This window comes from Pseudomonas sp. NY11955 (assembly GCF_048068035.1).
Lineage (GTDB): Bacteria > Pseudomonadota > Gammaproteobacteria > Pseudomonadales > Pseudomonadaceae > Aquipseudomonas.
The window spans coordinates 165905-221431 of the sequence record NZ_JBLUPS010000004.1; the positions used below are offsets into that span (position 1 = coordinate 165905).

Sequence of the window (55527 nt, forward strand, 5' to 3'; positions counted from 1 at the left end):
ACACCACGGGCCGCCCCGCCTGGTGCCAACGGCCGCTTACCCGCAAGCCCCCCGTGCCGCTCAAGTCCGCATAGGCGCTGATACGCCACAGAATCACAGGCCGAAGCCCTCGGCAATCTGCAGCAGCATCTCTTCGACCTGAGTGGTGCCTTGCTGGGTGGTGAGCATCTGCATCGGCGTCAGCCCCGAGAAGCGCTCCTTGGGCTTGGACAACCAGCGCTTGGCCTTGTCCGCATCACCGAACACCGCTTCGGCCATGGCGGTGATGTGGGCCGAGCGAAACAGCCGGTCGCTCTCATCCACAGTCAGCGGCTGGTCACGCTCGATGCGGGTTTTCAGGGTGCGCAAGGGAATGATCTGGTCACGCTCCACCGGCGTGAGCACACCACGCTCGGTCAGCTTTACCAACCAGGTGGCGGCAAACCCATGGGTGATGCGGGTGTGGATTTCAAAGTCACTGGCAAGCTCGGGGATTTCCAGCAGCGCGTTCAAGCGCGCCCGATACGCGTGGTAACCGTTGTCGCGAAGCACTTCGGCAAGCATGGCACGCTCCTGTTTCGGCGTTTGCCGACAAGTATGCGGTATATGCCGGATCAATGCCAGCTTGCCTGGCCGGGCGGGCGAGTCAGGGGCGCTTTGCGCCCCTGGCAATCTCACAGGAAAGTGAACACCTGCGAAGCCGGCAACCGCGACTTGTTCAGCCCGGCATTGAAGTCCGTCTCACTGCGATAACCCAGGCTGAGAATCACCACGCTGGTAAACCCACGCTCACGCAGCCCCAGTTCGGCGTCGAGGATCTTGCTGTCAAAGCCTTCGATCGGCGTTGCATCCAAACCATGCGCCGCCGCCCCCAGCAACGCCGTGCCCAAGGCCAGGTAAGTCTGCTTTTCCATCCAGTGCTGCACATCCTTGTGGTCGTAGCGGTGCAGGTTGACATAGTGCCGGCGGCTCTGGTTTTGCCCGGCACGCGCTTGCTCGTCACGGAAACGACCATCGGCGGCCTCCTGATCGAGCACCGTATTCAGGTGCGCTTCGGTCATTTCGGTGCGGGTACAGAACACGATCACGTGCGAGGCATCGAGGATTTTCGGTGAGTTGTAGGCATAACCCTCAGTAGTGCTCTTGGCCAGGCGGGCCTTGCCTTCGGCAGTATCGGCGACGATGAAATGCCAGGGCTGGGAATTGACCGACGACGGGCTGTGGCGCAGTTGTTCGAGCAGGGCATCGACAGTGGCTTGGGGAATGCGACGCGAGGCATCGTAAGCTTTGGTGGTGTAGCGGCGCTTGGCCAGCGAAACGGTATCCATGCAACAACTCCGGTATGAACAGTGGATTTGCCGTGCATCTTATCTTTCCAGCAAAAAAGAAAAACCGGCACAATGCAGCAACACTTTCATCCCCGGAGTGAAAATGCTGCGCATCACCGATCTCGAACTGTTCGCCCGCAGCAGTGTGCTGGGCAGCTTCACTGCCGCGGCCCATGAAGCTGGCCTGCTGCCAGGCCAGGTGGCTGCCGCGATCAAGCGCCTGGAGCGCGACCTGGATGTACGTCTGTTCGCCCGCACCACCCGCAGCTTGCGCCTGACCGCCGAGGGCGAGCGCTACTTGCCTACGGCACTGAATGTGCTGGAGAGCCTGCGCCAAGGCCATGAAGACTTGCATGGCAACCCCAATACCTTGCGCGGCACCTTGCAGGTATCGGCGCCTTCGGACCTGGGCCGCAACCTGTTGCTCCCTTGGCTCAGCGCCTTCCGCCGCGAACACCCGGCCTTGCAACTGCGCTTCTTCCTGTCCGACCAGATGGCCGACCTCAACCGCGACCCGGTGGATGTGGCCATCCGCTATGGCCTCAACCAGGACGCCAACTACATCGCCCTGCCATTGGCCGACTGGAACCGCAGAGTGCTGGTCGCCTCGCCCGACTACCTCGCCCGCCACGGCCACCCGCTCACGCCCGACGCTCTGCAGCAACACGCCTGCCTGCTGTACATGCAGCACAACCGGGTGTACGACAAATGGCAGCTGGGCAACCGCACCGTGCAGGTGCGCGGGCCGCTGGTCAGTGACGATGCCGACGTGATCCGCCGCCTGGCCATTCAAGGCGAAGGCATCGTCTACAAGTCGTGGCTGGATGTGAGCGCCAACATTGCGGCCGGTGAACTGCAGATCGTCTTGCCCGAATTGCTCGGCGAGCCCACCCCAGTCACCTTGGTCTGCCCACACCGCAAGCAGCTCACACCCGCGGTTTCGCAATTGCACCTGTGGCTGCGCGAGCGCTTCGAGGCCCTGCGCAATCGGCCCTGACCAACGGCTGCACAATCGTTCCAGACTGAGCCGGGGAGTTGCGCTAAGGTAGCCATTTACCCCAACGGCGCACGTTCATGAGCAACTGGATCGACCTCAAGCAGGACGCCGACACTGGCATCGAGTCGGTCCGGGCGCATTTCGTCGGGCATGCCTACGACCCACACTGGCACGACAGCTTCCTGGTCGGCGTCACCGAGCAGGGTGTGCAGCAGTTCGATTGCCGGCGAGTACGCTATCGAAGCACGCCAGGGCACGTCTTTCTGCTGGAGCCTGGCGAAATCCACGATGGCCATGCGCCCACGGAGGACGGCTTTACCTACTCGACCCTGTACCTGGAACCCGCCTGGGTGGACAGCCAGTTGCGGGCCATGTTCGAGCACGCGCCGGGCGACAGCCTGCCCAGCTTTGCCGATACCCTGTGCCATGACGAACGCCTGGCCCGGGCCACCGCCCTCGCCTTCCAGGCTGTGCACACCCAGGACTTGCGCATTGTCCGGCAAACGGCCATGGACGACCTGCTGGCCTGCCTGACCCACCACCTGCACTGGCGCCGACGCCTCAACCCCGACCCGCGCCTGCCGCTGACCGCACAGCGCGCAAGGGACTTCCTGCACGCCAACCTGGAGCGTGACATCGGCCTGGAAGATTTGGCCCAGGCCTGCGGCATCGACCGCTTTCGACTGACCCGTGCGTTCAAGGCCGCGTTTGGCATTGCACCGCATGCCTACCTGATCCAGCTACGCTTGGCGCGGGCGCGGCGCCTGCTCGCCCAGGGCCAGACGCCCGCCGAGGTGGCCGTGGCGTTGGGCTTTGCCGACCAGAGCCACTTGGGCCGCTGGTTCCGCCGTGCCTATAGGCTGACCCCTGCCGACTACCGCAAGCGCTGCTCAAACCTTCCAGACTGAGTAGCGCCGGGCAGCGAGCATGGTGCTTCGATACTACGGAGCCTTTGACCATGTCGCAGTCGTTGTTGCCTTTCATCCTGTTCGCCCTGGTGTCCAGCATCAGCCCTGGGCCGACCAACCTGTTGATCCTGGCACATGGCGCGCGCGCGGGCCTGCGCGCCAGCCTGGCGCCGATCGTGGCGGCCTGTGGTGCGGCGGCAGCGATCGTCTTGCTGGTCGGTTTGGGGTTGGGAGAGCTGTTGCTGCGTCACCCTTTGGCTCAACAGTTGATGAGCTGGGCCGGGGTACTGTGGCTAAGCTGGTTGGCGTGGAAGATGCTGCGCAGTGCCGCCGCGCCGCTGCAGGCGGCCACGGCACAAGGCTTCAGTGCGCTCAGCGCGGCCTCGTTACAGGTGGTGAACCCCAAGGTCTGGTTGATGGCCGTGGCAGTGGTCGGGGTATTTGCCGCACCGTCGTTGCCGGTGTGGCAACTGGCACTGGTGTTCTTGCTGATCGCTCTGCCGTGCATGGCGACGTGGGCGGTGTTGGGCGTGGGGAGCGCCCGGTGGTTGCAGGCACCACGGCGGTTACAGGTATTCAACCAGGTGTTGGCCGCGGTGTTACTGCTCTCTGCGTGGGCTGCAGTACTGGCCTGAGCCCCTGGCCACTTCGCGGGCGTGCCCGCGAAAAGGCCAACACTGTTGTTCAGGAATGCCCGGCCGCCCCACCCAGCGCTTCACGGAAGCGCCGGGTACTGGCAACGGCCAGCACCAGCCCGACCACCGCCACGCTACCACCCACCAGGCCGATATCCGCCACATCCATCTGGCTGCTGACGATACTGCCCAGCAGCGCGCCACCGCCAATACCGATGTTGTAGATACCCGAGAACAGCGCCATGGCCACATCGGTGGCATCCGACGCCAGCTTCAGTGTCTTGGACTGCAACGACAGGCTGAAGCTGAGGATCGCCACACCCCAGAACATGCTCAGCAGGGCAAACGCATAGAAATTGCCCGACAGCGGCAGCAACAACAGCAAGCACGCCGCCAACAGGCCGATCGAACCCACCAGAAAACCATGGGGGAAGCGGTCACTGTAACGGCTGAACAGCAACGAGCCGAACACGCCGGCGCCGCCGAACAGCAACAGCAGCAACGTGGTGCGTTCACCGCCAATCTGCGCGACATGCAGGGCGAACGGCTCGATGTAGCTGTAGGCGGTGAACTGCGCAGTGATCACCAGCGTCACCAGCATGTAGGTAATGACCAGCGCCGGGCGCTTGAACAGGATCGGCAGGCTGCGCAACGAACCAGAGTTCTGGCTGGGCAGCAGCGGCAGCGACTTCATCAGGCACAGCATGGTGGCCAGGGCTACTCCGGCGATGCTCAGGAACGTGATGCGCCAGCCCAGCGCCTCGCCCACCACGCGGCCCAGCGGGATACCCAGGACCATGGCCAGGGTAGTACCGGTGGCCAACAGGCCCAGCGCTTTGGCCTGCTGGCCTGGCGGCGCCACACGCACCGCCAGCGAGGCGGTGATGGCCCAGAACACCGCATGTGCCAGGGCAATACCGATTCGGCTGACCAGCAGCATGGCAAAGCTTTGCGACAGCCAAGACAGCAAGTGGCTGACGATGAACACCAGGAACACCAACAGCAGCAGGCGCCGCCGTTCGATGTTACGGGTCAGCAGCATCATCGGCAGCGAGGCCAGCGCCACCACCCAGGCATAGATGGTCAACATCAGCCCGACCTGGGCGGTGCTCATGTCGAAGCTGCGGCCAATGTCACTGAGCAGCGCCACCGGGACGAATTCGGTGGTGTTGAAGATGAAGGCCGCCAAGGCCAGGGCGATGACGCTCAGCCAACTGCCGCTGCCCGTTGTGGGCGGCATGTGGGTGGGTGTGGGTCCGTTCATGGGTGGAAACCGCTTCTCCGCAGACAGGGCAACAGGTCGCACGCCAGCCACCCGCTTGCAGGGGAGCCAACGTACGCGTTGTTATTGATAGGAATGCTCGGCATGGTACGCGTCAGGCCGGGGCCTCACAACCGCGAGGCGGGCAGAAGGAGTACCATGCGCGTTTTGTGTGAAACGCGTGTGCGACAAGGAGCCCGATCCGCTCATGGACAAGCAGCACCCCCAGCAGCAATGGCAGCAGGCGGTTACCGCCTATGCCCAGGCCGTCAACGACTACGTCGCGCAGGGCCATGCGCACGGCTGGGACAACCTCGAAGCGCCTCAGGCAGCGGACACCGGGCACCTGCTCGACGCCTGGCTGGCGGCCCTGCAGGCGGCCAACCGCCCGGGTGTCGACGAACCACAGCGCCGGGCCTTCCGTGCGGCCTGGCCACCCGCGCACCACCCCCTGGTACCGTTGCTCGAAGCGCACGGCCAGGGCATCAGCACTGTCCTGCTGTTGGAAGATGGCAGCTTGCTGGCACGCATCGGCATGCCGTTCGACAAGGGCCAGGTGGTGCGTATCGACAGCCATGGGGTAACGCCGGTCATCGGCATCGAGCACTTTGGCCGCTGCCCGGCCCGGCGCTACTTCGCCCTGGCCAATGCCGAGGGCGTGCGTGTGACCGACGGCTGGGGCGGGCCGCAAGTACAACGTCTGGCCTGGCCAACGGGGCTGGAGGGGTTGCCGCCGGGCTACCCGTTCGAGCCATTCGACCTGCCACCCACACCGACCGCGCTGATCCCCTTCCCAGACGGCCAACGCGTGCTGCTGGTGAGTGCCGACGGTATCTTCGTGCTGACAGGTCAGGGTGCGACGCGCCTGCTGCCCGAGCAGTCGCGCGTGCTCGATGAGCTGGACGAGGGCACCGAGCCGGACGACATCAGCCTGGGGCTGAGCATGGAGCATGGCGCGGTGTCGGCGGATGGTCAGCTGATCGTGGTGGGTGAGCAAGGCAGCCGACACCTGGTCCTGGACGAACAGCTCAAGCCACTGGCACACATCGGCCCTGGCAGCGAATACCCGCACTTCGCCTTGTTCAACCGCGCGGGTGACCAGCTGATCGTCAACGCCTGCCATTTCTACAGCGGTGCCACGCTGGCAGTCACGGTGACGGACTTGCCCGGGCTGGATACCGATTACTACAGCCAGGACCCGCGTACCCCGCTGGTGCAGGATGGCGCACGGGTGTACGCCGGGGTGGCGCGCGATGGCGAGTACATCGTGGGTGATGCCCATGGCTACCTGCGGGCGTTTGGCGGAGATGGCGTGGAGCATTGGCAGCATTACCTGGGGTCGACCATCAGTGCGATGGATATCAGTGCCGACGGACAAACGCTGGTGGCGGCGAGCCATGCGGGGATTGTGTCGGTGATTGCACTGGATAGCGGTCGGCCTGAGTGGCAGATCGGTACCGGGGCGCATGGCGAGGTGCGCCGGTGGTTGTTCTGGAGGGGATGGGACAAGGCTTTAGCCTGGTAACAGGCCCTGCATCTTTACTGCCTGTACCGGCCTCTTCGCGGGCAAGCCCGCTCCCACAAGGACCGCACACAGCCTGAATACTGTGGTGCACCTGTGGGAGCGGGCTTGCCCGCGAAGAGGCCAGTACAGACAACTGATCGATCAGCCCTGCAATGTGGCCATGTCGATCACGAACCGATACTTCACGTCACCGGCAATCATCCGCTCGTACGCCTGGTTGATATTGCGAATATCCAGCATCTCGATATCACAACGAATATCGTGCGCCGCGCAGAAGTCCAGTACTTCCTGGGTCTCGGCAATGCCTCCAATCAAGGACCCCGCCAGCACACGGCGCTTCAGCACCAGGTTGGCCGCATGCACCGCCGGGTCGATCGGCTCGATCAGGCCAACCAGGATGTGCACGCCATCGAACTTCAGCGTTTCCAGGTACGGGTTGAGGTCGTGCTGCACCGGAATGGTATCAAGCAGGAAATCGAAGCGGCCGGCAGCGGCACGCATCTGCTCGGCATCGGTGGACACGATCACATGATCGGCCCCCTGGCGACGAGCTTCCTCGGCCTTGGCCTGTGAGCGGGTGAACAGGGTCACTTCCGCGCCCAGGGCCTTGGCCAGCTTGATGCCCATGTGGCCCAGGCCGCCCATGCCGAGGATGCCGATCTTGTGCCCTGGACCAACGCCGTGGTGCTTGAGCGGCGAATAGGTGGTTATGCCAGCGCACAGGATAGGTGCGGCGCTGGGCAGGTCCATGCCGGCCGGAATGCGCACCACGAAGTGCTCGCTGACCACGATGCTGCTGGAGTAACCGCCCAGGGTGTTGCTGCCATCGACCCGGTCCGGGGTGGCGTAGGTCATGGTCGGGCCTTCCAGGCAATACTGCTCCAGGTCCTTGGCGCAGGCTTCACAGGTGCGGCACGAGTCGACCATGCAGCCGACGCCAACCAGGTCGCCGACCTTGTGCGCGGTGACCTTGGCGCCCACCGCCGTGACCCGGCCGATGATCTCGTGGCCAGGCATCAGCGGGTACACGGCAATACCCCATTCGTTGCGCGCCTGGTGGATGTCGGAGTGACACACGCCGCAGTACAGGATTTCGATGGCGACGTCATCCGGGCGTGGGCTGCGGCGCTCGAAGGTCATGGGGGCCAGAGGGCTGGTGGGGGTTTGGGCGGCGTAACCGATGGCGGTATACATGCAGGGCCTCGCAGTGAAGTGAAACGATTCAGGCGACGCATTCTGCCCATCGTTTGCCGCCTCGCCCACGGCTGATTCTCCGGCATGCATGCCTGATTCTCCGAAGATGCCCGCCAGCATCTGGCGCCACACCTTCAATCTGCGATGATTAAGCTGTCTGATTCTCTGCCCGTGGTTCACCATGCAACTGACCCGTCACGTCGACGCCAATGCGCCGCTCTGCGCGCTGATCCGCACCCTCGCCACACGCCCGGGTTTTGTGCCCACCCACCTGCCCCAGGTGCAGGTACTGAGCTGGGAGCACTATGTGGCGAGCAGCCCACAAATCTACGAACCCAGCCTGATGATACTGGCCCAGGGCAGCAAGCTGGCACGCCTGGGGCCGCGCACCTTGGAGTACGGTGCGGGGCATTACCTGGTGCAAGCGCTGTCGGTGCCCTTCATGTGTGAAACCTTCGCCACCCGCGAAGCGCCGCTGCTGGGCGTGGCGGTGGACATCGACCGTGGCGTGCTGGGTGAACTGGTGCAGAGCATGGACCTGGCGCCGGACGCTGCGGTGCAGGCACAAACGCCGCAATCGATGACCTCGGCGGCACTGGATGCGCCGATGCGCGAAAGCGTGGAACGGCTGCTGCGCTGCCTGCAAGACCCGCTGGACGCCAAAGTGTTGGGCCCGGCACGGGTACGCGAGGTGCTGTACACCGCGCTGCGCGGCCCGCAGGCCGGTGTGCTGCGGGCACTGGTGGAACAGCAAGGGCACTTCGCCCGCATCGGTGCCGCCCTCGCCCACCTGCGCGAGCACTACAGCGAGCCGCTGAGCGTGGAAGCGCTGGCTGCGCGCGCCAACATGAGCGTTTCAACCTTCCATGAACACTTCAAGCGCTGCACCGACATGGCGCCGATGCAGTACCTGAAGCGTTTACGCTTGCTGAAGGCGCAGCAGATGCTGATTGGCGAAGGCCTGGGCGTGGCGCAGGCCGCGCACCGGGTGGGCTATCAGAGCACTTCGCAGTTCAGCCGCGAGTACAAGCGGCAGTTCGAGCGCAGCCCAGGGGACGAGTTGCCGTACCAGAGCTTGCCCGTGTAATCCCCGAATCTAACCTGTGGGAGCAGCCTTGTGCTGCGAAGAGGCCATAACTGCCGAAAACAGTCTTTTGCCTTACCGGCCTCTTCGCAGCACAAGGCTGCTCCTACAGCTAGCGCATCTGCCTAGGTAAGCTGAAGCTCTCACTGTCGCTCGACCATCGCCACAATCGCCGCCTGCAATTCAGCCTTGGCCTGGCCCGCCTCCAGTTCCCCTGCAGCAGCAGACTGGGACAACGCATCCGCCGCCCCTACCAGCAGGCGCATGCCGGCCTTCCCCACAGTGCCGCTGGGCGAAAACCCCGCCAATGCCTCGCGGCACTTGTCCAGGAACGGCTGTTCGTACGCGCGCTTCAACGCTTCCATTTCCGGTGACCCGGCCAACGCCGCGGACACCCCTGGTATCTCTCTGCCCTGGCTTATCACGCAGTCCACGTAGGCCTCGGCAATCACCTGGGCACGGCTGACCAGGCTGGCTTCACAGCGGGCCAGCGCCTGCTCCAGCATCTGCGACTGACGCGCATCGTATTCCTGGTACAGCGCCAGCAACAGCCCGGCGCGGGTCTCGAAATGGTCATAAACCACCGGTTTGGTCACCCCGGCCTGTTCAGCCAGGCGCCCCAGGCTCAGGGCATCGGTCCCCTCCTCACGCACCAGCCGCCAGGCCACATCCAGCAACTGCCTGCGGCGTTCATCGCGGCTAAGTCGTTTGCGTGCAGGGGTTTGATCGTCGCTTGACATCGAATACCTACCAAAAGTAACTTACTAAACGTAACTTACCTTGAGTATATAGCGCTCAGGGTAATTCCGCACAGCCTTTTGAGAACCCACCATGCACGCCTTGATCGTCGTCGGCCACCACGACCCGCAATCTCTCACCCATGCGCTCGCTCGCCAGGTTGCCGCTGGCCTTGCCGGTGCCGGGCACAGCAGCGAAATCGCCGACCTGGCCAGTGAAGGTTTCGACCCGCGCTTTGGCCAGGCCGATCACGCGGTGCATCGTCGCCTGGCAGCCCCCCCGGCTGACGTATTGAAAGAGCAGGCGCGCATCGACCGCGCCGATGCCTTGGTACTGGTTTTCCCCATCTATTGGTGGTCACTACCGGCCTTGCTCAAAGGTTGGGTCGAGCGCGTATTCAGCAACGGATGGGCGTTCGACTATGAAGGGGGCGTTACCGTAAAGAAACTGCGCGGCATGAAGGTGCACCTGGTCGGTGTTGCCGGTGCCGACAGCGGCACCTTCGATCGGCATGGCTATGCCGAGGCCATGCGCGTGCAGATCGAGCATGGCATCTTCGACTACTGCGGCGCCGAGGTGCTCAGCTCGACACTGCTGGACGATAGCGAAGGGGCTACCCCAGAACCACACCTGCACACTGCCTACGCGCTGGGAGAGCGGCTGTTCGCCGACAGCGAAATAGCGGCCTGAGTCAACTTGAAAGCGGCCACTGCGCCAACGGCCAGTACGCGCCCTTGCGCGACTCGTAGAGCGTGAAGTGACGCGCCGCGAGATAAAACTCCGGCGCACTGCTGGCTTCGGGCGGCTGCCCTCGGTAGTCCCTGGACAGCGTCAGGTGCGGCCGATACTCACGGCTGGCCGCCTCCACCCCCAATGGCAGCAATGCCTGCTGCAAACCGTAAACCAGTTGCAGCAGGGCCGGCGGTACCTGCTGCGCCTCCAATACCAGGGCGTTGGCCCGCTGCCACACCTGCAAGCGGTCGAGCAACAGCCGAGGTGCCGAAGCCGGCAGCGCCAACTGATCGACCGCTGCGCAGATCGCAGGCACCTGGGCGGCGTCCACATCACCCAGGAACAGCAGCGTGACGTGGAAGTTGGCTGCCGGCACCGGTTTGCCGCTGCGCAGGTTCAGGTCCCGGCGCCATTGGGCCAGAGCACTGCGCTGGGCATCGCTGACCGGCAAGGCGAAAAACAGCCGTTTGAACGGGCTACCGCTGGGGCGAATATCCTGAACCATACAAACTCCCTGACATGAAACGTTTGCGCAAGACTGTAGGGCATTCCACCAATGTCGCCCTGCCGTTTCGTAACAATAAGTACAAACTGGCCCCATGATTGTTTATGCTGGCGAGCTTATGCCATGGCGCATGGCCATTTTTCGACAAGTAATCGTCCATGAAAATTGCACTCGTACTTATTTTCGTCCTCTCGATCGCCTATGTTCACCTGCGCGGTCGGGTTCGCCACAAGCTGACTCGCCAGTTGGGCGACCACTCCAGTTTCCTGGCACCGGTCAACAGCTTCCTGTACCTGTTCTCCAAGCACCCGGCCAAGCCTTACCTGCCGGTCGAGGCCTTTCCCGAACTGAAGCCGCTGCAGGACCACTGGCAGGAGATCCGCGAGGAAGGCCGCCAGCTGCTGCACGTGGGCGAAATCAAGAAGTCCGACAATTACGACGATGTCGGTTTCAATTCGTTCTTCAAGACCGGCTGGAAGCGTTTTTACCTGAAGTGGTATGGCGAAAGCCACCCATCGGCAATGGCCCTGTGCCCACGCACCACCGAGCTGCTGCAAGGTATCGGCACGGTCAAGGCCGCCATGTTCGCTACCCTGCCACCGGGCGCCAAGCTGGTGCGCCACCGCGACCCGTATGCCGGCTCGTACCGCTACCACCTGGGCCTGGACACACCGAACGACGACGGTTGCTACATCGACGTGGACGGCGAGAAATACTCCTGGCGCGATGGCGAGGGGGTGATCTTCGATGAAACCTACATCCACTACGCGGCCAACACCACCGAGCACAACCGCATCATCCTGTTCTGCGACGTCGAGCGCCCGCTCAAGTACCGCTGGGCAACCGCGTTCAACCGCTGGTTCAGCCGTAACGTAATGGCTGCCGCCGCGGCGCCCAACGATGCCAGCGACAAGACCGGCGGCATCAACCGCCTGTTCACCCGCATCTACAAGATCCGCGAACGTGGCAAGGCGCTGAAAAAGCGCAACCGCATGCGTTACTACCTGGAAAAATGGGCAGTGGTCGCAGCCTTGGTGCTGGTGTTCATCTACATCTGAACAGTGCCACAGCGGGCTTGCCCAAGCCCGCTTCCAAAGGCCCACGGCATAACCACCAAAGTACAAGCCTCGCACTTGCCACTCTTCGACTAGCCTGAAAGCTCCACTCGCAACCACCCCAAGGTGAAGACGATGAGCATGATGGACTGGGACGCCTACCGTAAGCAGTTGATGGCCGGCATCGGCGATCTCAAGCAACTCTCACCCGACACCGTGGCCGGTTACATGACCGCCAGCGGTGCTGGGGCCAAGACCAACCACCTGGACGCCAAGACGCGCGAGCTGATCTCCCTGGCCGTGGCCGTGACCACCCGCTGCGACGGCTGCATCGCCGTGCATTCGCAACAGGCGGTCAAGCATGGCGCCAGCCGCGAGGAAATTGCCGAGGCCCTCGGCGTGGCCGTGGCGATGAACGCCGGTGCTGCGCTGGTCTACTCGGCACGTGCCATGGATGCCGTAGGCAAGGCCAACGGCTGAGCACAAACGGCGTCGCCGCCCTTGCGCGACGGCGCCGCGCCACCCAGACTGGGCGGCTTAGCCCGCGCAGGAACCCGCATGATCCACATTCGCCCCATGACGCCAGAAGACTTCGAGCGCTTCTGGCCCACTTTCCAGGCCATTGTCCAAGCCCGTGAAACCTACGCCTTCGACCCGGCCCTGAGCTTCGAACAGGCCCGCCAGCTGTGGTTGGAACTGCCCTTGCACACACTATTGGCCGAAGAAGAGGGCGAGCTACTGGGTTCGTATTACCTCAAGGCCAATGCAGCCGGGCCAGGCGCGCATGTGGGCAATTGCGGCTACATGGTCAGCGAGCAGGCACGCGGCCGGGGCGTGGCGCGCTTGATGTGCGAACACTCGCAGAAGCTGGCGCGCCAGGAAGGTTTTCTGGCCCTGCAGTTCAACTCGGTGGTGGCCAGCAATGAAGTGGCCGTGGCGCTTTGGCACAAGCTGGGCTTCGAGACCGTTGGCCGCTTGCCCAAGGCCTATCGCCATGCCCGCCTGGGGCTGGTGGACTGCCTGGTGATGTACAAGTGGCTGGCGGATGAGCCGGTGGTAGAGAAGCCGCCACTGCTGATCGGGCGCAAGAACATCGAGGCACGGGTTTCGCGGCGCCGCGGACGCTAGCCGTTGCCGGCCTAACCCACCGCCATTGCCCAAGCAAATTTGACGCCCCCGCATTTCAATGGTCAGATGCGCGCCAGTTTCAGGTGCCCTGCGCCGCCGCGCGCAGGGTGAAACGGGAAGCCGGTGCGTCGTGTTACCCACGACAAGTCCGGCGCTGCCCCCGCAACGGTAAGCGAGCGAACCCTTCGAGATACCACTGTGCTCCGGCATGGGAAGGTGAAGGTTTCATGCCCCTCGCAAGCCCGGAGACCGGCCTGGAGCTTCACTTGGCAACCCGCGGTGGGCGGGCGCAGGCCGGAATCCGTGCGCGCGCCTGCCCGCATGGTTCGCCTTTGCGTGTTTTCCACCGGGATCCATTCATTCCTGCAGCAGTGGAACGACATGTCCCGTATGTTCAAGCTTCACCCCCTGGCGGCCTGCCTGGCCGTCGCCCTGCCGGCCCTGGCCGATGACCGAACCCAACAGCCTCTGGCTTTGCCTTCCACGGCCATCACCGACACCCTCGACAGCCGCGCCATCGACCTGGCCACGCCTACCCAGGCCGGCTCACGCCTTGGCCTCAGCGCCCTGGAAACACCGGCCAGCACCAGCAGCATCAGCGCCGAGCAGATTCAGCAACGCAACAACCTTACCGTGCAGGATGCGGTGACTCGCTCGCCGGGCATCACCTTCGTCGGCTCTCCGGGTGATGGCGGTACGGGCTTGTCAGCCCGCGGCTTTGCCGGGCACAGCTCGGTGATGACCCTGTTCGACGGCGCACGGCTTTACACCGGTGCCGGCACCCAAACGTTCCCGGTCGACCCGTGGATGGTCGAACGTATCGACGTGATTCGCGGCCCGGCTTCGGTACTGCATGGCGAAGGCGCCACCGGCGCGGTCGTCAACGTGATCCCGAAAAAACCGTTTGCCGGCGAAGTGCGCAACCACCTGCGCCTGGGCTACGGCTCGTGGGACCGTCAGCAGCTCGGCCTGGACAGCGGCGGCAGCCTCAGCGAGCGCCTGAGCTATCGCCTGACGCTGAACCAGCAGGATGGCAATGGCTGGGTCGACCGCACCCATTCACGCAGCCTGGCCCTGAGTGCCGCGCTGCGTTTCGATGCCACTGACGACCTCAGCTTCACCCTCGCCCACGACCGTGGCGAGGCGCAGCCCGCCAACTACTACGGCACGCCGCTGATCGACGGCCACTACCGCAGCAGCCTGCGCAACAAGAACTACAACGTACAGAATGACGTGCAGCGCTATGACGACGAGTGGACCCGGCTGACCACCGAGTGGACGCTGAACGACCACCTCAGCGCCAGCAACCAGCTGTACTACATCAAAAGCCGCCGCCACTGGCGCAACGCCGAAGACTACAGCTGGGACGCAGAGCGTCAGCAGTTGCTGCGCGGCAGCTACCTGGAGATCAAGCACAACCAGGAACAGTTCGGCGACCGCCAGACCTTCACCTTCGACCACACCCTGTTCGGCCTGGCCAGCAAGACCGTGCTCGGTGCCGAGTACAACAAGGTGCGCTTCAACGTCGACAGCAATTCACCCTACAACGATGTGGGCGGTGACTACATCGACCCATGGCAACCGCAGCCCGGCGGGTTCCACAGTGCCTCGCCGCTGCGACCGCAAACCTTGTCCACCACTCACACCTTCGCCCTGTTCGCCGAAAACCGCCTGCAGCTGAGCGACCGGCTGTCGCTGGTAACCGGCGTGCGCCGTGACCAGAATCATATCGACCGCGACAACCTGACCAACGACAGCCGCAGTGACCGCAGTTTGCGGGGTGGCAACTGGCGCGCCGGGCTGGTGTTCGCGGTCACCGACGACCTGTCACTGTATGGCCAGTACTCCACCAGCGAGGAAGGGGTCAACAACCTCATCAGCCTCAGCCCCACCCAGATGCACTATGACTTGACCGAAGCGAAGCAGACCGAGCTGGGCCTCAAGCAGCGCTTCTGGGAAGGCCGTGGCGAATGGACGCTGGCCGCCTACCACATCGTCAAGAAGAAGCTGCTGGTGGATGACCCGATCACCCACGAGAAGCAACAGGCTGGCCAGCAGACCTCCGACGGCCTCGAAGCGACCCTGGAGCTGGCGCTGGCGCACCAATGGCAGGTGTCTGCCAACGCATCGCTGGTACGCGCCAGGTACGACGACTTCGACGAAATGGTCGATGGCGTGGCGCAGGACCGCGCCGGCAACCGCCCGGCCAACGTGCCACGGCGTACCGCCAACCTGTGGCTGAGCAAAGGTTTCGGCCAGCAGCTGGAAGCCGGCATTGGCGCGCGCTATGTGGATGAGCGTTATGCCGACACCGCCAATGCCCAAAGCGCTCCCGGCTATACGGTGGTCGATGCCAATATCGCCTGGCAGGTGTTGCCGGATGTGCGGCTGGGGTTGCAGTTGAACAACCTGTTCGATCGCGAGTATGTGCAGTCGGCGTTCAGTGGGCAGCAGTGGTTGATGGGGATGCCGCGCTCGTATTTTGCGACGGTGGATTACACCTTCTGACCTGAGCTGCCTGTGTGGACCTCTTCGCAGCACAAGGCTGCTCCCACAAGTCATCACCCGCCTGTAGGAGCAGCCTTGCGCTGCGAAAAGGCCAGCACAGGCGCCACAAAAACCTCTACCAATCTATTACATATTAGCTATAAGATAACGTTTCAGATGACACTCATTCCTATCAGCGACCCTCCATGACAAGCGCCAGCGCCACGCCCACCTTGATCACCCAGCGCCTGCAGAGCATCGATGCCCTGCGCGGCCTGGTAATCCTGTTCATGCTCCTGGACCACGTTCGCGAGACCTTCTTCCTGCACCGCCAGGTCAGCGACCCGATGACCATCGACACCACAGAGCCATCGCTGTTCGTCAGCCGCACCCTCGCCCACCTTTGCGCGCCAGTGTTCGTCCTGCTGACCGGCCTGTCGGCCTGGCTGTACGGCGAGAAGCATCAGGGCCGAGGCGACGTCTCGGCGTTCCTGTTCAAGCGCGGGTTGTTCCTGGTGGCGCTGGAGTTCACCCTGGTCAACTTCGCCTGGACCTTCCAGTTGCCGCCCAGCGTGATCTACCTGCAGGTGATCTGGGCCATCGGTGTCAGCATGATTGCCCTGTCGCTGCTGGTGTGGCTGCCACGCGCCGCGCTGCTCGCCCTGGGCGCCCTCATCGTCGCCGGGCACAACTTGCTCGACGGCCTGCACTTTGGTGTGGAATCTGCGCTGCATGTGCCTTGGGCGATTCTGCATGACCGTGGCTGGCTGGCGTTTTCCGACAACCTGCGCCTGCGCACGTCGTACCCGGTGCTGCCATGGATCGGCGTCATCGCCCTGGGCTACGGCCTGGGCCCCTGGTTCGCTCGCGGCAGCGCTGCCGGGCAACGCCAGCAACGCCTGCTGCTGGCCGGGTTGCTCGCACTGCTGGGTTTTGTGGTGTTGCGCATGTTCAACGGCTACGGGGAGGCGCCATGGAGCGGCTACCCTACCTTCACGCAAACCCTGATGAGCTTCTTCAACATCACCAAATACCCACCGTCGCTGCTGTTCCTGGCCCTGACCCTGGGCTGCGGCCTGCTGTTGCTGCGGGCCTTCGAGCGTGCTTCCCAGCCGCGCTGGATCAGTGCCCTGGCGGTGTTCGGTGCAGCCCCCATGTTCTTCTACCTGCTGCACCTGTATGTGTTGAAGCTGCTGTACCTGGCCTGTGTAGCGCTGCTGGGTCTCAACCATGGCGACTACTTTGGCTTCGACGGCATTGCAGCGGTATGGGTGGTTGCAGTGCTGCTGGCGGTTGCGCTGTACCGACCGGTGCGCGGGTTCGCCAAGCTAAAGCAGCGGCGCCGCGACATCCGCTGGCTGAAGTACTTCTGAAAAGCGTTTTCACCCGGCGGCGCGATGGTCTACCATGCGGGCCGCCGGTTTCCACCACGGAACTAATAGGGAATCCCAGGCCCGCCAACACGGGCCAAACGGAACTGCCCCCGCAACTGTAGGTGCCGAGCCTGCTCCATCGATGCCACTGGGCCTAACACCCGGGAAGGCCGGAGCCAGGCCGTGACGCACCAGTCAGGAGACCTGCCGGCCTACATACACCAACCGGCGGGGTGTCCGGGATTGGCCATCAGTGTTGCCTCAGCCACCAGCAGGGGCTCGGCGATGCCTGTCCGCGCGTTCCTCACCCGAACTGTCCGATAGGAGATCGCCCAGCATGCTGCCCCGTTTCGCCACCCTGCTCGCCGGCCTAGGCCTCACCGGCCTGGCTCAGGCCGCCGCCACCCACTACCCGCTCACGGTCGACAACTGCGGCAAGCCGCAGACCTTCGCCCAGGCACCGCAGCGCGCCGTCACCATCGGCCAGGCTGGGACCGAGATGCTTTATGCATTGGGCCTGGGCGACAAGCTGGCGGGCACCTCGCTGTGGTTCAACAACGTGCTGCCCGAGTACCAGGCGGTGAATGCCAAGGTGCCGCGCCTGGCCGACAACGAACCCAGCTTCGAGGCAGTGGTCGGCAAGCGCCCGCAGCTGGTGGCGGTGCAGCTCGAATGGACGGTCGGCGCCCAGGGCGTGGTCGGCACCCGCGAACAGTTCGACGAGCTGAATATCCCCACCTACCTGCTGCCCTCGGACTGTGAAGGCAAGGACAACCTGGTCGGTGCCGACGGCACACGCCTGCAGGCCTTCCAGGTGAACAGCATCTACAAAAGTGTCAGCCAGCTGGCTGAGATCTTCGACGTACAGGCGCGCGGCGCGGCCCTGAACGCCGAGCTGAAGGGCCGACTGGACAGTGCCAAGGCGCAACTGGCCGGCAAGGACCTGTCGACAACCTCTGCGCTGTTCTGGTTTTCCAGCGCCGACCTCGACATCGCCCCCTATGTGGCCGGCCGCCAAGGCGTCGCCGACTTCATGTTGCGCACCCTCGGTGTGCGCAACGTGGTCGAGTCCAGCGAAGAATGGCCAACCGTAGGTTGGGAAACCCTGGCCAAAGCCAACCCGACCTGGCTGATCATCGCGCGCATGGACCGCCGCCGCTTCCCCGCCGACGACTACCAGAAAAAACTCGAATTCCTGCGCAGCGACCCGGTAACCCGCAACATGGACGCGGTGAAGCACGACCACATCATCATTCTCGACGCCGACGCCATGCAGGCCGGCATCCGCCTGTTCCGCGGCGTGCAGACGCTGTCCGCAGCGTTTGCCAGCGGTAAAGCAGCCCAGTGATGATGCGCCTGTTACCCTGCATCGCGGTTGCCCTGGCAGCCTTGTTGGCCGCCCTGCTGGCCGGTATCGCCATCGGTGAAACCAACCTGTCGCCCAGCGTGGTCGGTCAGGTGCTGGCCAACCACCTGTGGCAGGCCGGCTACCCGGTCGACCCGATCGACGCCGGTATCGTCTGGAACTACCGCCTGACCCGCACCCTGGTCGCGGCCGCTTGCGGCGCCGGGCTGGCCACCTGCGGCGTGATACTCCAGGCGCTGTTGCGCAACCCGCTGGCCGAGCCATACCTGCTGGGGCTGTCTGCCGGTGCCTCGACCGGCGCGGTACTGGTCGGCCTGCTGGGCCTGGGTAGCCTGGCGCTGAGCATGTCCGCCGGGGCGTTCATCGGCGCCGGGGCGGCATTTGCCCTGGTGCTGGTACTGGCCCGCGCGGCCGGCCCCAGCAACAACAACGCCCAGGTGATCCTTGCCGGTATCGCCGGCTCGCAGCTGTTCAATGCCCTGACCGCTTTCCTGATCACCAAGTCGGCCACTGCCGAGCAGGCGCGTGGCATCTTGTTCTGGCTGCTGGGCAACCTCAGTGGCGTGCGCTGGCCTTCGGTGTGGCTGGCTGTGCCGGTGGCGCTGTTCGGCTTGCTGGTGTGCCTATGGCATCGCCGCGCACTGGATGCCTTCACCTTCGGTGCCGATTCGGCAGCCTCGCTGGGCATCCCGGTGCGGCGCACCCAGTTGCTGCTGATCAGCTGTGCGGCGCTGGTCACGGCGGTGATGGTGTCGATTGTCGGCGCCATCGGTTTTGTCGGGCTGGTGATACCTCACGCTCTGCGTTTGCTGCTCGGTCCCGGGCACAGCCGCTTGCTCCCCGCCAGCGCGCTGGGCGGTGCGCTGTTCCTGATTGCCGCTGACATCCTTTCGCGCACACTGATCACCGGCCAGGTGATCCCGGTGGGCGTGGTGACCGCGCTGATCGGCGCGCCAGTCTTCGCGCTGATTCTGGTCAGCCGTCGGGGGCGTCCATGACCCTCATGGCCGCTGTACACATGCCTCCGTTGAGCTGTCAAAGGCTGGGCCTACAACTGGCCGGCAATACCGTACTCAGCGATATCGACCTTAGCGTTGTCGCCGGTGAAACCCTGGGCATCGTCGGCCCTAACGGCTCGGGCAAATCCTCACTCCTGAAGTTGCTGGCAGGGCTGCGCAAACCCGCCTGCGGCAGCGTACAGCTCATGGGCGAAGCGCTGGCACAGATGCCCCGACGCCGTGTTGCCCAAGCCTTGGCGCTGGTCGAGCAACAGGCCGATACCCTCGATGCGATCAGTGTGTTCGACGCGGTTGCCTTGGGCCGCACGCCCTGGCTCTCGGCCCTGGCGCCGTTCTCCCGGCAGGACCGCGACATCGTCGAGCAGGCGTTGGCCGACCTCGATGCCCTGCACCTGCGTACGCGTCCGTGGGGCTCGCTGTCCGGTGGCGAGCGCCAGCGTGTGCACATCGCCCGCGCTCTGGCCCAGCGGCCGCAAATCCTGCTGCTGGACGAGCCGACCAACCACCTGGATATCCAGCATCAACTAAGCCTGCTGCAGCAAGTGCAGGCCCTGCCGGTAACCACCCTGGTGGCCCTGCATGACCTCAACCAGGCGCTCACCTGCGACCGTGTCGCGGTACTCGACAAGGGCCGCCTGGTCGCCCTCGGCAGACCATACGAAGTGCTCACCCCCGAACGCCTGCTGAGCACCTTTGGCATCCACGCCCACTACCTCACCGACCCTTTCGACGGCGCGCGCATTCTGCGCTTTCGCGCCCCCTGAACCAGGAAGTTCTGCCCATGCCGTTGCGCCCTGTCGCCCTGAACCGGTTGTTGCTGGCACTGTCGCTACTGGGCCTGGCTCCTTTCACCCTGGCCGACTCCGCCCAGTCGCGAAGCAATGGCTTTGTCGAGGATGGCAGCTTGAACCTGCTCAACCGCAGCGTTTTCGACCAGCGTGACTACAAGAACGGCGGGCGCAACAGTGCAGCGCGCAATGCCTACAAACCGCGCAACGAACGTAATGGCAAGGCCGAGGAATGGGCCTATGGTTTGATGGGTACCTTCCAGTCCGGCTTCACCCAAGGCCTGATCGGTGTCGGGGTCGATGCCCATGCCTACCTGGGCGTGCAACTCGACAGTGGCGGCGGGCGAGCGGGCAAGGCGCGCTTGCTCGGGGTCGATAACGACGGGCATCCTGAAAACCAGTACAGCCGCGCCGGTGCGGCACTGAAACTGCGCGTGTCCGATACCGTGTTGTCTTACGGTGAGCAACGGGTCAAGACCCCAGTGTTCAGCTCCTCCGACAGCCGCCTGCTGCCCGAGACCGCCACGGGTTTCTTTCTCACCAGCAATGAACTCGACAACCTCAAGCTGGTCGCCGGGCACTTCAACGAAAGCACCGACCGCAACGCCTCCAGCCACGACCAAGGCTTCGTGGTGAACTACTCCAACGGCCGCCAGGGCAACCGCTTCGACCTGGCCGGTGTGGTGTGGAACCCCGGCACCGCCTTCAGCGCCAGCCTGTACACCTCACGTTACGAGGACAGCTGGAACCAGCACTACCTGGGCAGCACCTTCAGCCACGCCCTGGATGCCCGCCGCAGCGTCAGCCTGGACCTCAACCTGTATCGCACCACCGACACCGGCAAAGCGCTGTCCGGGCGTATCGACACCACCACCTGGAGCCTGCTCTCGCGTTACAACCAGGGCCCACACGGTTTCAGCCTGGGCTGGCAGCAAGTGGACGGCAACACGCCCTTCGACTACGTAACGCGCGGCGCGATTTTCATCACCAACGCGGTGCAGATGTCGGACTTCAACGCACCGAACGAAAAGTCATGGCAGGCACGCTACGACCTGGACATGGGCGCCTACGGCGTGCCGGGGTTGAACCTGACGGCGTTGTATGTGCGAGGCTTCGATATCGATGGCACACATGTGGACCCCAATGGCGGATATGCCTACCTGGGGTATGGCAAGGGTGGCAAGCATTGGGAGCGCGACCTGGAAGCGCGGTATGTGGTTCAGAGTGGCAAAGCCAAGGGGACGACGTTCTCGGTGAGGCACAACGAGCACCGGGGAAACACGGCGCAGGCGGAGCTGGATGGTGACCAGATACGGCTGGCGGTGGAGTGGCCGTTGTCGGGTGGTTTCTGAGGCACCGCTTCGCCTGAATGGGGCTACTGCGCAGGTTCTGTCAGGCAACTGAATTGCCAGCAGGCAGCAACCCCCACTGGGCCCGCTCCTGCACGCTCATCGCCGCCAACACCTCGGCAAACGTGCTTTCCAGCTCCAAACTGACGTTGTCGAACGCCCGGTAATGAGTCAGCAAATAGCGCTTCACCGTTTTCGGCCAACGCCGTTCCTTGTGCGCGGCATTGATGATGCTTTTGGCATCATGCCGCGTTGCCCCACGCCACAAGCCCGTCAACCTGTTCTCGAAATCACCGAAGGTCCACAGGTCCAGGCGATCTTCGAACTCGTCCAGCAGTTTGAGTTTGTACAGGGCCATATGTGGCATTGCGAGTCTCCCTTGGGTGCAATTAAAAAGCCATGCACGAGGGAAGGTAAGCACGCCGGGCAGATTTTGAAATGAACACGTCGTTCACATCCAATGCGCCACTGTCGGCGTTTTCCCACAAGTCAGCGCACTCACAACTGCATATGCGTGGTTTGCCAGACCGGATCCTGCTCCACATCAGCGCACCGCTCAAGGCAACTCACAGGGCTCGTCGTGGCCTGGCGGACATCGGTATAATCGGCAGCCTTCACTGCCCGACCAGGCCACGCCATGCCTCGCCTTCAGAAGTTGCTGTTGCCCCTGTTGCTGACTGCCGCACTCACCGCCTGCGACCAGAAACCCTCCCGTGAAGCACAGATCCTTGCCCAGCTTCCGCTGCAGGACGCCTACACACACAACATCGAGCGCATGGCCGTGCTGCTGGGCCGCACTCACCCGCAGCTGTCGCAAGCGAGCATTCAGGACGTGCTGCGCAAGCACCTCACCGTCGAAGACCAGCGCCAGGACCTGTTCCGCCTGTACAGCGAAAAGAACTTCAGCGACGCGGAATTCGCCACCATCGTCGCCGCCACCCAGGACCCGGCCAAAGCCCGCGCCCTGGAAGACACCGAAGCCGGTAAGCGCCTGAGCGAAAAACTCACCGCCCTGATGCGCGAGACCGCCCGCGATAGCAAAGTGCAGGCCTTGGTCGAGCAACGCATGCAGCAGGTGGAAGACGAGCTTGACGCCCTGGACAAGGCAGGTTCTTGAGTGCGGCGCGCAAGGCCATTCTTTTTCAGTAGCCCTTTTTCGATGCCCCGAGGTCAGGATTGCCACACGCCAAGCATGGATTGCGCCTGGATCTACGTACACTCATTCTGGTGCTTTGCGCCCTTACCGCAGTGGTCATGCTGTGCGCCAGCTACTTCGCCAGCTACCGGGTGCAGCGCCAGTTACTGATCGACAATGCGTTGGAAGCCAACCGGGTGTATGCGACAAAGCTGGCCAGCATTACCGAAACCTTCATCGGCAACGCCCTGCAGCAACTGATGTTCAGCGCCGGCGTACAGGGCCGGCAGTTGAGCGATGGCGCAGCGTTGCAGCTGGAAACCGACCGTGTACTGGGCCAGAGCATGGCCTTCAACTCCACCTTCGTGATCGACGCCAACGGCGTACTGCTGGCGGTATCCCCCGCCCCGCTACGCCACCTGGTCGGCACCCACGTACAGTCGCCTGGCGCCCAGCAAGCCTTGCACGAACGCCGCCCACTGGTTTCCACGCCCTACCTGTCGGCGGCCGACAACCTGGTGGTGGCGCTGTCGCAACCCATGTTCGACAGCAACGGCCACTACCAGGGGTATGTGGGTGGCAGCCTGTACCTGCGCGAACGCAACATCCTCAACAGCCTGCTGGGCGAGCATTTCTACAAGGACGGTTCGTACCTGTACGTGGTCGACCGCAACCGCCGCCTGCTGTACCACCCCAATAGCGAACGGGTAGGCACTGTGGTGGAGGGCAACGCACTGGTCGATCAGTTGGCGACACTGGACAGCGGTACGCGGCAATTGACCAACAGCCTGGGCGTGGAAATGCTCGCCGGCTTCGCCACCGTACCCAGCGCCGGCTGGGGCGTGGTTGCGCAGCAACCCTTGGCGCAGACAGTGACGCCGCTGAGCCACCTGGTGCTGAACGTGGTCGGCACATCGGCGCCCTTGGCGCTGGTGGGCAGCCTGCTGCTGTGGTGGTTGGCCCTGACCATCGCCCGGCCGTTGTGGCAACTGGCCGCGGGAGCCCGCTCGCTGGACCACGCCGGCACCGCCGAGCACTTGCATCAAGTGCGGGCCTGGTACTTCGAGGCGGCGGAGCTAAAGCGCGCGTTGCTGTTCGGCTTGAACCTGCTGCAAGAACGCATCGGCCGGCTCAATCGTGACGCCCAGACCGACCCGCTGACCGGCCTGGGCAACCGCCGCAGCCTGGAGTTCAGCTTGTCGCTGCTGGAAGCCGAAGGCAGGGCATTTTCGGCCATCGAGCTGGATATCGACCACTTCAAGCGGGTCAATGACAGCTACGGGCATGCGGTGGGTGATCAGGTGCTGCGCCGGCTGGCGGAGTTGATGCGCCGTTGTTGCCGCGAAGGTGACCTGCTATGCCGCACCGGGGGCGAGGAGTTCCTGATGCTGCTGCCAGGGGCCAGCCTGGAGGCGGCGGCGGCAGTGGCCGAACGGCTGCGGGCGACGGCTGAGGATACGCCCATGGAGCCGGTGGGGGCGGTGACGATTTCACTGGGGGTGGCGCGCTGGGATGGCGAAGCCGGCAGCGCGCCCATGCAAGCGTTGGCCGAGGCAGACCGCGCGCTATACCGGGCCAAGCAGGAAGGGCGCAATCGGGTAGCCGTAGCCTGACTCGCAGGCCCTGTGGGAGCGGGCTTGCCCGCGAAAAGGCCGGTACGGGCGATCATGAATCTGAAGGTTGTAACAAACCTTGTCATAAAACTGCAGTGTTTCAGTCATAGGATTGACCTCAACCTGACATTTTCACTTCATGGATGAGCGTCTTATGCGTCGTGTGGTTTTCAATCAGAAAGGTGGCGTCGGCAAATCCAGCATTGCCTGCAACCTTGCCGCAGCCAGTGCCGCCGAGGGCTACCGGACCTTGCTGGTCGACCTCGACCCACAGGCCAATGCCACCTATTACCTGACCGGCCTGGTCAATGACGCCATTCCTGCCGGCATCGCCGACTTCTTCCGCCAGACCTTGTCGCCGGTGACCGCCGCCGGCAAGAAACCCCGTGTGGCGATCACCGAAACGCGCTATGGCAACCTGCACCTGGTCACCGCCAGCCCTGACCTCAGCGACCTGCAGAGCAAGCTGGAGAGCAAGTTCAAGATCAACAAGCTGCGCAAGTTGCTGGTGGAACTGGGCGAGGACTACGAGCGGATCTACATCGACACCCCGCCGGCGCTGAACTTCTACACCTTCAGCGCACTGGTGGCGGCCGAGCGCCTGTTGATCCCGTTCGACTGCGACAGTTTCTCGCGCCAGGCCCTGCACAGTGTCATGGCCGAGGTCGAAGAGCTGCGCCAAGACCACAACCCGGCACTGCAGGTAGAAGGCGTGGTGGTCAACCAGTTCGCCGGGCGCACCGCACTGCACCAGACCCTGGTCGAGCAACTGCGCAACGAAGGCATGCCGGTGCTGCCGGTGTACTTGAGCAGTTCGATCAAGATGCGCGAATCGCACCAGGCCTCGGTGCCGTTGGTACACCTGGCACCGCGTCATAAACTTGCACTGGAATTCGTCGATTTACTGGACGTGCTGGAGCGTGCGGCCTGACAGCTCCTTGCAGCAAAAGCACTACCCGACCGTTCATCCGAATGGTAGATTTGCCGCCATGAAAACCACCCGGCACACTCGCACGCTGACTGCCTGGACGCTCTACGCCAGCGTCCTGTTCAGCCTGTTGCTGTGTGGCCTGCACCACGGTCAGATGGGCGGCCTGCGTTTGGCCGGCCTGGAAGGTGGTTTCTGCTCGGTCAACAGCGAACACGGCGTGGCCATCGACCTCGACGGCGCTGGCGGCGACCAGCACATGGCCCAGCTCGATTGCCCGGTATGCTCCTCGTTCGGCATGGCCGTGCCGCTCAGCAGTGGCGGTTGGTCATTCACCCCGGCACAAACCGTGGCCACCTCGCCCATCGTCGTGCGCAGTTGGGCACAACCGCCGCCGCGCTACCAACGCCCCGCCCTCAACCCCCGCGCCTCCCCCACCGTCTTCCCCGCAGCCGTACTTCATTTCGCCTGACCTCAGCCGGGCGCGCCTGCGTGCGTGCTCGCCGTCAGCCATGAACTTTGCGTGGAAGACACACAAACATGCTTCGCAATACCTCCCTGGTGCTCCTCATGGGCACCTGCAGCTTTGCCTGGGCCGACAGCGCCCCTGTGGAACTCGGCGCCACCACCATCGACGGTGAACGCGACGCCGCCAATGGCGTGCAACTGGACGAGCCGATCCGCACCGGCTCGCGCCTGGGCCTCACCGCGCGAGAAACGCCCGCCTCGGTCAGCGTCTCGGACCGCCGCCTGATCGAAGAACGCGGCGCCAAGGACAGCCAGGACGTGATCAACGCCATGACCGGCGTCAATGCCTCGGCCAACCCTGGCTTTGGCGGCTTCGTCGCCTACCGCGGCTTCACCCAGAACCAGGTCACCCAGTTGTACAACGGCATCAACCTGGGCTACAGCAGCGCCACCCGCCCGGTGGATGCCTGGGTGCTCGACCGCGTCGAGCTGATTGGCGGGCCGTCGTCGTTCCTGCATGGTGCGGGGGCGGTAGGCGGTTCGATCAACTACATCACCAAGCTCGCCAGCCGCGACCAGCAAATCATTGACGGGCGTATTCGCTACGGCAGCTTCGACGACAGTGAAGTGGCCTTCGGCATCAACCAGGCACTGGCCAGCAACCCCGCCGACGCCCGCCATTTCATGCGCCTGGACTTCAGCCGCGGGCAGGGCAACGGTTATGTCGACCGCAACGAACGGCACACCGACAGCCTGGCCTTTTCGCTGCTCAGCGACCTGGCGCCCAACCTCACCCACACCCTGGCCGTGGAGTACCAGGAAGACCGTGAAGACAGCCCGTACTGGGGCTCGCCGATCCTGCCCGGGCGCAGCACGATGAAAATCGACAACAGCCGCCGTTTCGAAAACTACAACGTCGGTGATGGCCGCTATGAGCAGCGGGTGCGCTGGCTGCGTTCGATCCTCGACTATCAGGTCAGCGACAGCACCAGCGTGCAAAACACGCTGTACCACTACAACGCCCAGCGCGATTACCGCAACCTCGAACGCTACGCCTACACCCGCGACGGCAAGGTGCAGCGCAGCAGCCCCTACCTGCAACGCCACGACCAGAACCTGCTGGGCGACCGCATCGAGCTGCGCCACGACAACCAACTGTTGGGCCTGGCCAGCCAGTGGTCGCTAGGGCTGGAATACTCGCGCATGCGTCAGACCCTCTACCCCACCTCCAGCAGCTGGAGTGACGTGGTCGATGCCGATCACTTCGACCCCGGCAGCTTCGATGACATCCCTGGGGTGAATGCCGGCCTGACCAAGCAACGCCGCCACGAGGTCATCAACCGCGCCGTGTTCGCCGAAAACCGCTTGCAGCTGACCGAGCGCCTGGCCCTGCTGACCGCCCTGCGCTACGACTACCTGGACATGGAGGTGACCAACTACGGCGCAGTGACGCCAACCTCGCCGGCGTATTTCGAACGGCGCTGGGAACCGCTGTCCGGGCGTATCGGCCTGACCTATGCACTGACGCCTTCGGCCAGCGTGTACGTGCAGTACAGTTCTTCCGCCGACCTGCCGGCCGGTTCGCTGGCAGCGGCGACCTACTCCAATGTCGGCCTTTTCGACTTGTCCAAGGGCGAGCAATGGGAAGTGGGCAGCAAGTTCGACTTCCTCGATGGGCGCGGTGCGGCAACGCTGGCGCTGTACCAGATCGTGCGCAAGGACTTTGCCGTACGCGACGCCAACGACGCCAACCTCACGGTCCAGGCCGGGCAGCAGACCTCGCGGGGTATCGAGCTGTCCGGGCGGCTGCAGGTGACACCGAAGCTGCTGGCAGAAGCCAACTATGCCTACGTCGACGCGCAGTACGATGAATTCAACGAGGCCGTGAACGGCGTATCGGTGTCGCGCAAGGGCAATGCCCCGACGAACGTGCCGGCCAATGTCGCCAACCTGTGGCTGACTTACAGCCTGACGTCGGCGTGGTCGGTGGGCGCAGACGGGCGCTACGTGGGTTCGGTGTATGCCGACAACGCCAACAGCCTCAAGGCCCCGGCCTACACCCTATTCGGTGCATTCGCCCGCTACCGGCTGGATGAGCACACCACGCTGACCGGGCGGGTGCGTAACCTGACCGACGAGGTGTATGCCAAGCAGGCCTACAACAGCCAGTACTACATGGGCCCGCCACGCACCTTCGAGCTGGCGCTGGACATGCGCTTCTGACCGCACGCTGACGCTGTCCTTGTGGGAGCGGGCGTGCCCGCGAACACCGGCGAAGCCGGTGCCATCCACCCCGTTGGATTCTTCGCGGGCACGCCCGCTCCCACAGGTATCTCCACAGCAACCCCACACCAGCATCGAGCAGCGCGGGTGATAATATTGGTTCTTGTTAACGCCGGCATGAAGGCCGGCTACCTCACATCAAGGAAGTTTTCGTGCTCAGACCGTTGTCTCCGGCCATCCTGGCCACCGCAGTCATCACCTTGGCAGGTTGCCAGACCCCGCCAGCCTCAGAAGCGGACCAGCAGGCGCGCAAGGCATTTGTCAGCGACATGCAACAAGTACTGAAGCTGGGCATCGCCACAGCAGATACAGGCAAGCAGGTCGGTGTGGTGATGCTGGATGTCAAACTCGACCAGCACTCCGCGCCCATCAGTTGCAAAGCCAACAAGGCACCGATGAAGTACGAAACGGTGTTGCCAGCCGACCTGGTCCGCTCGGACTTCAAGGCGTTGGCCAGCATGGTCGAGGCGCAATGCTGGAAGACCATCTACCCCGTGGTGCCCAAGTCGCTGCGCGAAAAGGACGGCACAGTGGAAGTACGTGCTCCCCTGTTCGTGGACCTGCCCGCTTACGCCCAGGCACCGGATACGCCACGGCGTCAGGCCAATGCACAACGTGAGTTCTTCTGGCGCCAGTTGCTGCGCGACCAGCCGGTCAACAGCATTGGCAGGGCTTCGCTGTACTACGAGGCGAACGCGCAGGGCAAGGTCCAAGGTTGCCTGGTACAGATCTATCCCCACCCGAACCGGCCGGATGACTTTCGTCTCGATGGCAAGCTGCAGGCCGAACTCAACAGCCGCTGCATGGCGCTGGACCTGAGCCAGCTACCGGGCTTCACCGCCGATGAGCACGGCCAGGCCAAGGGTTACAGCGAATTGGAGTACGCCCCCTGGAAGGTCGGCCGGCTGTAAGCTGCGGCACCGGTTGAATCAGGTATCCCGAGGTCGCCCTCGACAAAGCGCACGCCTGCGCTCGGCGATCTACTGGCAAGCACAACAATGATGGCGCGGCTCGACCGCGCTACGTTCATCATGGCTGCCAATGGATTCGGAGAGCACCCGCATGTCCGCACCTCACGAGGTATCCCCCGCCACCCTGCGCAGGGTGATCGCCGCTTCGGCCATCGGCAACTTCGTCGAATGGTTCGACTTCGCCGTCTATGGCTTTCTCGCCACCCTGATCGCCAGCCAGTTCTTCGCCAGCGAAGACGCCAGCGTGGCCTTGCTCAAGACCTTTGCGGTGTTTGCCGTGGCCTTCGCCCTGCGCCCGTTGGGCGGCATCGTCTTCGGCGCCCTGGGCGACCGCCTGGGTCGCAAGCGCATCCTGTCGCTGACCATCCTGTTGATGGCCGGCTCCACCACCCTGATCGGCCTGCTGCCGACCTACGCCAGCATTGGCCTGGCGGCGCCCGTGCTGCTCACCCTGGCGCGCTGCCTGCAGGGTTTTTCTGCCGGCGGCGAGTATGCCGGGGCCTGCGCCTACCTGATGGAGCACGCGCCCAACGACAAGCGCGCCTTCTACGGCAGCTTTGTACCGGTATCGACCTTTTCCGCCTTCGCCTGCGCGGCGGTGATCGCTTATGGCCTGGAAGCCAGCCTGTCGCCCGAGGCGATGAACGCCTGGGGCTGGCGCATTCCGTTCCTGATTGCCGCGCCGCTGGGGTTGGTCGGCCTGTACCTGCGCTGGCGCATGGAAGAAACCCCGGCATTTCGCGAAGCCGTCGCCCAAGGCAAGGCGCACGAACACTCACCGCTCAAGGAAACCCTGCGCCACCATGGCCGGGCGATTCGCAACCTCGGGGCGTTCATTTCGCTGACGGCGCTGTCGTTCTACATGTTCACCACCTACTTCGCCACCTACCTGCAGCTGGTCGGCAATCTCACCCGCGCCCAATCGCTGCTGGTAACCACCGTGGCCCTGCTGTTCGCCGCCGTCGGCTGCCCGCTGGCCGGGGCATTCTCGGACCGCGTGGGCCGGCGCAAGACCATCGGTTTTACTTGCCTGTGGGTGATGCTGTGCGTGTTCCCGGCGTACTGGCTGGCCAGCTCTGGCTCGATGTCGGGTGCCCTGCTGGGGGTGATCCTGTTGGCGGTGGGGGCCTTGTGCAGTGGCGTGGTCACGGCGGCGTTGCTGTCAGAAAGCTTCCCCACCCGCACCCGCTACACCGCTTCGGCGATTACCTACAACGTGGCCTACACGCTGTTTGGTGGCACCGCGCCGCTGGTGGCTACCTGGCTGATCGGGCAGACCGGCAGCAGCTTGGCACCCGCGTTTTACCTGGTGGTGATTGCGCTGGTGGCGTTGCTGGGCGGGTTGGCGTTGCCGGAAACTTCGCGGATTTCGTTGCATGATGAGGTGGACGTGGACCGCGTGCAGCCTGGAACTCGGCATAGCGTTTGAGCATTTGGGGCTGCTTTGCAGCCCATCGCAGGCAAGCCAGCTCCTACAGGGATCGCATCATGCCTGAGACATGCGTTGTACCTGTAGGCGCTGGCTTGCCTGCGATGGGCCGCAAAGCGGCCCCAGGGTCTCAGCCCTCCTGCTGCTCTTCCCGCCGATACGCCCACTGATACAACGCAGGCAGAACCAGCAACGTCAGCGCAGTAGAAGACAGAATTCCGCCAATCACCACCGTTGCCAGCGGCCGCTGCACCTCTGCCCCGGTCCCCGTAGCCAGGGCCATCGGAATGAACCCCAGCGAGGCCACCAGCGCCGTCATCAGTACCGGCCGCAAGCGGGTCAGCGCACCCTCTTCCACCGCCGCCCGCAGCGTGCGCCCTTCCTCGCGCAGCCCTCGGATAAAGGCAATCATCACCAGCCCGTTGAGCACCGCCACCCCCGACAGGGCAATGAACCCCACCCCGGCAGAGATGGACAACGGAATATCCCGCAGCCACAGCGCCAGCACCCCGCCGGTCAAGGCGAAGGGAATACCGGTGAACACCAGCAGGCCATCCCTGAGGTTGTTGAACATCATCAGCAACAGCGCCATGACCAGCAGCAAGGCCACCGGCACCACCACCTGCAGGCGCTCGGCCGCCGACTGCAGCTGCTCGAACTGCCCACCCCAGCGCGTCCAGTACCCCGGCGGTATCTGCACCTGGTCAATCAGGGTTTGCTCGGCCTCCTCCACGAACGAGCCCAGATCGCGCCCTCGCACGTTGGCACTGACCACCACCACACGCTTGCCATCCTCGCGGCTGACCTGGTTCGGGCCCAGTTGCAGGTTCAGCGTGGCAACCTGCGACAGTGGAATGAAGCCAATTTGCCCAGCCCCCGCAGCGGCACTGGCCGGTACCGGAATCAACAGGCTGGCCAGCCCGTCGACATCGGTGCGCAAGGTTTCCGACAGGCGTACCACCATGTCGAAGCGGCGGTCGCCCTCATACAGAGTACCGGCCGTGCGACCACCCACGGCAATGGCGATGGCATCCTGCACATCCCCCACATTCAGGCCATGGCGGGCGGCCTTGTCACGGTCGATGTCGATGGTCAGCACCGGCAGGCCGGTGGTCTGCTCGACCTTCACCTCCGACGCCCCCGGTACCCCCTGCAGGCTGCTGGCAATCTGCGCGGCAGTGCGGTTGAGCACCTCCATGTCATCACCGAACAGCTTCACCGCCACATCGCTGCGCACCCCGGAAATCAGCTCGTTGAAGCGCAGTTGAATCGGCTGCGACAGCTCGTAGTTGCTGCCTGGCACACTGGCAGCGGCGCGTTGTACCTCGGCAATCAGTTCATCCCGTGGCTTGCCCGGGTCTACCCATTGCTCGCGCGGGCGCAGCATCACGTAGGCATCGGAGATGTTCGGCGGCATCGGGTCGGAGGCGATCTCGGCAGTACCGGTGCGGGCGAACACCCGCTCCACCTCGGGCACCTGGGCGATGATCGCCTGCTCCAGGCGCTGTTGCATGTCCAACGACTGTGACAGGCTGGTGCCCGGCACACGCAGGGCCTGCAGGGCGAAGTCGCCCTCGCTCAGGCTAGGGATGAATTCGCTGCCCATGCGGCTGGCCATCACCCCGGACAACAGCACCAGGGCGGCGGCAGCGGCAAACGCCAACTTGCGCCGGCCCAGCACCCAGGCCAGCACCGGGGCATAGCGTTGACGCGCCGTACGCATCACCAGGCCTTCCTCTTCCTTGACCTTGCCGGTGACGAACAGGGCAATGGCTGCCGGTACGAAAGTCACCGAGAGGATCATCGCACCCAGCAAGGCCATGACCACGGTAAAGGCCATGGGGTGGAACATCTTGCCCTCGACCCCGGTCAAGGCAAAGATCGGCAGGTACACCACCATGATGATCAGCTGGCCATAGATCAGCGGCCGGCGTGCTTCGCGGGCCGCGGCAAATACCTCATGGAAACGCTCGGCGCGGGTCAACATGCGGCCGTGGCGCTGCTGCGCATGGGCCAGGCGGCGGATGGCGTTTTCCACGATCACCACCGCACCGTCGACGATGATGCCGAAGTCTAGGGCCCCCAGGCTCATCAGGTTGGCACTGACCTTGTTGCTGAACATGCCAGTGAAGGTGAACAGCATCGACAGCGGGATGACCATGGCGGTGATCAGCGCGGCGCGGATGTTGCCAAGGAACAGGAACAGCACGGCAATCACCAGAATCGCGCCTTCGATCAGGTTCTTCTTCACCGTGGCAATGGCTTTTTCCACCAGGTTGGTGCGGTCGTACACCGTCACCGCGACCACGCCCTTGGGCAGGTTGCGGTTGATCTCGACCAATTTGGCCGCGACCGCCTGCGACACCGTGCGGCTGTTCTCGCCAATCAGCATGAACACGGTGCCCAGCACCACTTCCCGGCCGTTTTCAGTGGCAGCGCCCGAGCGCAACTCTTCTCCCAGACCAACCTGGGCAACATGACTGACGCGGATCGGTGTGCCATCGACGCTGGATATGACGATGTTGGCGATGTCTTCGGCCGAGGCCACCTGGCCCGGCGCGCGAATCAGCAACTGCTCACCGTTGCGCTCGATATAGCCAGCGCCAACGTTGGCATTGTTGCGTTCCAGCGCTGCGATCAGGTCGTTGAGGGTGAGCTTGTAAGCTGCCAGGCGCTTGGGCTCTGGCGCAATCAAGTACTGTTTGGCATGGCCGCCAATGCTGTTGACCTCGGCCACCCCCGGCACATTGCGCAGCTGCGGCTTGATGATCCAGTCCTGAATCACCCGCAGGTCGGTTGGGGTGTAGGGTGTGCCGTCTTCCTTGAGTGCACCCTCCTCGGCCTCCACCGTCCACAGGAAGATCTCCCCCAGCCCGGTGGAAATCGGCCCCATGCCCGCCTCGATGCCGTCGGGCAATTGCTCGCGGGCCACCTGCAGGCGCTCGTTGACCAGTTGGCGGGCGAAGAAGATATCGGTGCCATCATCGAAAATGACCGTGACTTGCGACAGGCCCGAGCGCGACAGCGAGCGGGTCTGCTTGAGCCCAGGCAGGCCGGCCATGGCGGTTTCGATGGCAAAGGTGATGCGCTGCTCGGTCTCCAGCGGCGAATAGCCGGGAGCCGCGGTGTTGACCTGCACCTGGACGTTGGTGATGTCCGGTACAGCGTCGATCGGCAGTTTCTGGTAACTGTGGATACCCACCGCGGCCATCAGGACCACGGCCAGCATCACCACCAGGCGCTGCTCGATGGCGAATTGAATCAGGCGTTCGAACATGCAGGTGTCCCCGTGATCAATGGCTGTGCTCGGCCGAGCCCTTGCCCAGCTCCGACTTGAGGACAAAGCTGCCAGCGGCCGCCACCTGGGTACCCGCGGCCAGGCCGCTGAGGATTTCCACCTGGCCGGCATCGCGACGGCCGGTGGTCACCGGACGCGCCTCGAAGCCTTCCTCGGTACGGGCAAACACCACGGTCTGCTCTTCCCAGGTTTGCAGGGCGCTTTCCGGCACCGCCACGGCGGCATTGAAGCGTTCGACACTGACGGCAACATTGACGAACAGCCCAGGGCGCCAGGCGCCGTTGGGGTTGGCCAGGGTGGCACGCACGGTGGCGGCGCGGTTTTGCTCGCCGAGCAGGCTGCCGACGTAGTTGACCTTGCCCTCGACCTGGGCGCCCAGATCCGGCGCACTGACCGTGACATCGCGGCCGGTCACCACTTTGCCGAGGTCACGCGGGGCTACGGCGAAGGTGGCCCACACCCGGCTCAGGTCGGACAGGGTGAAGGCGTTGCTGGTCTCGTCGACCACTTCGCCCACGGTCAGGTGTTTTTCCACCACAACCGCATCGAACGGTGCGCGCAACTCATAACGGTTGCCGGCACCGGCCGGGCCCACGGCGGCGACCTTCTGCCGGGCGTTGGCCAAGGCGATCTCGGCCTCCTGCAGCGCCTGGCGCGCCTGCAGGTAATCCTGCTCGGCGCTGATGCGCTCCTGCCACAGTTGCTGTTCACGCTGGAAGGTCAGCCGCGCCAGCTCCAAGCGGCGCTGGGCGGCCTGTTGCTCGCTGCGCAGGTCGGAGATCTGCTGGCTGGCGATCACCGCCAGTACCTGGCCGCGCTTGACTGCCTGGCCCAGCTCGGCTTGCACCGCCTCGACCACACCCGGCACGCGGGGTACGACGTGGGCGGTACGGTCCTCGTCAAAGCGGATTTCACCCGGGAAGCTGATGGCGGCGCCCAACTCACGGGGGCCAGCGGCGGCCAGTTGCACGCCGGCCGCTTCGATCTGGGCGATGGACAGGTGCAACTGCCCCTCTTCCCCATGCCCCTCTTCTGCATGGCCTTCGGCGGCCTGCTCGGCAGCATGGCCGTGGCTGTCTTCGCCGTGGTCGTCGTGTCGGGCTTCAGCCTTCGATGCCTGGCCGAGGTTGCCGGTCCAGGCCAGGCCGCCAAGGCCAAGTGCGGCCACGGCGGCGGCCAGAAGGGCTAACTTGCGTGGGTTAGTCATTGTTGCTCCTGCTATTCGGTGTGTTGCTCAGGCCATCGAGGTCGCCGTAGATCCGCTCGACTTGGGCGCGCGCGTCGGTCGCCGAGGCCAGCGCCTCGAGGTACAGCCCACGGGCCTCGATCAGCGTGCGCTGGGCGTCGAGTACATCGAGAAAGGCGAACTTGCCCATTTCAAAACCACGGGTGGCGGTGTCCACGGCCTGCTGCGCGGCGGGCAGAATGGTGCGGTCATAGGCGTCCACTTCCTGCATCGCCGTAGCCCACTGGCCGACGGCGCTGCGGGTTTCACTGCGCAGGCGCAGCTCCACGGCGTTGCGCAGGTCACGCGCCTGGTCGGCACGGCGCGCAGCGGCCAGTACATTGCCCTGGTTGCGGTCGAACAACGGCAACGGCATGGACAGGCCGACCACGTTCACCCGCTCACGGTCTTCACGGCTGTACTGGCTGCCAAGGCTGACGGTGAGGTTGGGGATACGCTGGGCCTTTTCCGACCCCAGCGATGCATCACCGCGCTCGACCTGAGCAGCGGCCAGGCGCCATTCGACGGTTTGTTCGACCTTGTCGAGCAAGGTGTCGGCGCTGGGCGCAACACCAGGTGACAGGTTGGCGGCCTGCAATTGGTCAAAGCCTGCCAGCGGGCTGCCGGTCAAGCGCGCCAGCGCCTGGTAGGCCACGCTGCGCTGGGTTTGCGCACGGCGCACTTCAGCCTGGGCCTGGGCCAGTTGCACCTGGGCACGGGTGGCCTCCACCGGCGACGACTGGCCTGCCGTGACCCGCCCTTGTACAACCCGCAGCCCGCGCTCGGTCAGCGCCTGCGACTGCTGCGCCAGCTCCAGCGCGGTCTGCGCACGCAAGGCAGCGTGAAAGGCCTGCACCACATCGGCCCGCAGGCCGTTGCGCTGACGCTCCAGGTCGAGTTGGGCGATGGCCTGGCCGGCACCGGCCACGGCGATACGTGCGCCGCGCTTACCGCCCAACTCCAGCGGTTGGCTGAGGGTGACGGTGGTGGTGCTGGTGTCGCGGCGGGTGTCCTCGACCTCCCAGGACAGCTCAGGGTTGGGAATCAAGCCGGCCTGGCGCCGCTCGCCGTCGGCGATGCCGATTTCGCGGCCAGCGGCAGCCAGCTCCGGGTTTCGGGCAAAGGCGGCGGCAAGCGCCTGGGGCAGGCTCAAGCTCTGGCCGGCCTGGGCGCTGGTGGCGCCGGCCAGCAACAGGCAGAGCAAGGCGATCTTGCGGGGGATGGGCACGAAACAGGTCCTCGTCGACGCGTGTAGGCGAGGGACTGTAGAAAGCCGTGCTTATCGGGGTGGTGTCGGGAAAATTACAATTTTGTAATCAGAGCCGTGCCCGCCTGCTCCGGCCCTTTCGCGGGCACGCCCGCTCCCACGGAGGTATCACCAGCCCTGGGGGCACCGCTGTACCTGTGGGAGCGGGCGGGCCCGCGAAAGGGCCGGTACAGACCACATCAAGTTCGATAATCGCCCACTTTCCCAATGTGACGATCGAGTCCAATTGACGGAACTAACCAGTCAGTACAAAACTAAGCGCATCCAACAACAACAAAGTGATGCCCGTCATGAAGCCCCTTATTCTTGTGCTCAACGGCCCCAACCTGAACATGCTGGGCACCCGCGAGCCTACCCAATACGGCCACGAAACCCTCGCTGACCTGGCGCAAGGGTGTGCCGACACTGCCCATGCCCACGGCCTGGAAATCGAGTTCCGCCAAACCAACCACGAAGGCGAACTGATCGACTGGATCCACGCCGCCCGTGGCCGCTGTGCCGGTATCGTGATCAACCCCGGCGCTTGGACCCACACCTCGGTGGCCATCCGCGACGCCCTGGTGGCCAGCGAACTGCCGGTCATCGAGGTGCACCTGTCCAACGTGCACAAACGCGAGCCGTTCCGTCACCTGTCGTTTGTCTCGTCCATCGCTGTCGGTGTCATCTGCGGCCTGGGCAGCCATGGCTACCGCATGGCCCTGAGCCACTTCGCCGACCTGTTCCAGGAGCGCACGGCATGAGCCAGCAAGCCATCCTCGCCGGCCTGATCGGCCGCGGCATCCAGCTGTCGCGCACCCCAGCCCTGCACGAACACGAAGGCGATGCCCAGGCCTTGCGCTACCTGTACCGGTTGATCGACGCCGACCAGCTGCAGCTGGACGACAGCGCCCTGCCCGGCCTGCTCGATGCCGCACAGCGCACCGGTTTCACCGGCCTCAACATCACCTACCCGTTCAAGCAGGCGATCCTGCCCTTGCTCGACGAACTGTCCGACGAAGCCCGCGGCATAGGTGCGGTGAACACCGTGGTGCTCAAAGACGGCAAGCGGGTCGGCCACAACACCGACTGCCTGGGTTTTGCCGAAGGCTTGCGCCGTGGCCTGCCCGACGTGGCGCGACGCCAGGTGGTGCAGATGGGTGCCGGTGGCGCTGGCGCGGCCGTGGCCCACGCCCTGCTGGGTGAAGGGGTCGAGCGCCTGGTGCTGTTCGAAGTGGATGCCGCCCGTGCGCAAGCGCTGGTGGACAACCTGAACGCTCACTTCGGCGCCGGTCGCGCGGTGCTCGGCACGGACCTGGCCACGGCATTGGCCGAGGCTGACGGGCTGGTCAACACCACCCCGGTGGGCATGGCCAAGCTGCCGGGCACACCACTGCCGGTCGCGTTGCTGCATGCGCGCCTGTGGGTGGCGGAGATCATCTACTTCCCCCTGGAGACCGAGCTGCTGCGCGCGGCCCGGGCACTGGGCTGCCGCACCCTGGACGGCAGCAACATGGCAGTGTTCCAGGCGGTGAAGGCGTTCGAGCTGTTCAGCGGGCGGCAGGCGGATGCGGCACGGATGCAGGCGCACTTTGCCAGCTTCAGCTGACGAGTAGCAGCGGGCTTGCTAGCGATAAGACCGGAACTGACCTTCTATGCTTGCAGTCAGTCCCTTTATGCGCACGCCCATGAAGACCTACATCGCCCTCGCTATCCTGGCCTTGATCGCCGCCGCCGCCCTGCTTGGCTCGCCATGGATGAACCAGCGCTTCCACATGCCAGCAGAAAAACCCCAGGCCCAACAACGCGAAACGGCCGGGTCCCCAAGGGAGCCGGCCGTTTCAACGCACCTGTGACGCTTAGTGTTGCTTGCTGCCAGAGCGGATCTGGTGCACCACACCCATCGCCACCACGATCGCCGCAGCGATGCCGGTGGAGATGACCAGGATCTGGTAGTCAGGCATGAAGGCCATGGTGACCAGGGCCGCGACGATGAACGCGATCACCAGGTAGGTCAGCCATGGGAACAGCCACATCTTCAGGCGTACTTCCTTGCCCTCGGCAATCAGCTTGCGGCGCATGCGCAGCTGCGAGAAGGCGATGACCAGGTACACCAGCAGGGCAATCATGCCGGTGGTGTTCATCAGGGTTTCCAGCACGTCTTTCGGGCGCAGGGTCTCGCTGAAGTTGATCAGCGCGCACACCACGGCCACGGCGCACGAACCCATGATCGCGTACACCGGTACACCGGTGCCGGCGCGGGTGATCTTGAAGAACGACGGCGCGTCGCCACGCTGGGCCAGGGAGAACAGCATGCGCGATGCGGTGTAGTGGCCGGAGATCAGGCAGCTGCTCACCGAGGTCAGCACCACGAAGTTCATCAGCAGCTCGGCATACGGCACGCCCAGCAGTTCCAGGGTACGGCGGTAGGCACCATAGCCGGAGACGCCCAGGTGCGGGTCGTTCCACGGTACCAGGCAGACGATCAGGAAGATCGAGCCGACGTAGAACAGGCACACACGCCACACCACCGAGTTGGTCGCCTTGACGATCTGCGCGGCCGGGTCCTTGGCTTCGGAAGCGGCAATGGTGACGATTTCGGCGCCGAGGAAGGCGAACATCACCCCAAGCAAGGCACCGATCACCGTGGTGATGCCATTGGGCATGAAGCCTTCAGCGGTAAGGTGGCTCATGCCACGCACTTCACCGAACTGCCAGACGTTCATCACCGCGGCGGTACACACGATCAGGAAGCAGACGATCGCAATCACCTTGATCAAGGCGAACCAGAACTCGAACTCACCGTAATGCTTGACGTTGAAGAAGTTGACGGTGATCAGCAACAGGGTCGTGGCCAGCACGAACACGTTGACACTGACGTCGGGGAAGAAGCCATGCAGGATCTTGCCCGCCACATAGGCTTCCCAGGCCATGAGGATGACCCAGTACCACCAGTACAGCCAGCCGATGGTGAAACCGGCCCAGCGGCCAATGGCGCGGTCGGCGTAGGTGGAGAACGAGCCGGTGTCTGGCGAGGAAGTCGCCATTTCACCCAGCATGCGCATGATCAGCACCACCAGGATGCCGCCTGCCAGGTAGGCCAGGACAGCGGCTGGGCCGGCGCTGTGGATCACGCTGCCGGAACCGACGAACAAGGCGCCGCCAATAACCCCGGCGATCGACATCATCGTCAGGTGGCGCGACTTCAGCGAGGCACTGAGCTTGCTCTCGTGCCCGCTTTTCGCGGTGGTGGTTGTGGATGTTGCGTCCATCAGTTGTGTACCCCGTGCTTCTTTTTATCCAAGGAAAACTGTGAAACCCCGATGGCTGGCGATTTCACCTGTACATCAGTGCTAATGCGGGCAGGATGGTGTGAACAAACACACGCAGGCCCTCCATGGCGGCCTGCTGACGCGCCCCAGGGCGACTGCCTGGGGCGAACTGAACATGCTTTATGTGGCGATATCCGACACCTAATGTAAAAATGTCCGACGCAGAGAGCCATGCACAGTGGCATGAATCTCGCACTGCACTGTACAGGTCGCCCATGCAGTACACCCTGCAAACGCCAGGCGATACGCACCCTGAAGGCCCCGAATGTTCGAATTACATCCAGACTCCTCAACCCCGCTGGTCAACCAGATCATCGACGGGCTGCGCGAGCTGATCGACAACCAGACGCTCAAGCCAGGCGCCAAGGTCCCGTCGATCCGCGCCTTTGCCGCAAGCTATTCGGTGAGCACCTTCACCGTGGTCGAGGCCTACGACCGGCTGGTCGCCCAAGGCCTGCTGGTGAGCCGTGGCAATGCGGGGTTCTTCGTCAACCGTGCGGCGGGCGAACTGCTGGAGCAGCACAATGCCGAGGCCGACACCAGTCGACCAATGTTCAACTCGGAGTGGTACCTGCAGCAGATCTTCGAAATCCGCCAGTTGCCCTACAAACCGGGATGCGGCTGGCTGCCCAACGACTGGATGTATGAAGACGGCCTGCGCCGTGGCTTGCGCCAGGTGGCCGGCAGCCCACTGGAGCTGTCGGGCTATGGCGACCCCATGGGCCTGATGGAGCTGCGCGCCTTGACCGCGCAGAACTTGCAACAGGAGCTGTCGATCGTTACCAACCCAGCGCAACTGATGCTCACCCACGGCGCCAGCCAGGCCCTGGACCTGGCTGCACGCACGCTTGTACGTCCTGGCGACGTGGTGCTGGTGGACGACCCCGGCTACCCCAACCTGATGAGCATCCTGCGTACCCAGGGCGCTACCCTGGTCGGTGTGCCGCGCACGCCGGCCGGCTACGACCTGAACCAGCTGGAACAATTGCTCACCCACCACCGCCCGACGGCGTTCTTCACCCAACCGCACCTGCACAGCCCGACCTGCTCGCGCACCCCGTTGCCGCAGCTGCATCGCCTGTTGCAGCTGGCCAGCCAGCATGGTTTCCGCCTTGTGGAGAACAACCTGTACGCCGACATGGTCGCCGAGCCGCAACCGTGCCTGGCCAGCCTCGACCACCTGCAGCAGGTGGTGTACGTGGGCAGCTACTCGAAGAGCATCTCGCCCAACGTGCGGGTCGGCTACATGCTGGCCAACCCCGAACTGATGCAGAAGCTGCTGCACCTGAAAATGCGCTCGGGCCTGACCACTTCGCAGGTGATGGAGCGGGTGGTGTATGCAGCGATCATCGACGGCCGCTGGCGCAAGCACCTCAAACGCCTGCGCCAGCGCCTGGCCGAAGCCCATCAGGAAGTTGGCCGGCATCTGCATCGATTGGGCTTTGAACTGTTCACCGAATCGGATGAAGGCATGTACATCTGGACCCGCCATCCGGCGATTCCGGACAGCGCGGCGTTGCTGGATGACGCGCTGGAGAAAGGCATCATGCTCGGGCCTGGGCAGTTGTTCATGGTCGATGCCAAGGCCACCGGGTGGATGCGGTTCAATGTGGCGTTCAGTACCGATCCGGCGATGTGGGAGTTGCTGGAAAAGGTGTTGGTGAAGCATGTGCGGCGGGGTGCACTTTAACGGTTGTGGTGGGCGGGTGTGTTCGCCGCAAGGTGTTCTGCGCCTGTAAGATCGAGCGCCGCCCGCGCGGCGCATCGCGAGCTACGCTCGCTCCTACGTTTGTTTCGGGCCAATTAATCCTGGGGCAGAGGCGCGCGTCCCCCTTGGCGTTCACCTCGAAATCGTGTCGTACAAACAAGGCGGTCGCGCGCGCCGGTACAGGCGATACTGGCCCGAAACAAACGTAGGAGCGAGCGTAGCTCGCGATGCGCCGCGCGGGCGGCGCTCGATCTCACAGGCGCTGAAAATGTTGTGGCATAGCTATCGCCAATCCGCCTTATCAGCAAAGAACGCCTGCGCATTGTCCTCCAGGCTTTCCAGGTGATACCCCCCTTCCTGCACAATCAGACACGGCAACCGCAACGCCCGAATCCGTTCACCCAACGCAGCAAACCCTTCAGTCGTCACCGCCACCTTGCTTTGCGGGTCCAGCTCGTAGATATCGAACCCCAAAGACAGCACCAGCACCTCAGCACCAAAGTCCTTCACCGCAGCCAGCGCAACGTCCAACTGCCCCATGAAATCAGCCTCACTGGCCCCATGCGCCATCGGCAAGTTCAGGTTGTACCCCTCCCCTTCACCACTGCCCCGCTCGTCCGCAAATCCGGCCACGCCTGGGTAGAAGTTGGTCGGGTCACCATGCACCGACACATACAACACATCACGGCGATCGTAGAAAATTTCCTGAATCCCCTGCCCATGGTGCATATCGGTATCGAGAACCGCCACGCGGCTGTAACGACTGCGCAAAGCCTGGGCAGCTACAGCCGCGTTGTTGATGTAGCAGAACCCACCCGCCGCATCGAAGCGCGCATGGTGCCCCGGTGGCCGGCACAGCGCATAGGCAGCCGGTTCGCCGTCGAGGATGGCCTTGGCCCCGGCCACCGCGCTTTGCGCCGACCAATAGGCCGAATGCCAGGTGCTTTCGCCTACAGGGCAACTGCCATCCGCCAGGTAGCGCCCGGCCTGGGCGAGGATGCCGCGCAAGGCATTGGGCTCACGCACGAAGATGTTGGACATGACCTCATCGCCCCAGTCCTCGGGCACCTCCTTCCAGCGTGCGTGGGCCTCTTCGAGGAAGGCCAGATAGGCCTCGCCGTGCACAGCCTTGAGCGGCTCAAGGCCGGCATCGTCAGGCTGGCGAATGTCGAAGCCGAGCCCCTTGGCCGCCTGCAACAGGCGCTGGGCGCGCTCGGGGACTTCCTGCGGGGTGCGCATGGCGCCGCGCGAATAGTAACTGCGTGGGTGGTGTAGCAGTTGTTCGGGGTGGAAGTAGCAACGCATCAGACTTCTCCTTGTTCGTCACGGCCCGCACGGGCCAGCACGGCGTTCAGCAGGACATCGGCCCCTTGGCGGGCATCCTCGGGCAGTACATCTTCGGCTTCGTTGTGGCTCAGGCCGCCGACACAGGGGATGAACACCATGGCCGTCGGGCAGTAGCGGGCCAGCAGGATGGCATCGTGACCAGCACCGCTGACGATCGATTGCTGGGCATAGCCAAGGCCATCCACAGCCTGCTGCACGGCAGCCACGCAGTCGGCGTCGAACGGGGTGGCTGGGCTGACCCAGTGCCGTGCGATACGCACCTGCAGACCGCGCTGGCTGGCAATCGCTTGCAGCTTCAAGGTCAAGTCGCGCTCCATTGTCTCGATGGCTTCGTCGCGGTGGTGGCGCAAGTCGACCGTGAACTGCAACAGGCCCGGGATGGTATTGCGCGAAGACTTGGCGATGGACAGCTCGCCAACAGTGGTCAAGCCTTCGGGCGCGAAGTCCGTTGCCAGTTGCTCAACGGCCTGGATCATCCGCGCAGCGCCATACAAGGCATCCTTGCGCAGCGGCATCGGCGTGGTACCGGCGTGCGCCGCCATGCCTTCGACGGTGACGTCCAGCCAGCGGATGGCCTGGCCACCGCTGACCACGCCGATGGCCTTGGCGTTGTCTTCAAGAATCGGGCCTTGCTCGATGTGCGCTTCGAAATACGCATCCACCTGGCCACCCAGTGCACGTTGGCCGGCGTAACCTGTGCGCTGCAGTTCGTCAGCCACGCTGACGCCATCGGCATCGCGGATGGCCAGCGCCTCGGCCAGCGCGAGGCTACCGGTGAACACCGCCGAGCCGAACATGGCCGGGGTGAAGCGCGCGCCCTCCTCGTTGGTCCACACGGCGATTTCCAGTGGCTTGCGCGTCTGGATGTTCAGGTCGTTGAGGCGGCGCACCACTTCAAGCCCGGCCAGCACGCCATAGACACCATCGAAACGACCGCCTTCGGGCTGGGTGTCGAGGTGGCTGCCAATCATCACCGGTGCGGCATCCGGGTCACTGCCTGAGCGGCGGGCGAACAGGTTGCCAATGGCATCCACCGTCAGCGTCAGGCCAGCTTCACGGCACCAGTGGCTGAACAGTTCACGGCCAGCCTTGTCCTCGTCGCTGAGCGCCAGGCGGCAGCTGCCGCCACGAGCGGTGGCGCCGATTTCGGCCATGGCCATCAGGCTCGCCCACAGGCGTTCGCCATTGCTTTTCAACATGTGCGGGTACTCCAGAATGAAACGGTTCGATCAGGCCAGTTCCAGGCGCTGGCTACGGGCATACTGGCGCGCCAGGGCAAGCACGCAGACCAGCGAAAGGGTGGCGATCAGGGTGTAGAACACTGCCATCGGCCACCATTGGCCGCTGAAGGTGTGTGCCAACCAGGTGCCGATCAGCGGCGTCAGGCCGCCGGCGATGGCACCGCAGATCTGGTAGGCCAGGGAAATGGCGGTATAACGCACGCGGGTTTCGAACATGCCGCTGACATAGCCGGCGATCACCGCGTAGAAGGAGGCCATGCAGGCTGCGGCCAGGGCGATGCCAAGCACGATCAACGGGCCCTGGCCCGAACTGACCAGCACGAACATCGGGTACGGCGAGGCCATCGCCAGCAACGCGACCAGGGCCAGGAAGCGCGTAGCGCCGATCTTCTCCGACAGCCAGGCAGCCAGCGGTTGCACGCAAAACTGGATGATCGCCACGAAGAACAGGCACTCAAGTATCAGCGAGCGCTCCAGGTGCAACTGCTGGGTGGTGTAGCTGATCATGAAGGTGTTGGTGAAGTAGACCCCGGCGATGCCCAGGGTGTTGGCACCGATGCACAGCAACAGTGGGCGCCAGGCGGTGCGCAGCACTTCGAAGACCGGCGCCTGCTCCTTGCGTCGGGCCTTTTGCGCCTGCTCGCGGCTGGCGATGAACTCGGGCGATTCATTCACCCCCAGGCGAATCGCCAGGCCCACCAGCAGCAACAGCGCGCTGGCCAGGAACGGCACGCGCCAGCCCCAGCTCATCAGCGCCTCTTCAGGCAGGCGGGTGACCGCACCAAAGGCCAGCAGCGACAGAATCAGGCCCGCCGGGCTGCCCAGCTGAGCGAACGACGCGAAGAAGTTGCGCCGGCCCTTGGGCGCATGCTCGCCGGCCATCAGCACCGCCCCACCCCACTCACCGCCCACGGCGATGCCCTGGACGATGCGCAGCAGGATCAACAGCACCGGCGCGGTGGCGCCGATCTGCGCGTAAGTTGGCAGCAGGCCAATGCAGACAGTAACGATGCCCATCATCAGCAGGGTGATGACCAGCGACTTCTTGCGGCCGATACGGTCACCCACATGGCCGAAGACGATGCCACCCAAAGGCCGGGCGAAGAACCCCACGGCGAAGGTGCCGAACGCGGCCATGGTGCTGAACAGGCTGTCATCGGAAGGGAAGAACAAGGCACCGAACACCAGGGCGGCGGCGGTGGCGTAAATGTAGAAGTCGTACCACTCGATCATGGTACCGATGAACGCGGCGGCGGCGGCACGGCGTGGCTGGGCGGAAGCGGTGGGCTTCATGGGGGCTCCTTTGCTTGTTGTTCTGGCAGGAGTTACTGGGGTCACGGTGGCGCTCTGATGGCGCTTGGCCTGTTGCTGCCGCGTTGGCTTTTTCGCGGGCTTGCCCGCGAAGAAGCCAACAGCGAACAGCGGGCCTCAATGCCTGCGATTTATCGGTGCAGGGCTATGATTAGTCAATTTTCTATTTATTATTTGCACTATTAGCCACGCTTATCATCGAGCCTCGCCATGTCCGACCGCCTGCTCAACGACCGCCTCGACTGGAACCTGCTGCGCACCTTCCGGGTCATCGGCCAGGAGCTGTCCATCAGCCGCGCCGCCGCGCGTCTGCACCTCACCCAGCCGGCCGTGAGCCAGGCGCTCAAGCGCCTTGAAGAGCAGCTCGGCCGCCAGCTCATCGTCCGTCGCGGGCCGCGTTTCGTGCTGACGGAAATGGGCGAACAGCTGTTCCAGCTGGCTGGCGAGGTGTATGGGCAGATGTCGCAGATTGGCGGCTTGCTGCAGCAACCGGCGGACGAACTGGTAGGCAAGGTGCGCCTGTTGATGATCAGCCGCATCGTCAGTGAACGTTTCGACGACTTCCTTGCCGACTTCCATCGCCAGCACCCGCGGGTGGAGCTGGAGATCGACGTGATGCGCAGCTCTGACATCGTCGCCGCCCTGCAGGAGAAAACCGCCACAGCGGGCCTTAGCCTCAACCGGCGTGCACAGCCACGGCTGGAGCAACGGCTGTTCCTGCGCCAGCGCTATGCGTTTTTCTGTGGCAAGCACCATGCCCTGTTCGGCCAGGCCGAAGGCGACTTGCAGCGGGAGAATTTCGTCAGTTTCACCAGCGACCAGATTGGCGGCATGTTGTCGCCACTGACCATTTTCCGCGACCAGCAAGGGTTCGCCGGGCGGATCGTGGCGTCATCGCCAAGCCTTGAAGAAGTGCGCCGGCTGGTGATCGCCGGCTTTGGCATCGGCTGCCTGCCCGAGCATGTGGTGGCAGCGGATGTCGAGGCGGGGTTGCTGTGGAAGCTGCCGCCGCAGGAAGGGATTGCCGATGTGGATATTCACCTGCTGTGGAACAGGGAGCAGCGCTTCAGTCGGGCGGAAGAGGTGTTTATCGAGGCGCTGCAGCGTGCGATCACCTAGCGCTTTTGAGCAGTTAGATAAAGCTCGCTACGTTCGCGCTTGCCAACCGAAACCACCACAACGTTACCTTCATCCGCGACTCGATAAACGAGACGATAACCGGATGCCTTGAGCTTGATTTTGTAATGGTTCGACAGATCGCGCAACGCATCAGCCTGTACCTTTGCGATTGCAAACGCTCGCCGAGCTTTTTTGATCTGCTCGCGTACTGTGTGGCCCTGCTTGCTCCACCCCTTCAATGCCGAAGGCAGAAATTCGAGCTTATAGATCATCCAGGGACACCGGTATGCCTTCTTCAAATGACCTCAATTCGGAGCCATATTGTGGTCCCTCTACCGTTCGTAAACATGTCACCGCTGCTCCCACGGCGGTCGCGCAAAATTTCAAGGTGTGTGCAAGATAGCTGCCCCTTTTGTGATGCCTGTCCCCATGCACTCGGGGTATTTCTCGAGAGCGCGCCAGGCCTCTTTTTTGAGGCGAAACTATCATTTTTATCAGTAGGTTTTTTTCAAATCATGCCATGCTGAGTTTTTCTTCCGGAAAAACCAAAATGAACCTTAATCCAAGCGGCACGCGCTCATCCATTGAAAGCAATAGCTCAGTGTCAGGCGGCCCCATTACTTTACATCAACTGGCCTATACACCGTATGGTTTCCACATCCCCTCCAACCACAGGAAGAGGCAGTGTAAATTTAATGGTGAAATGCAGGACGACCTAACCGGCAATTACTTTCTCGGCATTGGGCATAGAGTTTACAGCCCTACACAGATGCGTTTTATCTCTTACGATCAATTAAGCCCCTTCGGCCGGGGCGGTATAAATGGCTATGTTTACTGCTCCAACGACCCGATCAATTTCACCGACCCGACAGGTAGGGTGAAATTTCAAACGACGACTCCTGGGCCTCATACCCGCACCATCGATTGGTTACGCATTCAACGAAGTAATATATACAGCACATGGGAAAGTTTTACTAGTCGCATGAGAGGACGTCGTACCCACCTTTCCCCCTTCGAAGCAACCAGCTCTTCTGATAACGCGGGGAATCTGCCCGAATATTCATCAACCAACCCACCCCCTGAATACACTGCAACCCCTTTACAAGACCAGTACACCATCACATTCCCCTACCAAACTAAACTTCGGCCCACGCCAGAGCAAGCCGAACAAGTAAGGGGACTACAGGGGACCCTTGAAGCAAAAAGAGAAGTCATTAAACTTCGCATCAACAACCCTGACCTTAAAGCTGAGCAAGAACACAACAAAAAATTACTATTTGAAAATGACACCAGAATAATTGTTGCGCATAGCTTAGTGGGCCATACTTTTCCGCCCACCTATTTTGAAGCCCAACGCTTAAGACAACTCTAAAATATGATCTTGCTTGCGACCGATCAGCTACTGAACGGACAAACGTTATTTTGGCCAGTCGCAATAGTACTTTAAGTACTACTAAGAGCCATACCTTTCGCATCCTAATTGGTTGAGCTTAAGCCATGCAGGTCTCATGCAGGATCTACATTAGTTGCGCTACTCGTGGCCGTCGCCACCCTGCAAGAGAAAACCGCCACAGCGGGCCTTAGCCTCAACCGGCGTGCACAGCCACGGCTGGAGGGAGCAGCGCTTCAGCCGGGCGGAAGAGGTGTTTATCGAGGCGCTGCAGCAAAGTCTCAATTGAGCAGGCTCCACCGGCGATAGGAGGGCAAAGCCCTCCCCTTTCTCGCTTAGGCTTCAGGTACCGGCGCATGCTGGGCAATCAGCCCCAGCTCACGCAACTCGGCCCAGAACGCGGCCGGAATCACCGCGTTGAACGCCGCCAGGTCCTGGTCGGCATGCTGCGGCCGGGTCGCCCCAGGGATTACCGCCGCCACCGCTGGGTGCGCCAGGGAGAACTGCAGTGCCGCAGCCTTGATGTCCACGCCATGGCGCGCCGCCACTTCGTTCAGGCGCTGGACACGGGCACGGGTTTGCGGGCTGGCCTTCTGGTACTCGTAGTGCTCACCACCGGCAATCACACCGGAGTTGTACGGGCCGCCGACGACAATGCCCAGGCCTTGCGCCAAGGCACCTGGCATCACCCGTTGCAAGGCACGTTCGTGGTCCAGCAGGCTGTAGCGGCCAGCCAGCAGGAAGCCGTCCGGGCGTGCCTCTTCCAAATCCAGGGTCAGCTCGATCGGCTCGACGCGGTTCACACCCAGGCCCCAGGCCTTGATCACGCCTTCTTCACGCAGGCGGGTCAGCACGCGGAAGGCTCCGGTGCGAGCGATTTCGAACTGGCTCAGCCATTCGTCACCATAGAAGTCCTGGGCAATGTCGTGAATCCAGACGATATCCAGGTAGTCGGTACCCATGCGCTTGAGGGTGTCCTCAATCGAGCGCAGGGTGGCGTCGGCGCTGTAGTCGTTGACGATGCGGTTACGGTTGCCGTGCTCGAACAGGCCGCTCTTCTCGCCCAGCTCACGGGCAGCCGGGTCTTCCAGTTCGTCGAGGATGACACGGCCAACCTTGCTGCTTAGCACGTATTCATGGCGCGGGCGCTGGGCCAGGGCCTTGCCAAGGCGGATTTCCGACAGGCCGGCACCGTAGAAAGGCGCAGTGTCGAAGTAGCGCACGCCGTTGTTCCAGGCCGCGTCCACCGAGGCTTGCACTTCGGTATCTGGCACGTTGCGGAACATGTTGCCCAGTGGCGCGGTACCAAAGCCCAGGGGGTTGGCGATCAGGTCTTTCAAGCTCATGGAATGTCTCCAGTAAGGGTGTGTAAGGTCATCAACCGACGACGTGAGCACATCCTAGGCTGGCCAACTCAAGACCGTCCAAGTCATAATTCGTCACAGTTAAGTCCCTGGAGGTCTCATGCAGGATCTACGTCAGTTGCGCTACTTCGTGGCCGTCGCCGAATGCGAGAACGTCGGTCGAGCCGCCGAGCAGTTGCACATTTCCCAATCGCCCCTCAGCCGGCAAATCGCCCAGCTGGAGGACAACCTTGGCCTGGCCCTGTTCGAACGGCGCAACCAGCGCCTGTTCCTGACCAACGACGGGCGCACCTTCCTCGCCGAGGCGCGTGGCCTGCTCAAGCATGCCGAGCGCCTGGAGTCGCTGGGCAAGCGCCTGGGCCGTGGCGAGGAAGGCGGCTTGTGCATCGGCTACGTCAACCACGCCATCCATGCCGGTGTGCTGCCTGGCGCAGTGCGGGCCATTCGTGGCGAACGCCCGAACATTCACATTGCGCTGTACAACATGACCCCCGGCGAGCAGTTCGAAGGCTTGCGCCAGCGCAGCCTGGACATTGCCCTGGTGTGCGAGCCGCCGCCGAAGAACGACCCCGACTTGCGTGCGCAGCCAGTGCTGGATGACCCAATGCTGCTGGCCATCCCGGCGTCGCACCCTTTGGCCAGCAAGGCCGACCTATGCCCGGCCGACCTGCACGAGCAGGAGTGGATCATCACCGGGGGCCAGCCCGACCAAGTGAACAAGCGCGACGACTTCATCGCCCGCTGCGGCGATGCCGGTTTTACCCCGCGCTTGTCGCTTGAAGCGACCGACCCATTGAGCGTGCTCGGCCTGGTGTCCGCGGGCCTGGGCCTGGCCATGGTGCAAGGCAGCCTGTCGGCCAGCGCCGGGCCGACCGTGGTTTTGCGTCAGTTGGACTGGTTCCAACCCAGCGTGCAGTTGTGGGCCGCCTGGCACCAGGTCGACCTGCGGCCGATCGTGAGCATTTTCCGCGAACGCGTGCTGGCATTGGCGAACAAGTCAGTAGAGGTCTGAACTCAGACGAATTACGTCTTTTACAGTCTTAACACGCTTTACTAGGATGGCTCTCATCGATACAACTCACCCACAGGAGCCACTCCATGAACATCGACCTCGGCGGGCGCACCGCCATCATCAGCGGCTCGACCGGCGGTATTGGTCTAGCCATCGCCCGCGGCCTGGCCCGCGCCAACGCCGACGTAGTCATTGCCGGCCGCAGCCAGAAATCGCTGGATGCCGCCCTGGCCGAACTGCGCCAACAAGGCGGCCAAGGCCAGATCCACGGCGTTGTCGCCGACCTGGGCACCGCCGCGGGTGCAGACACTCTGATTGCCGCCCACCCACGGGCCGACATCCTGGTCAACAACCTGGGCATCTATGACGACGTCGACTTTTTCGACGTGGCCGACAGTGAGTGGATGCGCTTCTACGACACCAACGTGTTGAGCGGCGTGCGCCTGGCCCGCCACTATGCACCGGGGATGGTCGAGAAAGGCTGGGGGCGGATCCTGTTCGTTTCCTCTGAATCGGGCATCGCCATCCCTGCCGACATGATCAACTACGGCGTTACCAAGGCCGCCAACTTGGCCGTTTCCCATGGCCTGGCCAAGCGCCTGGCCGGTACCGGGGTTACCGTGAACTCGATTCTGCCCGGCCCGACCCTGACCGATGGCGTGGCCGCGCTGGTAGCCGATGCGGCCCAGGCCTCCGGGCGCAGCATTCGTGAAGAGGCCGACAACTTCGTACGTACCGCACGGCCGAGCTCGATCATTCAGCGCGCCGCCGATGTCGACGAGGTCGCCCACCTGGCGGTGTACCTCGCCTCCCCTTACTCCTCCGCCACCACCGGCGCGGCCCTGCGGGTCGACGGCGGTGTGGTCGACAGCCTTGCTATCTGAAATCAACTGGAGCATTACCTTATGACAACTGCCTACGCTTCCCTGCAGACCCAACACAGCCCCGAACACGTCTGGGCATTGATCGGCGGTTTCGACAGCCTGCCGGACTGGCTGCCGTTCATCCCCGAAAGCATCTCCAGCGAGGGTGGCCGTGTGCGCTCGCTGAAAGACCCGGATGGCAACAGCATCGTCGAGCGCCTTACAGCCTTCGACGACAACGCACGCAGCTACAGCTACAAGATCCTGAGCAGCCCGTTTCCGGTGACCGACTACCTGTCGACCCTGCGGGTCAAGGCCGACGGCCAAGGCAGCGTGGTGGAGTGGTTCGGCGAGTTCACCCCGGCCGGTGTCAGTGATGCCGAAGCCCAAGCGCTGTTCAAAGGTATCTATGAAGGTGGCCTGCAAGCCTTGGCGAAAACCCTGGGCTGAGCAGACAACTTCATCCCTTGTAGGAGCAGCCTTGTGCTGCGAAGAGCCCAACAGGATTTCTTCACCTGTAATGGCCTCTTCGCAGCACAAGGCTGCTCCTACAGGCTGTGGCGCAATCGAGGCACGGCTTTTGCCCCACAGTCAAAAGACCTTGTCCTGCCCCTGCCTGTTTCCCCCGCTCCATCTCCGCTAGCCTGCCAGCCACACCCGTCTCACAAGGACCCGCACCATGCCAACCGATCATCAAGCCTGGGCCTGGACCCCGAGCGCCGGCCTGAACGGCCTGCAACTGCTGCGCAAACCTCTGCCGCAACCCGGCCCCGGCGACGTGCTGGTGGCCAACCGCGCCATTGCCCTCAACCCGGTGGACTGGAAAATCTGCGAGTGGGGGCATCCAGCCTGGCAGCAAGGCACCGTCCCAGGCGTGGATGGCGCAGGCGTAGTAGTCGCTGCGGGCGCAGGCGTCGACCTGCCCCTGGGCAGCCGCGTGGCCTACCACCAGGCGCTGGCCCGCGACGGCAGTTTTGCCGAGCACTGCCTGCTCGATGCCAGCCTGGTGATGCACATCCCCAGTGCACTCAGCGACAGCGCAGCGGCCGCTGTGCCCTGCCCCGCCCTGACGGCCTGGCAGGCCCTGGCCAAAATTCCCGCAGGCGCCAGCCGCGATGTACTGGTGATCGGTGCAGGTGGTGCAGTGGGGTTCTACCTGGCACAGCTGGCCGCGCAACGTGGCCTGCGTGTCTGGGCCACTGCCGGGCAGCGCCACCACGCGACACTCAAGGCGCTTGGCGCGAGCGGCGTGTTCGACTACCGCGATACCGGCTGGCAACAGCAACTGCAGGCTGCCCTGGGCGAGCGCCCGCTGCATGCGTTGTTCGATACCGTCAGCGGCGCCCACGCAGGCGGCCTTGCCCACCTGCTTGGCTACAACGGGCACCTGGTGTGCATCCAGGACCGCCAGGAAAGCGCGCCGACCGCTGCCTTCAGCACCGCCATTTCACTGCATGAAGTGGCGCTGAATAGCATTCACGCCCACGGCCGCTTGGCAGATCGTCAGGCCCTGCGCGTGGCCGGTGAACAATTGCTGCAGGCGATAGCCGATGGCAGCCTGATCGCGCCACAACGCCGTGAGTTTGCCTTCGCCACGTTGCCCGAGGCATTGCAGCAATTAAAAGAGGGCCAAGGCACGGGCAAATGGGTGGCCCGCCTGGGTTGAAGGGCATCCGCGAAACTTGGATCCCATTCTACGACAGGGTATGCTGGGCAATAGCTAAACGCCATTACCCAGGCAGGCTCGGTGCCTGCCTTCAAGGACGAACCCTTTGCCCAGCCACCCTACCCGCCACACCATCGCCCGTCAGTGGCAATTGCTCAAATTGCTGCCAGGCCGCCACCCGGGTATGAGCTCCACTCAGTTGCAGGCCGCCCTGACAACCGTGGGCCATACCACTAGCAAGCGCACCGTCGAGCGCGACCTGGTCGAGCTCGCCGCGTTGTTCCCACTGCAGTGCAACAGCAAAGGCATGCCTTACGGTTGGTACTGGCAACCGAACCTGAGCCTGGGCCAAGCGCAGCAGTTGCAACCTGACGCACTGACGCCCCCGGCACAGGTTGTACTGCATGCCTGGGTGGACGACACACTGGCTCGCTCGCTGGAAGCGTCCCCCCTGTCCCCAGACATGCAACTGACGCCGCAAGCGAGTGGCGGCGCCACGCTGGCGGCCACCGTCGACGACAACCGTACGCTGATGGGTTGGCTGCTTTCCCAAGCCGGTTCGATCTGCGTGCAGGCCCCGCAGGCGTTGCGCGTGGCCATGCTGGAACAACTGCGCCAGAGCCTGGCGCTGCATGACGGCGGTTGTTGATCAGCAGGCAAATGTCATTGTCCTGCCGAGCGCTTTTTCCCGGTGCCGGCCCTGCGCAGAATTCGCTCCTGACAACGCAACGCTTTCAGGAGTACACGATGAAACGCTTCAAGCCCCTGCTGCTGGCCGTCGCCCTGGCGACCACTGCCCAGGCCGCCCTCGCCGCCGACTGGCAGAACTCGCCGTACGGCAAGCAGGATGAAATTGGCGCCGCCAACCTGCTCACCCCGGATGTGGTCAAACAGGCAGTCGGTCTGGTCAAGACCGGCAAGACCTACCCCTTGGCAGTACCGGTGAGCAAGGACTTGCCAGCGTTCCGCCACCGCAGCTTCCACCTGTACAACATCCAACCTGGTGAACAGGCTGGCCAGACCCTGGGCCGCAACAAGTTCAGCTTCAACGATGAGCTGGTCAACGGCTGGACTGGCGTTGGCACCCAGCTCAACGGCATCGGGCACATCGGCATCGATAACGTCTACTACAACGGCAACAAGGCTGCCGATTTCGTCACCGTCGAAGGCGTGACCAAGCTAGGCGTGGAGAAAGTCCCGCCAATGGTCACCCGTGGCGTGGTGCTGGATATGACGGCCTACTACGGCAAGGCCATCGTACCGGGCGGAACCGCATTTACCGTTGCCGACATCCAGGCGGTACTGAACCAGCAAGGCATTACCCTGCGCAAGGGTGATGTGGTGCTGTTCAACACCGGATGGCTGGAGCTGATCGGCAAGGACAACCAACAGTTCCTCGCCACCGAACCGGGCATCGACCTGCCGGCTGCCCAATGGCTGGCGGACCAGGGCATCGTCGCCTTCGGTGGCGATACCTGGGCCTCCGAGGTGTACCCTAACCCGACCGGTGAAGAGTTCCCGGTCAACCAGTTCATGCTGGCCAAGCGTGGTATCTACAACCTCGAACTGATCGACACGCGCGCGCTGGTGAAAGACAAGGCGTTCGAATTCCTGTTCGTGCTCGGGCAGCCGCTGTACAAGGGTTCGACCCAGGTAAACATCAACCCGGTGGCAATTCACTGACCAGTAGGAGCAGCCTTGCGCTGCGAAGAGGCCGGTATGCCTGACAGACAGCGCCCAGGCCTACCGCCCTCTTCGCAGCGCAAGGCTGCTCCTACACGCTACAGCGTTCGGGGCGTCAGAAGGTGCCCGGATAGGCCCCGCCATCGATCAGCAGATTCTGCCCGGTGATGTACCCGGCATGCGCGCTGCACAGAAACGCGCAATAGGCGCCGAACTCCCCGGCATCGCCAAAGCGCGCCGCTGGAATGGCCTTGCGCCGGGCTTGGGCAGTGGCCTGCACATCACCACCCGCCGCCGTCAAGGTCTTTTGCAAGCGTGCCGTATCGAACGCTCCAGGCAACAGGTTGTTCAGAGTCACGTTGCGGCCCGCCAGGCGCTGTTGCCGGGCCAGGCCGGCAATGAAGCCGGTCAGGCCACTGCGGGCGCCATTGGACAGGCCCAAAATATCGATCGGCGCCTTTACCGCGCCGGAGGTGATATTCACCACCCGGCCGAAACCGCGCTCGGCCATGCCATCCACCACCGCCTTGATCAGTTCGATGGGGGTGAGCATGTTGGCGTCCAACGCCTTTAGCCATTCTTCACGTCCCCAGTCACGGAAGTCCCCCGGCGGTGGGCCACCCGCATTGTTGACCAGGATGTCGACCTGCGGGCAGGCTGCCAAAAGCGCCTGGCGCACCTCGGCATCGGCAACATCACCCACCACGGTGCGCACCTCGATACCCGGATACGCCGCGCGCAACTCACTGGCGGTCTGCTCCAAGGTGGCCTGGGTGCGGGCATTGATGACCAGGTTGACGCCATCTTTGCTCAGCGCCTCGGCGCAGCCTTTGCCCAGGCCCTGGCTGGCCGCGCAAACGATGGCCCAGCGGCCGGTGATACCTAGATCCATTGGGTTGCTCCTAGATGTAATGCAGTTACAGGGTTACGGGCAGGCCGTGGCGGAACAATCTAGAACGCAGGCCAGGGCTGCCGATAATGAAAAGAGCTGATCTACCAATAACCATCGCTTATCCCCGGCAGCGTTTCAACGACGGGGGCGGACGCCATCGCACATCAGCCGGCCGTCAATTGCTCTACCAGCAATCGCGCCGCGGGTGAGAGCGGCGCCGCAACCCGGTGCACGATGCCGAACGGCTCGTTCAACGCCCGTAGCTGCACGGCCAGCGACACCAGCAACCCGCGCTGCTCGGCAAAGGCTGCCACTGCGCGGGGAATGACCGCCACCAACGTCGGGTCATCTTCCAGCAGCATGAAGATGGCGAAGGTGGAATAGGTTTCCAGCGGATAGCGCGGCAGCTCCACCCCCGCCTCGCTCAACTCGCGCTCCAGCGCCTGGCGCATGGGCATGTTGGCCGGGTAGACAACCCAACGGTATGGGCTCAGGTCGCCGATCGCCAACGCCGTCGCCCCGGCCAGCGGGTGCCGCGGGTGCGCGACCACCGCC

At 63.6% G+C, this 55527-nt stretch carries 53 protein-coding genes and 2 riboswitches (2 of these 55 only partly in view); of the genes, 34 read left to right on the top strand and 19 right to left on the bottom strand.

The features are described 5' to 3' along the window. From ACNFBR_RS09355 to nfsB, 3 genes are all read right to left on the bottom strand, one after another. Nucleotides 1-97 carry the 5' end (the start) of an RES family NAD+ phosphorylase gene (locus ACNFBR_RS09355; protein ID WP_416734655.1) on the bottom strand. Its footprint begins 341 nt before the window's first position, so 97 of the gene's 438 nt are visible here — the first part of the coding sequence; it begins with the start codon at nt 95-97; the stop codon falls past the left edge of the window. Beyond that, nucleotides 94-543: an antitoxin Xre/MbcA/ParS toxin-binding domain-containing protein gene (locus ACNFBR_RS09360; RefSeq protein WP_416734656.1), complete on the bottom strand. Its 450-nt coding sequence runs from the start codon at nt 541-543 to the stop codon at nt 94-96. Before ACNFBR_RS09360 ends, ACNFBR_RS09355 begins: the two co-directional genes overlap by 4 nt. Before the next feature lie 110 nt (nt 544-653). Then, on the bottom strand, nt 654-1307 hold the full coding sequence (nfsB, locus tag ACNFBR_RS09365) for an oxygen-insensitive NAD(P)H nitroreductase (protein ID WP_416734657.1): 654 nt from the start codon (nt 1305-1307) through the stop codon (nt 654-656). Nucleotides 1308-1410: 103 nt separating this feature from the next. On the opposite strand from nfsB, the gene ACNFBR_RS09370 reads away from it, so the two are divergent. From ACNFBR_RS09370 to ACNFBR_RS09380, 3 genes are all read left to right on the top strand, one after another. After that, complete coding sequence (locus ACNFBR_RS09370) at nt 1411-2304, top strand: LysR family transcriptional regulator (protein WP_416734658.1); 894 nt, start codon at nt 1411-1413, stop codon at nt 2302-2304. 77 nt (nt 2305-2381) lie between these two features. Then, the gene (locus tag ACNFBR_RS09375) at nt 2382-3212 is read left to right on the top strand and encodes an AraC family ligand binding domain-containing protein (RefSeq protein WP_416734659.1); all 831 of its coding nucleotides are present in this window, start codon (nt 2382-2384) and stop codon (nt 3210-3212) included. A gap of 50 nt (nt 3213-3262) precedes the next feature. Beyond that, nucleotides 3263-3847 (top strand): LysE family translocator, encoded by a 585-nt coding sequence (locus tag ACNFBR_RS09380; protein WP_416734660.1) that lies wholly within the window; start codon nt 3263-3265, stop codon nt 3845-3847. A gap of 49 nt (nt 3848-3896) precedes the next feature. Here ACNFBR_RS09380 and ACNFBR_RS09385 read toward each other — a convergent pair whose 3' ends face one another. Then, nucleotides 3897-5111 carry a sugar transporter gene (locus ACNFBR_RS09385; RefSeq protein WP_416734661.1) on the bottom strand — a complete coding sequence of 405 codons (1215 nt, stop codon included), beginning with the start codon at nt 5109-5111 and terminating at the stop codon, nt 3897-3899. Between the two features lie 205 nt (nt 5112-5316). On the opposite strand from ACNFBR_RS09385, the gene ACNFBR_RS09390 reads away from it, so the two are divergent. Next, the gene (locus tag ACNFBR_RS09390) at nt 5317-6633 is read left to right on the top strand and encodes a hypothetical protein (RefSeq protein WP_416734662.1); all 1317 of its coding nucleotides are present in this window, start codon (nt 5317-5319) and stop codon (nt 6631-6633) included. Nucleotides 6634-6774: 141 nt separating this feature from the next. On the opposite strand, the gene calA is transcribed toward ACNFBR_RS09390, so the two are convergent. Further along, nucleotides 6775-7827, bottom strand: coding sequence for a vanillin reductase (gene calA / locus ACNFBR_RS09395; protein WP_416734663.1), 1053 nt, complete (start codon nt 7825-7827; stop codon nt 6775-6777). Between the two features lie 181 nt (nt 7828-8008). Here calA and ACNFBR_RS09400 point away from each other — a divergent pair, with 181 nt between their 5' ends. Beyond that, complete coding sequence (locus tag ACNFBR_RS09400; protein WP_416734664.1) at nt 8009-8914, top strand: AraC family transcriptional regulator N-terminal domain-containing protein; 906 nt, start codon at nt 8009-8011, stop codon at nt 8912-8914. Nucleotides 8915-9054: 140 nt separating this feature from the next. On the opposite strand, the gene ACNFBR_RS09405 is transcribed toward ACNFBR_RS09400, so the two are convergent. Next, the gene (locus tag ACNFBR_RS09405) at nt 9055-9651 is read right to left on the bottom strand and encodes a TetR/AcrR family transcriptional regulator (RefSeq protein WP_416734665.1); all 597 of its coding nucleotides are present in this window, start codon (nt 9649-9651) and stop codon (nt 9055-9057) included. A 91-nt stretch (nt 9652-9742) separates the two neighbouring features. Between ACNFBR_RS09405 and ACNFBR_RS09410 the strand changes: the two genes are divergently transcribed. Further along, nucleotides 9743-10339, top strand: coding sequence for an NAD(P)H-dependent oxidoreductase (locus tag ACNFBR_RS09410; protein WP_416734666.1), 597 nt, complete (start codon nt 9743-9745; stop codon nt 10337-10339). A gap of 1 nt (nt 10340) precedes the next feature. Here ACNFBR_RS09410 and thpR read toward each other — a convergent pair whose 3' ends face one another. Continuing rightward, complete coding sequence (thpR, locus tag ACNFBR_RS09415) at nt 10341-10886, bottom strand: RNA 2',3'-cyclic phosphodiesterase (RefSeq protein WP_416734667.1); 546 nt, start codon at nt 10884-10886, stop codon at nt 10341-10343. 158 nt (nt 10887-11044) lie between these two features. On the opposite strand from thpR, the gene lpxO reads away from it, so the two are divergent. The 9 genes from lpxO (at nt 11045) to ACNFBR_RS09460 (ending at nt 21454) form a co-directional block, all read left to right on the top strand. Continuing rightward, entirely contained in the window at nt 11045-11944 is a 900-nt protein-coding gene (gene lpxO, locus ACNFBR_RS09420) for a lipid A hydroxylase LpxO (RefSeq protein ID WP_012271715.1), read from the top strand. A gap of 132 nt (nt 11945-12076) precedes the next feature. After that, entirely contained in the window at nt 12077-12421 is a 345-nt protein-coding gene (locus ACNFBR_RS09425; RefSeq protein WP_013973174.1) for a carboxymuconolactone decarboxylase family protein, read from the top strand. Nucleotides 12422-12499: 78 nt separating this feature from the next. Continuing rightward, nucleotides 12500-13069 (top strand): GNAT family N-acetyltransferase, encoded by a 570-nt coding sequence (locus tag ACNFBR_RS09430; protein WP_416734668.1) that lies wholly within the window; start codon nt 12500-12502, stop codon nt 13067-13069. A gap of 64 nt (nt 13070-13133) precedes the next feature. Beyond that, nucleotides 13134-13342, top strand: a riboswitch (cobalamin riboswitch). 108 nt (nt 13343-13450) lie between these two features. Beyond that, a complete protein-coding gene (locus ACNFBR_RS09435; RefSeq protein WP_416734669.1) occupies nt 13451-15577 on the top strand; it encodes a TonB-dependent receptor in 2127 nt (708 codons plus the stop codon). Between the two features lie 185 nt (nt 15578-15762). Then, complete coding sequence (locus ACNFBR_RS09440; protein WP_416734670.1) at nt 15763-16929, top strand: DUF1624 domain-containing protein; 1167 nt, start codon at nt 15763-15765, stop codon at nt 16927-16929. A 28-nt stretch (nt 16930-16957) separates the two neighbouring features. Further along, a riboswitch (cobalamin riboswitch) is annotated at nt 16958-17156 on the top strand. A gap of 110 nt (nt 17157-17266) precedes the next feature. Then, complete coding sequence (locus tag ACNFBR_RS09445) at nt 17267-18277, top strand: ABC transporter substrate-binding protein (RefSeq protein WP_416734671.1); 1011 nt, start codon at nt 17267-17269, stop codon at nt 18275-18277. Beyond that, the gene (locus tag ACNFBR_RS09450) at nt 18277-19293 is read left to right on the top strand and encodes a FecCD family ABC transporter permease (protein WP_416734672.1); all 1017 of its coding nucleotides are present in this window, start codon (nt 18277-18279) and stop codon (nt 19291-19293) included. The genes ACNFBR_RS09445 and ACNFBR_RS09450 overlap by 1 nt, the downstream gene beginning before the upstream one ends. A gap of 5 nt (nt 19294-19298) precedes the next feature. Continuing rightward, the gene (locus ACNFBR_RS09455; RefSeq protein WP_416734924.1) at nt 19299-20078 is read left to right on the top strand and encodes an ABC transporter ATP-binding protein; all 780 of its coding nucleotides are present in this window, start codon (nt 19299-19301) and stop codon (nt 20076-20078) included. A 38-nt stretch (nt 20079-20116) separates the two neighbouring features. Beyond that, nucleotides 20117-21454, top strand: coding sequence for an OprD family porin (locus tag ACNFBR_RS09460; protein WP_416734925.1), 1338 nt, complete (start codon nt 20117-20119; stop codon nt 21452-21454). Nucleotides 21455-21494: 40 nt separating this feature from the next. Here ACNFBR_RS09460 and ACNFBR_RS09465 read toward each other — a convergent pair whose 3' ends face one another. Continuing rightward, on the bottom strand, nt 21495-21818 hold the full coding sequence (locus ACNFBR_RS09465; RefSeq protein WP_416734673.1) for a hypothetical protein: 324 nt from the start codon (nt 21816-21818) through the stop codon (nt 21495-21497). A gap of 270 nt (nt 21819-22088) precedes the next feature. On the opposite strand from ACNFBR_RS09465, the gene ACNFBR_RS09470 reads away from it, so the two are divergent. The 7 genes from ACNFBR_RS09470 to ACNFBR_RS09500 all read left to right on the top strand — a co-directional run bounded on the left by ACNFBR_RS09470 (nt 22089) and on the right by ACNFBR_RS09500 (nt 30278). Further along, on the top strand, nt 22089-22568 hold the full coding sequence (locus ACNFBR_RS09470) for a hypothetical protein (protein WP_416734674.1): 480 nt from the start codon (nt 22089-22091) through the stop codon (nt 22566-22568). Nucleotides 22569-22627: 59 nt separating this feature from the next. Further along, entirely contained in the window at nt 22628-24199 is a 1572-nt protein-coding gene (locus ACNFBR_RS09475) for a diguanylate cyclase (RefSeq protein ID WP_416734675.1), read from the top strand. A gap of 154 nt (nt 24200-24353) precedes the next feature. Then, on the top strand, nt 24354-25130 hold the full coding sequence (locus tag ACNFBR_RS09480; RefSeq protein ID WP_416734676.1) for a ParA family protein: 777 nt from the start codon (nt 24354-24356) through the stop codon (nt 25128-25130). A gap of 58 nt (nt 25131-25188) precedes the next feature. After that, nucleotides 25189-25599 carry a DUF2946 family protein gene (locus tag ACNFBR_RS09485; RefSeq protein ID WP_416734677.1) on the top strand — a complete coding sequence of 137 codons (411 nt, stop codon included), beginning with the start codon at nt 25189-25191 and terminating at the stop codon, nt 25597-25599. Nucleotides 25600-25667: 68 nt separating this feature from the next. Further along, complete coding sequence (locus tag ACNFBR_RS09490; RefSeq protein WP_416734678.1) at nt 25668-27818, top strand: TonB-dependent receptor; 2151 nt, start codon at nt 25668-25670, stop codon at nt 27816-27818. Between the two features lie 212 nt (nt 27819-28030). Further along, nucleotides 28031-28789, top strand: coding sequence for a hypothetical protein (locus ACNFBR_RS09495; RefSeq protein WP_416734679.1), 759 nt, complete (start codon nt 28031-28033; stop codon nt 28787-28789). Nucleotides 28790-28940: 151 nt separating this feature from the next. Next, entirely contained in the window at nt 28941-30278 is a 1338-nt protein-coding gene (locus ACNFBR_RS09500) for an MFS transporter (protein WP_416734680.1), read from the top strand. A 130-nt stretch (nt 30279-30408) separates the two neighbouring features. Here the strand turns inward: ACNFBR_RS09500 and ACNFBR_RS09505 are convergent, their stop codons facing one another. Genes ACNFBR_RS09505 through ACNFBR_RS09515 form a run of 3 tightly spaced genes read right to left on the bottom strand, consistent with a single transcriptional unit; the run spans nt 30409 to nt 36029 of the window. Further along, complete coding sequence (locus ACNFBR_RS09505) at nt 30409-33555, bottom strand: efflux RND transporter permease subunit (protein ID WP_416734681.1); 3147 nt, start codon at nt 33553-33555, stop codon at nt 30409-30411. 16 nt (nt 33556-33571) lie between these two features. Then, on the bottom strand, nt 33572-34783 hold the full coding sequence (locus ACNFBR_RS09510) for an efflux RND transporter periplasmic adaptor subunit (RefSeq protein WP_416734682.1): 1212 nt from the start codon (nt 34781-34783) through the stop codon (nt 33572-33574). Then, nucleotides 34776-36029 (bottom strand): TolC family protein, encoded by a 1254-nt coding sequence (locus ACNFBR_RS09515; protein WP_416734683.1) that lies wholly within the window; start codon nt 36027-36029, stop codon nt 34776-34778. The genes ACNFBR_RS09510 and ACNFBR_RS09515 overlap by 8 nt, the downstream gene beginning before the upstream one ends. 329 nt (nt 36030-36358) lie before the next feature. Here ACNFBR_RS09515 and aroQ point away from each other — a divergent pair, with 329 nt between their 5' ends. The 3 genes from aroQ (at nt 36359) to ACNFBR_RS09530 (ending at nt 37900) form a co-directional block, all read left to right on the top strand. Further along, nucleotides 36359-36808 carry a type II 3-dehydroquinate dehydratase gene (gene aroQ / locus ACNFBR_RS09520; RefSeq protein WP_416734684.1) on the top strand — a complete coding sequence of 150 codons (450 nt, stop codon included), beginning with the start codon at nt 36359-36361 and terminating at the stop codon, nt 36806-36808. After that, the gene (locus ACNFBR_RS09525; protein WP_416734685.1) at nt 36805-37653 is read left to right on the top strand and encodes a shikimate dehydrogenase; all 849 of its coding nucleotides are present in this window, start codon (nt 36805-36807) and stop codon (nt 37651-37653) included. Before aroQ ends, ACNFBR_RS09525 begins: the two co-directional genes overlap by 4 nt. A 67-nt stretch (nt 37654-37720) precedes the next feature. Further along, complete coding sequence (locus tag ACNFBR_RS09530; RefSeq protein WP_416734926.1) at nt 37721-37900, top strand: hypothetical protein; 180 nt, start codon at nt 37721-37723, stop codon at nt 37898-37900. A 3-nt stretch (nt 37901-37903) separates the two neighbouring features. Here the strand turns inward: ACNFBR_RS09530 and ACNFBR_RS09535 are convergent, their stop codons facing one another. Continuing rightward, nucleotides 37904-39316: an amino acid permease gene (locus tag ACNFBR_RS09535; RefSeq protein WP_416734686.1), complete on the bottom strand. Its 1413-nt coding sequence runs from the start codon at nt 39314-39316 to the stop codon at nt 37904-37906. A gap of 325 nt (nt 39317-39641) precedes the next feature. Here ACNFBR_RS09535 and ACNFBR_RS09540 point away from each other — a divergent pair, with 325 nt between their 5' ends. Further along, nucleotides 39642-41066 carry a PLP-dependent aminotransferase family protein gene (locus ACNFBR_RS09540; RefSeq protein ID WP_416734687.1) on the top strand — a complete coding sequence of 475 codons (1425 nt, stop codon included), beginning with the start codon at nt 39642-39644 and terminating at the stop codon, nt 41064-41066. A 300-nt stretch (nt 41067-41366) separates the two neighbouring features. Here the strand turns inward: ACNFBR_RS09540 and ACNFBR_RS09545 are convergent, their stop codons facing one another. Genes ACNFBR_RS09545 through ACNFBR_RS09555 form a run of 3 tightly spaced genes read right to left on the bottom strand, consistent with a single transcriptional unit; the run spans nt 41367 to nt 44965 of the window. Then, nucleotides 41367-42389 carry a histone deacetylase family protein gene (locus tag ACNFBR_RS09545; protein ID WP_416734688.1) on the bottom strand — a complete coding sequence of 341 codons (1023 nt, stop codon included), beginning with the start codon at nt 42387-42389 and terminating at the stop codon, nt 41367-41369. Then, the gene (locus tag ACNFBR_RS09550) at nt 42389-43630 is read right to left on the bottom strand and encodes a Zn-dependent hydrolase (RefSeq protein WP_416734689.1); all 1242 of its coding nucleotides are present in this window, start codon (nt 43628-43630) and stop codon (nt 42389-42391) included. The genes ACNFBR_RS09545 and ACNFBR_RS09550 overlap by 1 nt, the downstream gene beginning before the upstream one ends. A gap of 30 nt (nt 43631-43660) precedes the next feature. Next, complete coding sequence (locus tag ACNFBR_RS09555) at nt 43661-44965, bottom strand: MFS transporter (RefSeq protein ID WP_416734690.1); 1305 nt, start codon at nt 44963-44965, stop codon at nt 43661-43663. 228 nt (nt 44966-45193) lie between these two features. On the opposite strand from ACNFBR_RS09555, the gene ACNFBR_RS09560 reads away from it, so the two are divergent. Further along, entirely contained in the window at nt 45194-46102 is a 909-nt protein-coding gene (locus ACNFBR_RS09560; RefSeq protein WP_416734691.1) for a LysR family transcriptional regulator, read from the top strand. On the opposite strand, the gene ACNFBR_RS09565 is transcribed toward ACNFBR_RS09560, so the two are convergent. Beyond that, nucleotides 46099-46374: a type II toxin-antitoxin system RelE family toxin gene (locus ACNFBR_RS09565; RefSeq protein WP_416734692.1), complete on the bottom strand. Its 276-nt coding sequence runs from the start codon at nt 46372-46374 to the stop codon at nt 46099-46101. The genes ACNFBR_RS09560 and ACNFBR_RS09565 overlap by 4 nt on opposite strands. A gap of 278 nt (nt 46375-46652) precedes the next feature. On the opposite strand from ACNFBR_RS09565, the gene ACNFBR_RS09570 reads away from it, so the two are divergent. After that, nucleotides 46653-47474, top strand: a complete 822-nt coding sequence (locus tag ACNFBR_RS09570; protein ID WP_416734693.1) for an RHS repeat-associated core domain-containing protein — start codon at nt 46653-46655, stop codon at nt 47472-47474. A 353-nt stretch (nt 47475-47827) separates the two neighbouring features. Here the strand turns inward: ACNFBR_RS09570 and ACNFBR_RS09575 are convergent, their stop codons facing one another. After that, nucleotides 47828-48838, bottom strand: coding sequence for an aldo/keto reductase (locus tag ACNFBR_RS09575; RefSeq protein WP_416734694.1), 1011 nt, complete (start codon nt 48836-48838; stop codon nt 47828-47830). Between the two features lie 118 nt (nt 48839-48956). Between ACNFBR_RS09575 and ACNFBR_RS09580 the strand changes: the two genes are divergently transcribed. The 6 genes from ACNFBR_RS09580 to ACNFBR_RS09605 all read left to right on the top strand — a co-directional run bounded on the left by ACNFBR_RS09580 (nt 48957) and on the right by ACNFBR_RS09605 (nt 54080). After that, nucleotides 48957-49868 carry a LysR family transcriptional regulator gene (locus tag ACNFBR_RS09580; protein ID WP_416734695.1) on the top strand — a complete coding sequence of 304 codons (912 nt, stop codon included), beginning with the start codon at nt 48957-48959 and terminating at the stop codon, nt 49866-49868. Nucleotides 49869-49954: 86 nt separating this feature from the next. After that, entirely contained in the window at nt 49955-50752 is a 798-nt protein-coding gene (locus tag ACNFBR_RS09585) for an SDR family NAD(P)-dependent oxidoreductase (RefSeq protein WP_416734696.1), read from the top strand. Nucleotides 50753-50773: 21 nt separating this feature from the next. After that, nucleotides 50774-51181, top strand: coding sequence for an SRPBCC family protein (locus tag ACNFBR_RS09590; protein ID WP_416734697.1), 408 nt, complete (start codon nt 50774-50776; stop codon nt 51179-51181). A 229-nt stretch (nt 51182-51410) separates the two neighbouring features. Continuing rightward, nucleotides 51411-52397 (top strand): alcohol dehydrogenase catalytic domain-containing protein, encoded by a 987-nt coding sequence (locus ACNFBR_RS09595; RefSeq protein ID WP_416734698.1) that lies wholly within the window; start codon nt 51411-51413, stop codon nt 52395-52397. 106 nt (nt 52398-52503) lie between these two features. Next, nucleotides 52504-53046, top strand: a complete 543-nt coding sequence (locus tag ACNFBR_RS09600) for a WYL domain-containing protein (RefSeq protein WP_416734699.1) — start codon at nt 52504-52506, stop codon at nt 53044-53046. Nucleotides 53047-53144: 98 nt separating this feature from the next. Next, nucleotides 53145-54080, top strand: a complete 936-nt coding sequence (locus ACNFBR_RS09605; protein WP_416734700.1) for a cyclase family protein — start codon at nt 53145-53147, stop codon at nt 54078-54080. 115 nt (nt 54081-54195) lie between these two features. On the opposite strand, the gene ACNFBR_RS09610 is transcribed toward ACNFBR_RS09605, so the two are convergent. Both ACNFBR_RS09610 and ACNFBR_RS09615 read right to left on the bottom strand, forming a co-directional pair. Further along, nucleotides 54196-54972 (bottom strand): SDR family oxidoreductase, encoded by a 777-nt coding sequence (locus tag ACNFBR_RS09610; protein ID WP_416734701.1) that lies wholly within the window; start codon nt 54970-54972, stop codon nt 54196-54198. A gap of 164 nt (nt 54973-55136) precedes the next feature. Next, a protein-coding gene (locus ACNFBR_RS09615; protein ID WP_416734702.1) for a LysR family transcriptional regulator crosses the window boundary here: on the bottom strand, nt 55137-55527 show its 3' end. It continues 530 nt past the right edge of the window; only the last 391 of its 921 coding nucleotides appear in the window; its start codon lies beyond the right edge, outside the window; its stop codon occupies nt 55137-55139.

What these genes read in the sequence shown, in the direction of transcription:
- ACNFBR_RS09470 (WP_416734674.1), top strand. Translation starts at nt 22,089, where the DNA reads ATGCCTCGCCTTCAGAAGTTGCTGTTGCCCCTGTTGCTGACTGCCGCA.
- ACNFBR_RS09490 (WP_416734678.1), top strand. Translation starts at nt 25,668, where the DNA reads ATGCTTCGCAATACCTCCCTGGTGCTCCTCATGGGCACCTGCAGCTTT.
- ACNFBR_RS09360 (WP_416734656.1), bottom strand. Translation starts at nt 543, where the DNA reads ATGCTTGCCGAAGTGCTTCGCGACAACGGTTACCACGCGTATCGGGCG.
- ACNFBR_RS09445 (WP_416734671.1), top strand. Translation starts at nt 17,267, where the DNA reads ATGCTGCCCCGTTTCGCCACCCTGCTCGCCGGCCTAGGCCTCACCGGC.
- ACNFBR_RS09590 (WP_416734697.1), top strand. Translation starts at nt 50,774, where the DNA reads ATGACAACTGCCTACGCTTCCCTGCAGACCCAACACAGCCCCGAACAC.
- ACNFBR_RS09545 (WP_416734688.1), bottom strand. Translation starts at nt 42,389, where the DNA reads ATGCGTTGCTACTTCCACCCCGAACAACTGCTACACCACCCACGCAGT.
- ACNFBR_RS09435 (WP_416734669.1), top strand. Translation starts at nt 13,451, where the DNA reads ATGTCCCGTATGTTCAAGCTTCACCCCCTGGCGGCCTGCCTGGCCGTC.
- nfsB (WP_416734657.1), bottom strand. Translation starts at nt 1,307, where the DNA reads ATGGATACCGTTTCGCTGGCCAAGCGCCGCTACACCACCAAAGCTTAC.
- ACNFBR_RS09505 (WP_416734681.1), bottom strand. Translation starts at nt 33,555, where the DNA reads ATGTTCGAACGCCTGATTCAATTCGCCATCGAGCAGCGCCTGGTGGTG.
- ACNFBR_RS09510 (WP_416734682.1), bottom strand. Translation starts at nt 34,783, where the DNA reads ATGACTAACCCACGCAAGTTAGCCCTTCTGGCCGCCGCCGTGGCCGCA.
- ACNFBR_RS09580 (WP_416734695.1), top strand. Translation starts at nt 48,957, where the DNA reads ATGCAGGATCTACGTCAGTTGCGCTACTTCGTGGCCGTCGCCGAATGC.
- ACNFBR_RS09535 (WP_416734686.1), bottom strand. Translation starts at nt 39,316, where the DNA reads ATGGACGCAACATCCACAACCACCACCGCGAAAAGCGGGCACGAGAGC.
- ACNFBR_RS09555 (WP_416734690.1), bottom strand. Translation starts at nt 44,965, where the DNA reads ATGAAGCCCACCGCTTCCGCCCAGCCACGCCGTGCCGCCGCCGCCGCG.
- ACNFBR_RS09610 (WP_416734701.1), bottom strand. Translation starts at nt 54,972, where the DNA reads ATGGATCTAGGTATCACCGGCCGCTGGGCCATCGTTTGCGCGGCCAGC.
- ACNFBR_RS09565 (WP_416734692.1), bottom strand. Translation starts at nt 46,374, where the DNA reads ATGATCTATAAGCTCGAATTTCTGCCTTCGGCATTGAAGGGGTGGAGC.
- ACNFBR_RS09550 (WP_416734689.1), bottom strand. Translation starts at nt 43,630, where the DNA reads ATGTTGAAAAGCAATGGCGAACGCCTGTGGGCGAGCCTGATGGCCATG.
- ACNFBR_RS09605 (WP_416734700.1), top strand. Translation starts at nt 53,145, where the DNA reads ATGAAACGCTTCAAGCCCCTGCTGCTGGCCGTCGCCCTGGCGACCACT.
- ACNFBR_RS09500 (WP_416734680.1), top strand. Translation starts at nt 28,941, where the DNA reads ATGTCCGCACCTCACGAGGTATCCCCCGCCACCCTGCGCAGGGTGATC.
- ACNFBR_RS09390 (WP_416734662.1), top strand. Translation starts at nt 5,317, where the DNA reads ATGGACAAGCAGCACCCCCAGCAGCAATGGCAGCAGGCGGTTACCGCC.
- ACNFBR_RS09405 (WP_416734665.1), bottom strand. Translation starts at nt 9,651, where the DNA reads ATGTCAAGCGACGATCAAACCCCTGCACGCAAACGACTTAGCCGCGAT.
- ACNFBR_RS09525 (WP_416734685.1), top strand. Translation starts at nt 36,805, where the DNA reads ATGAGCCAGCAAGCCATCCTCGCCGGCCTGATCGGCCGCGGCATCCAG.
- ACNFBR_RS09410 (WP_416734666.1), top strand. Translation starts at nt 9,743, where the DNA reads ATGCACGCCTTGATCGTCGTCGGCCACCACGACCCGCAATCTCTCACC.
- aroQ (WP_416734684.1), top strand. Translation starts at nt 36,359, where the DNA reads ATGAAGCCCCTTATTCTTGTGCTCAACGGCCCCAACCTGAACATGCTG.
- thpR (WP_416734667.1), bottom strand. Translation starts at nt 10,886, where the DNA reads ATGGTTCAGGATATTCGCCCCAGCGGTAGCCCGTTCAAACGGCTGTTT.
- ACNFBR_RS09575 (WP_416734694.1), bottom strand. Translation starts at nt 48,838, where the DNA reads ATGAGCTTGAAAGACCTGATCGCCAACCCCCTGGGCTTTGGTACCGCG.
- ACNFBR_RS09540 (WP_416734687.1), top strand. Translation starts at nt 39,642, where the DNA reads ATGTTCGAATTACATCCAGACTCCTCAACCCCGCTGGTCAACCAGATC.
- ACNFBR_RS09380 (WP_416734660.1), top strand. Translation starts at nt 3,263, where the DNA reads ATGTCGCAGTCGTTGTTGCCTTTCATCCTGTTCGCCCTGGTGTCCAGC.
- ACNFBR_RS09430 (WP_416734668.1), top strand. Translation starts at nt 12,500, where the DNA reads ATGATCCACATTCGCCCCATGACGCCAGAAGACTTCGAGCGCTTCTGG.
- ACNFBR_RS09560 (WP_416734691.1), top strand. Translation starts at nt 45,194, where the DNA reads ATGTCCGACCGCCTGCTCAACGACCGCCTCGACTGGAACCTGCTGCGC.
- ACNFBR_RS09440 (WP_416734670.1), top strand. Translation starts at nt 15,763, where the DNA reads ATGACAAGCGCCAGCGCCACGCCCACCTTGATCACCCAGCGCCTGCAG.
- ACNFBR_RS09455 (WP_416734924.1), top strand. Translation starts at nt 19,299, where the DNA reads ATGGCCGCTGTACACATGCCTCCGTTGAGCTGTCAAAGGCTGGGCCTA.
- ACNFBR_RS09595 (WP_416734698.1), top strand. Translation starts at nt 51,411, where the DNA reads ATGCCAACCGATCATCAAGCCTGGGCCTGGACCCCGAGCGCCGGCCTG.
- ACNFBR_RS09385 (WP_416734661.1), bottom strand. Translation starts at nt 5,111, where the DNA reads ATGAACGGACCCACACCCACCCACATGCCGCCCACAACGGGCAGCGGC.
- ACNFBR_RS09530 (WP_416734926.1), top strand. Translation starts at nt 37,721, where the DNA reads ATGCGCACGCCCATGAAGACCTACATCGCCCTCGCTATCCTGGCCTTG.
- ACNFBR_RS09450 (WP_416734672.1), top strand. Translation starts at nt 18,277, where the DNA reads ATGATGCGCCTGTTACCCTGCATCGCGGTTGCCCTGGCAGCCTTGTTG.
- ACNFBR_RS09400 (WP_416734664.1), top strand. Translation starts at nt 8,009, where the DNA reads ATGCAACTGACCCGTCACGTCGACGCCAATGCGCCGCTCTGCGCGCTG.
- ACNFBR_RS09570 (WP_416734693.1), top strand. Translation starts at nt 46,653, where the DNA reads ATGAACCTTAATCCAAGCGGCACGCGCTCATCCATTGAAAGCAATAGC.
- calA (WP_416734663.1), bottom strand. Translation starts at nt 7,827, where the DNA reads ATGTATACCGCCATCGGTTACGCCGCCCAAACCCCCACCAGCCCTCTG.
- lpxO (WP_012271715.1), top strand. Translation starts at nt 11,045, where the DNA reads ATGAAAATTGCACTCGTACTTATTTTCGTCCTCTCGATCGCCTATGTT.
- ACNFBR_RS09480 (WP_416734676.1), top strand. Translation starts at nt 24,354, where the DNA reads ATGCGTCGTGTGGTTTTCAATCAGAAAGGTGGCGTCGGCAAATCCAGC.
- ACNFBR_RS09370 (WP_416734658.1), top strand. Translation starts at nt 1,411, where the DNA reads ATGCTGCGCATCACCGATCTCGAACTGTTCGCCCGCAGCAGTGTGCTG.
- ACNFBR_RS09425 (WP_013973174.1), top strand. Translation starts at nt 12,077, where the DNA reads ATGAGCATGATGGACTGGGACGCCTACCGTAAGCAGTTGATGGCCGGC.
- ACNFBR_RS09375 (WP_416734659.1), top strand. Translation starts at nt 2,382, where the DNA reads ATGAGCAACTGGATCGACCTCAAGCAGGACGCCGACACTGGCATCGAG.
- ACNFBR_RS09485 (WP_416734677.1), top strand. Translation starts at nt 25,189, where the DNA reads ATGAAAACCACCCGGCACACTCGCACGCTGACTGCCTGGACGCTCTAC.
- ACNFBR_RS09465 (WP_416734673.1), bottom strand. Translation starts at nt 21,818, where the DNA reads ATGCCACATATGGCCCTGTACAAACTCAAACTGCTGGACGAGTTCGAA.
- ACNFBR_RS09585 (WP_416734696.1), top strand. Translation starts at nt 49,955, where the DNA reads ATGAACATCGACCTCGGCGGGCGCACCGCCATCATCAGCGGCTCGACC.